Source organism: Marinifilum sp. D737 (genome assembly GCF_026672275.1).
GTDB lineage: Bacteria > Bacteroidota > Bacteroidia > Bacteroidales > Marinifilaceae > Marinifilum.
Genome location: NZ_JANQCD010000012.1, coordinates 57,672 through 115,342, shown reverse-complemented (window position 1 = coordinate 115,342; position 57,671 = coordinate 57,672). Strand labels below are relative to the sequence as shown.

Below are 57,671 nucleotides of genomic sequence, written 5' to 3'. Positions count from 1 at the left end.
CAGATACATAAATTTGGTACAACATGTAAGCCGTGAAACCAAACCCATAACCAAATTGCTCAACCGCAACCGATGCACAAACCAAAACAAATGATTCAGGCAATGCATAAGACAGGTACACATATACTAAATTTGGAAGATTAATAGCAATTACCATTGGCCACAACCAATATTTCAAGCCTTTTCTTGAAGCTGCATATCCCCCAAGAATTCCTCCTATGGTTAAGAATAAAACTCCAATGGTTCCATATACAATCCCCACATCACTGGTTGATAAACCTAAACCTCCTACTTCTCTTCCATCTAGTAAGAAAGGTGAAGCCATTTTTACCAATTGTGATTCACCCAATCTATAGGTTAACAATACTCCCAAAATCACCCAAATGTCTTTTTTCACAAAGAAACCAACTATCGTTTCCCCAAACTCTTGCATCACATCAGAAAAACTTTTCACGTCTTTATCTTCATCTTCCTTTGGATATGGTAATGCGAATTTGTGATAGAAAGTAAATAAGAAAAACAAGACTGCCAAAATCACAAAAATCATCGACCAGGCCATTGGGATATCTTCTCCCTTTCCAAACAAATCTGTTGTTTCAAAAATCCCGGCAAGGTATACCAATGCACCTTGTCCAACAATCATAGCCAATCGATAAAAAGTACTTCGTATTCCAATAAAATAAGCCTGTTGACTATCGTCTATTCCATACATATAAAAACCATCAGCAGCAATATCGTGAGTTGCTGAACTAAATGCCAACAACCAGAAAAATGCCAGTGTAGATTGAAAAAACAATGATGTTGGAACGGTAAAGGCTACTCCAGCCAGGCCTGCTCCAATAAACAATTGCATGGTCACAATCCACCAACGCTTGCTTTTCAGAATATCAACCAATGGACTCCAAAATGGTTTAATTACCCATGGCAAATACAACCATGATGTGTACAAAGCAATATCGGTATTCGAAATTCCCAATCGTTTGTACATGATTACAGCTACTGTCATCACTACCACATATGGAATTCCCTCTGCAAAATACAAGGATGGAATCCATGCCCAGGGCGAGCGAGTTTTTGATTTTGACATCTTTAATTAATTTAAGTTTTGATGCTCTCACCTGATGTAAGGCACCAATATGTTTCTTTTACCTCATCCTAAATCCCTCTTAAAGGCGAGGGACTTTTGAGGCATATCATATTCTTAATATCTTTTCTCTAATTCAGCTCCTCTAAAATAGTGAAGCAAAATTTCATCGTGCTTATATCCTTTTGCACCCATTACTGCAGCACCAATCTGACAAAGTCCTACTCCATGTCCCCAGCCTGCGCCAATCAGTACAAATTTCGAAGGTACTCCATTAACCACATCTAGCTTGTCTACCACAAATTCTGAACTGTAAAGGTGCGATTCAGAAAGCACTTTGCGGATTTCCAATTCTTTCCCGATAGTTAATGTACGCTTGCCACCAACAATTTTCAGGCTGATTAATCTACCTGATTCTCCACGTTCGCCTGGAATCAAATCCAAAATCTGACCAAATTCTTTTCCTGTTTTTCTTTCAATCAGTTCCGCAATTTCCTCTTGGGTATATTCAACTTTCCAGCGATAAAAATCCATGGTTTCCTGATCGTAATCGTTCAATACCTGAGATAAAATTTCCTTATCAGTAGTATTACAGAATGCTTCTGGTGAAGTACGAATAAATTTGTCTGCAGCTTCCTCCTTGGTCAAATCCATATCATATCCCTTTGGAGCTTGAGGATTATCGATTACAGCTTGCAAATATTTATGGTTTTCAGGCTCCCAAACATTCTCAAAGGTTTCTGCTACACCACCACAACATTTTGAGAATCGAGCATCACAAATTTTCCCTTCACTGGTCAATACAATACCGCGTGTTTCATTAATGGCATCCACCACCAATGGAGTAGATTGCTTTGTCATTCCTTGGTAACGCTGACAATGATCATCAGCACAAACATCAAAATTTACATGATCTTCTCTGTCATACCAACGAATGAATGAATCTTCTGTTTCTACAATACTCTGATATTGGGTATTTGATTTCTGCAACTCTTCACCCTTTATAACCTGGGCCATTAGCCATGAACGAGAAATAACCGCATGCGCCTTTAACAACTCAAAACTACTGGTCGCACTCATTTCTGAAGAAATCACACTTACCAAATAGTCTTCAAGCGATAAAACATTGATTGCAGTTAACTTCTCATCTTCACAAATAAAATGAAGACTTCCTTTAAATCTCTGGTCTTCTTTACGCTCCCAGTGAAATTTAATTCCAATGGTAACTCCAAACAGGTCAAAATTCCCTGTTTCATACTCTTTAGGATCGAAAATCAACTCCTCATCAATAATTCCATCAAAAGAGATTTTGCCATCCATGTATTTTGCTTGCTGTTCTCCTGTATATTCTTTCCCATTTTGTTGCAGTACGTAAGTTCCGTTCAACTGAAACGAAATCTCTTTTTCGTACATGATTCCAACTCGTAATTGTGGTTCCATAATGTTTAGCTATTAAACTTGGTGCTCTCTCTAAGTGAGGGTACCAATATGTTTTTTATAACCTCCCCCTAAATCCATCTCCTCGAGAAGAGGGGCTTTTGAGGTATCTTTATTTTTAGTTCAATTTTTTCTCGTATCTCCAAAATATTCTCTCTACAACAGCACCAGTATGATGCGAATAGAAATCGATTGGCCCAACCCAAGGGATGATTGCTGTTTGATACCCTAAGTTTTTCAAATCTTCCAAACAATGGTACAATAACACCCTTCCCATCCCTTTTCCTCTTAAATCGGGATGTGTCCCCATTGGACCAAACCAAGGCAAGCCTTTGTTATTTGCAGAATGCGCTGAAAATGCACGAATCTTACCATCCAATTTTGCAATATGAATCCCGATTGGCTCAGTTTTGTACGCCATTTCCAACTCATATTGCCACAACTTCCACTCTTCTTCAACAAAATCCATTAACTCTTGTTTGTCTTCTGGAGTAGCTCGACAAACTTCAATTTTATCTGCCTTTAAAGCTTCTATTTTTTTGGGATCATTCCAATCTCTATTATCCAGATCTACCAAAAGATTTGAGGTATCCATGAATCTATCGAATCCCATTCGGATGGCGAAACAAAGAGCTGGCGTATATTTTGGATCGATTCCCGGCATGAAATAATTCATTGGCACATCGCCCAAACGCATTACATCTACTTTTCTTTGTTTCAGTTCTGTTTCCAACAACTCATACATCGATCTTGCAATTCGACTTCGCCTGTATGCTTGATCAACTGCCATCATTTTTACATAGCCATAGTTCACCCCTCGAATATCCATACGACAGGTTCCCATCAGGAATCCAACAATCTTCTCCTGATCGCATGCAATCCAAACTAATTCTTGCTCATAAAACGGATCCTCGTAGATTTTTTCTCTTAATAAATCTTCACTAATCACATCCAGATGATAGCTTTCCTGGCACAATGGTAATACCTGTTCAAAATCGGAATCCTGATATTGGCGAATGGTGTAATTCATAGTTTCTTTATCCTTTCACAAAAGGTTAGGAATTTTGGGGCAAGGTTGTTGTTTTAAAATTTGATACTCTCGCTTTAAAATAAGGGTGCCAATATGTTTTTACTGAGAGCCTCACTTAGAGTGAGACCCTCAGATCATTAACTCTAACTAAGCTTTTATTTTTTCGCAAAGCAATGAGAAAACATCCTCATCAACACAAACTTGTTTGAAAATGTCTTCTATATCCTCAGCCGTTATTTTCTCGAAGTCCTCTCTTCTTGGTGTAATAAATACACCACCAAAATCAACAGATGCAGGACTAATTAGTATCTGATCATCTCCTTCTGCAAAATATTGAGTTGGACGATGCAACTTTCTTGGGAACAAATGCATCATGTATTTTCCATCAACATAAGAACAAATTACATTCAACATTGGCTCTTTTTCTTCTGCTTGCATTGCTGCAAATGCGTTGTAAAATTTACTTACAACAGTTATCAATTCTTCAGCATTAGCAGTTTCAACACTAATCATTTTTCTTAAGTAATGATTGAATGCTCGAACTTCAATATCATCTGATTTCACAAGCAAATCAGCACTGTCTTTTAATGCAAAATACTCTTCCTCAACTGGCATAAAGCCTTTGTTTCCTCCCTGAAAATGCATGTGGTCTGGTGCCGAAGCTCCACATTTAGGCCCATTGTAGAAAAGCGTATACCCTTGCATATCCTTCACCAAATACAACATTCCTTCCAAATTATCCATGAAGGATTGATCTACATGATCCACTTTGGGAATGGTAAAATGCTGAGGAATAATTGGAAATGGATTCACCAAAATAACATACTCCTTGCCTTGAGCAATTCCTCCCTGTTCTGCTGGTAATTTATCCAAACACAAGAAACAAGCACGATTTTCAATGCTTTTCTTGTCAACTTTTGCAGCAGAAGACCGAATTCTTTCCGGATTAAATTGAACTTTCATTTTAAATCCATCAAAACCAAATTCTTTTTCCTCCACTTTTTCCAATCCTTTAAAATTCCCATTGGCAAGTGGCCAATCTCTAACTTGTTGATTTAAAAAATCACTTAGGATTTCAACTGAAGATTTCTCTTTCAATAGATCCTCAATTCTATCTATACTGGCTATATTCATTCTCTTATAATCTTACTACAATTAAAATACTGATCATTTCGTCGCATTCAACTTTTCCACTTCTATTAAACTGAACGGTTGCGACGATTCAAATATTGGCCCTTATCCCCAGGGCGGCATTCGCTATCACTCACTTGCCCTGGACTAAATTCTCATTGCCCTTCAGGCAAAAAAACTCAATAACTATTTATTACTTTTAACTTTAAATACTTCAAGTACTTTAGGCACTCTAAGTACTAATCTACTACCCTGGCAACCATTATTCCCGATTGCAATTTGCTTTCCTTTAACATATCGGCTAATGGAATCTCTGAGATCACAACTTCTTTTGCCAAACTTGATGCATGCATCAAGTGCAATCTATCATTTACATGAATCGCAATACCAACATGCGAAATATCCAAGCCTTTAATTTTTGTAGTTATGGCAATTAAATCTCCATTATGAATCTTATCCTCCACATTCTGAACATTATCCTCTGGGATATAGAACAGATCACGCCCATTGATTGCATTTTCAGTATCCTGAATCGATACAATCAATGAAGAGTCTGCTTTTAGTGCGGAATACGAATCAACATGCTTGCTCATAAAATTGATTTCTTTCTTGTATTCTATTCCACCAATTTCTGAAGTAACATTCTTCACAATCCCTTTCTGTTCATTCTCATAAATCCAATCAGAAAAGTAGTGTAATCGAGAGGTGTAATCCTTAATTTCTCCTTTTCGATAACGCAGTTCTTCCAGCTTTTTCAGAAAATCATTTTCAGAAAATTTATTTTGCTTCAAAATTGAAGAAAGCACAACTACATTCTCAAGATAAGTTGTACAATCCAGTTCTCTTAAATTCACCACCAACTTCTCACCCCCTTCAGCTTCAAGAGTTCCCCCAACATAAGGAGTTTGCAAAAATAATTTTCCTACTTCCAGAATTCGATCGGCATTTTCGAGCTGAGAAAAAGAATTTTCCCTCGCCAAATCCTTGATCGAATTAAAAATTGACTGATCAAGAGTATCTGTAAACTGAACTACTTTACTGTCTTCATTTTGCTGAACAACTCTCCCCTTGCAGGCCACAAGGGCAAACAAAAGGATTAACAATTGCAAACTCAATAGTTTCATAAGTCTAACTTTTGCGGATAAATATTCCAAAATTCAATCTGTTTATAAGGAACCAGGAGAATGCTCCCCCGGCTCCCAGCCAAGCTTATATTTTTTTATTTCGCCAATAATTTTCTTGCTTTTAGCTCAATGGTACGAACTCTATCTTTGTAGGTATTGTGTGCGTTCATTTTCTCGATATCCAATGATGCATCTGAATTATCTTCCCAACGACGACACAGGTAAATCGGATTATAAATTCTACCAATTTGATGGTTACGAGAGATCGCCAAACCAAGTGCATAATCTTCTCCATAGTTCACATTTGGAATTGGGTTTTTACGAAGAACCGGAGTGTAGAAAGCACGAGGTGCACCCAAACCGTTAATACGGAGCGCATTGTTTCTACCATTCTCTGGAGTCCATTCTCTGTGATCAATAATTCCCGGAGGAATTTCTTCCAATTTGAAGTTCACCATTTGGTAAGTTCCAACAACCATTGCACAGTTTTCTCTGTAGAATGCATCTACCACTTGCTGTACTGTTGTTTCATCAGCATACAAATCATCACTATCTAACTGAATGGCAAACTTACCACAAGCTTCATGATTTACTGCCTCGTTCCAACATCCTCCAATTCCCAGGTCTTTTCTCTCCGGAATAACATGAATCAATCTCTCATCTTGCTCTGCATATTTTGCAATGATTTCGGTAGTTCCGTCTGTTGAGTAATTATCAACGATAATCAAGTTGAAATCTACATTTGCCTTTTGAGAAAGAACTGATTTGATTGCATCTTCAATTGTTTTTACACGATCGCGAACCGGAATTACAACAGAAGCTTCAACTTTAAAGTCTCCTTCATCAAAAGCTACATCCTTAAATTTAGGCTCTAAATAAGCACCAATTCTCTTCAAATGCACAGTACATGCTTCTTCCATCTCTATTTGTACAGCACGGTTTTTAGGATCAACATAGTCGAAAATCTTTTCTCCTGATTTTCTGGTATCCATTTCTTCCTCTGTATACAATACTTCAGGAATTCTCATGAATTCGGAACGAGCCGCTACCGCCAAACGCAATGCATACAAACCTGCATGTTCATATTTAGCATCCACATCTTCTACTGCATACTTAAACATTTTGGCATCATAAAAAAGAACTGAACCAAAGTTAAAATCATCTCTCAAGCTACCTTCCTGGTAATCGATAACCGGTAGATTTTCTACTTTACCTTCTTTAATGGCACGATGGTTTGAATACACCAAACCGCTATTGGTATCAGTTGCTACTTGATAGAAACGCTCTACTGCCAATTGTCCCAAAGTCAAAGCACTGGTTTTAGTGTAAAGTAAAACATATTCTGAATCTGATTTCTCTGCAATTAGCTGAATGGTTTTTCCATTCGTCAATGCTTCACAATTCAAAACTTCTGCACCTTTAATTTCTTCAGCATTGTTTCCAACAATAAAGATGTTAGATACCAATTCTGATTTTCTTAACTCACTTACCGTAATTGTTGTTTCTTCTTTTGTTCCAAAAGGCAGAAAACATGTAATTTTTGCACTCATTCTTTTATAATTAGGCTTTTGTTATTATTCTTATCTACATTAGTTAACACATTAAGCAATAGACATTTTGCATCCTACAAACCTTAAGATTCAAGCTATTGGCTCTTAGCAGTTAGCTATTGGCATTTAAAAACTCAAATCTATGATTTGAAAGCTAACAGCTAAAGGCTAATTTCTTAAAGCTTTTTTTGAGATGAAACCTTACTTGCAATTTTTTCAGAGTCTTATATCATATTGCTCAAATCGAACTTTACTTATTAAAAAATCGAAAAATCTTCTTCATCATTTCATTTCGATCATCTTTTGTTTTAAGTGTTTCAAAAGGGAAACCCAAAATGATTGACTGGTAATCTCCATCGTAAATAACACCAGCATTTTTGGTATTGTTAGTGTATCGTAGAAACACCTTTGCATTCTTACCTACAGGCTCGATAGCATCCGGAGCTTCTACTTTGTATATCTGTTCATTCAATCCTGTTTCGAATTGATAATTTCCAGTGAAATCTGCTTTTACTTCATTGGGATGAGATATGGCACCAGATTTACTTGCATAATTGGTTCTGAATAAGAAGTGAAGTTCCTTTTCTGTAAAATCTTCTATCAATGTATCTCCACATTCTACAACATCCGTTCCCAGATATGCTCCCGAAAGAATCAGTTTTGCATCTTTTGATTGAATGTATTTTCTGACTGCCTTCACCATTTCCGGAGTGTAAATCGTAAAATCCTTATTCTCTTTCCCGTATAATCTTTTGGTGGTTTTCTCTTCACCAAAAATCAAATCCAGTGCTTTGTAATCAGAAGCTTCCCATTTTCCACCTTCAAAAGATTCATCACTCATCGATACAAAACCATATCCGGCAGCTTTAATCGCTTCGCCATGCACATAAGGATAATCAAAACTATTCCCGGCAATGATCTTTTCTTCCTGGTCAGCATAACTTGAACCATGACCCGAAGCATCATCATCCAACCATGGTGATTTTCTATCAAAATCGTACTGATCACCTACATAGGCAATGTTTCTACGGTATGCTACTCCCTCATCAACAGCACTGTTAAAACCGGCAAACTTACCATCGTCAAATCCATGTGGAGAAGCAATTCTGTCGAAACCATTTACAATCAAAACAGGCTTTTCACCATTTTCTGATTTATGATAAGACAAAATCTCGGATGGAAAACTTTCACCTCCTTCGTTTAAAGCTGTAATCTTAAAACTGTAAATATTTTCAGAACTTAAATTTTTAAGCTGTAATTCCTCTTTTTTAACCAACACACCATTGTCAAATCCACCATCATTCAATCGGGTGTAAACTTTATATTTCTTTGCCACTGCACTTTTTTCCAAAGGATCGACAACAGCTTTCCAGCTCAGTCTGATTCCATTTTCATTTTCATCAATTCTAAAATGATCGATAGGCAATGGTTGTACCACATACTCTTTCCCTTCCTGCGAAGTCAAAAATCTCAACACTCCCTTATAATAGGCACGACTAATGTGAAATTTAAATTTAGGATCCATACCTTGGTACATATCAGCAAAATTGTGATGCGAAAGCATTTCCGACAACATGGTTGGCACTTTAGGTCGGTAAGCTTCCGAATATTGCTTGTTCCACATTCCTCTTCTTGTCCATTTTGGCTCGAACAGTTTTCTGATATCTTCTACCACCTGTGTTTGCACAATATCTGTTAAATCTCTACTCGCCCATTTCGACTGTCCATTTACAAATTGATCTGTATTATCACGGGTAGTATTATAAATTGCTAAAGTTCCAATAATGGAATCATTCGGTGTAAAGCCAGCGTCGGTATGAAAACCCAGAGCCATATCAACAGGAATTCCAAGTCCTTTTGCATTTACATGTTTCGTTGGTCCATTAGGTGCACCAATTAAATAGTCTACCCATTCACCACGACTCATATAATCATCCTTGTAATCAGTCTTACCACTTTCTCGCTTTTGAAACTTTGCTGCATCCTTTCCTCTGTTGCTATAATCTGCTTTGTAATTCTTGTTGATACTATAAACAATTGAATCTGGCATACCAGCATATTGCAAGTAGTAACGGGCAGCTTCGTGGTATCTCGGACGATTACTGGTATATCTTTGCCACCTGGAAGAATCCATTGCAAAAACAAGTTCATTTCTTTCCTGAACCAATTCATACAATTCATCTACTTTGCCCCTGGCAATATTTCCCATTCCTCCACCAAAACGAACAGCATCAGCAGAAACCCAATTTCCTTCTTCCTTACTTTCATTCGTAAGTACTACTTTACCGTTTTCCGGATTTTTACCCTGATCAAACAAGAAAGTTCCCAGGTAAATCCAGGTTTTTCCGCCCATACTCTGATTTACAAGAAAATCTGTTTTGCCTCCGGCATGATAAACTGAATAATGAGCATCACTCACATTATCATCATCAACCGAATAGGATACGTAAACAGCATATTCACCTTTTTCAGGAATATACGGTGTATATTCCACTCTTGCAGTCTCAGATGAAACGGCCTCTGTCTGCATACTACTTCCCATTTCGAATGGATTTTCACCCTCAACATAAAACGGATACTTGTTGTTAAAACCAGGTTGAGAATTGGTTTCCCACTCTCCGGATGCTTTATAATCCGACAGAATTGAACACCAGTCAGCATCCACAATTACTTCATTGGTTTGAACATCACGCTCTCTTGGAAATAAAACGTTTGCACCTGCATTTTCCAACATAGGCGCTATGTAAGGAACTACAAATTCCATGGTCCACATATCTTCAACGGTAGTATATACTCTGGCTCTTTGCCACTCCCAACGATCTAAAGTGTTTTCGTAATACCATCCATGCGAATGCCATAAGGCAATATGTTTATTCTCTAATCCATTTGAATAGATATCATTACCAAGTTTTCTAACCAAAGGCTTCGTATTAATGTTTTCGACAGACAAACGATCTTTTGTCAAAGGAGATGATTCATCTCTGTAGTAATTAGGGATCAATTCCTCAATTTCCATTCCCATACTTTCGATACGAACATCGTATTTCCTGAACTTACGACCAAGAATCTCTTTTAATTCAGCTCGATATTGCTTTACCATATTGGGTCTGAAAGGAATATAGGAAAAAGTAGAATTCACATATACTGTAATTTCTTTTTTACTGGAATTCACGTTCAAACTGTCCAGTTTAAAACGATACACAAACTCATTCGAAGCCTGTTTTAAAAATTCTAAAGCAGCCTTCTCAGCTTTCTTATTCAAGCGATAGGGTTTCTCAGCCGCCTGAACCGAAAAACCAATCAGTAAAAAAGCAAATAGTAAAAGTAAATTCGACTTTACATGTCTGTTTAATATAGAACTCATACTCCTAAAATTCAGTGCAATACTATCGATTCATGTACAATTGGGCAGAAGAAATTCTGCCCAATAAAATGTAATGATAAATCTAAACAATAAACCTGACAAAAGCTTCGATTGCTTCATATTCTGCCAAGCCTAATTTATTAAACAAATTCGCTGTTGCTCGATTTCTGGCTTCCGATCTCTGCCAGAACAATCTTGAATCGTTACCCATATATGGGGCACTCTCCATTTGCGATTGATGACGCAAAATTGCATTTCGCTTGTGTTGCAATTCTTCCGGGCTGATTGGCACTGCCATTTGAATTTCATCCAAATCCCACTCTTGCCAAGCTCCTCGATATAACCACACATAGCAATTCTCCATCCACTCTTCATCTTTTACAATCTGAAGTGCCTGGTAAATTCCTTCCCAACAAACTCGGTGAGTTCCGTGTGGATCAGACCAGTCTCCAGCTGCAAAAATCTGTTGTGGCTTCACCTTTCTCAGCAAATTCACAACAATTTGAACATCTTCTTTTTTTAGCGGATTTTTCTTCACTTTACCCGTTTCATAAAAAGGCATGTCAAGGAAGTGAAGATTTTTAGAACGAAGACCAACAAAACGACAAGCAGCTTTTGCTTCACCTCGGCGAATCAAAGATTTCATTCTGCGAACTTCAACAGTATCCATCTCGCCCGGAGATTTGTTCTCCAATAAGAATTTGCGAATATCTTCAATCACGCTTGGCAAATTGCCTTCATTGGTGTCGTGAGTTTGCGCAAAACTTTTCACAAACGACAAATATCGAATCGCCTCATCATCAGCTACCGCAATATTACCCGATGTTTGATAAGCAACATGTACTTCATGACTTTGATCCACCAATCTCTTTAGGGTTCCACCCATCGAAATCACATCATCATCAGGATGCGGACTAAACACCAAGACTTTTTTCTGAGCCGGTTCAGCTCTTTCCGGGCGATTCGAGTCATCAGCATTAGGCTTACCACCAGGCCAGCCAGTAATTGTATGTTGTAAATCGTTAAAAACTTTAATATTTACTTCATAAGCCGATCCATACCAGGCAAGAAGTTCGCTCAATCCATTATCATTATAATCTCTATTGGTCAACTTCAGAACTGGTTTCTCCAATTTATTACAAAGCCAAACTACAGCTTTACGAATCCAGTAACGATCCCACTCTACACTCCCTACCAACCATGGCTGTTTCACTCTTGTTAGTTCGTTAGCTGCAGGCACATCTAACACAAACTGCACATCATTATGGCGTTGCAAATAACTAGCAGGAACAGAATCACTCTGGCCTTCCTCTAATGCTTTTTTTACGATAGGTGCTTTACCTTCTCCCCAAGCCATCAGAATTACACGCTTTGCTTTAAATATGGTACCAATTCCCATTGTGATTGCAGCCTTAGGCACCTTGTTTAATCCGTTAAAATCCTTTGCAGCATCACGCCTGGTTAAAGCATCAAGCATGATCAAACGAGTTTTCGAATCCAATTGAGAACCCGGCTCGTTAAAACCAATATGCCCTGTTCTACCAATACCTAATATTTGCATATCAAGTCCACCAAAAGAATCAATCTTTGCTTCGTATCCAGAACAGTAATTAAAAATTCCTTCTTTGCTCACTTCCCCATCTGGAACATTGATTTGATCACGAGGAATATCTATATGATTGAAAAGAACATCATCCATGTAATAATTATAGCTCTGTGCGCTTTTATTATCCATTGGATAATATTCATCAAGATTAAATGTAATTACATTTTGAAACGACAAGCCCTCTTCTTTATGCAGTCGTACCAATTCGAAATACACTCCTAAAGGTGTTGCTCCCGTAGCTAATCCAAGTACACAAGGATCATTATTCTCTGCCTTCTCTTTAATAAGGTTTGCGATTTCATGAGCCACCCACTTTGCACCCTTTTCGGCCGTAGCAAAAATATCAGCAGGCATTTTCTCATACCTTGTTTTTACCGTTTTATCGAACTCATCCGATGGTTGGTAATACAACTTAGCTTCATCCAGCTCTCCTCTAAATTGTAGTATTTGATTTTCCATATTGCTAACTCCTGATTTAAATTACTTTCGCATCAAAAATAGAACAGAATTTCAAAAAATCCAAAATTGGTATTACATGTTATATAATACTTTTTGAATGGAATTTATTTTTCTATATTTGTATCATGAAAATGAAGTTCCTTTTAATACAAGACTTTTGACGAGATTAATTTTAAGAAAAGCCTCCAGAAAACAATTGTAAATCGTATATTAAATTGAAATTTCATTTTTCTTTCATACTCATCATACATGTTATAAAAGCAAAAAAGCGGATATGATTTTAATTGCCGAAAGCGGATCAACAAAAACAGACTGGGTTCTTTTAAAGGAGGGCAAAATTCAAAAGCAACAACAGACTTTAGGAATAAATCCTTTTCACATGGACATCAGTTCGATTATTGATAATATCAAATCACTTGAAAATTTTCATTTGGTTGAGCAAATCTTTTTTTATGGTGCTGGTTGTGCGACTGACGAAACAAAACAAAAGGTGAAAGATGCATTGCTGGAAGTATTTCCTTCTGCCTCTTGCGAAATTCATAGCGATGTACTTGCAGCAGCAAGATCGGTATGCGGAAGAGAAAAAGGAATTGCCTGCATTATAGGAACAGGATCAAATTCATGCTTATATGATGGTAAGGACATTACTCACAATGTTCGTCCTTTAGGATACATTCTGGGAGATGAAGGAAGCGGAGCCGTGCTGGGGAAAAGACTTATTGCCGACATATTAAAAGGTGTTGCCCCTGAAGACATTGCTACTGCTTTTTATAAAAAGCATGATCTGGAATATGCTTATATCATTAATAAGATTTACAGAGAAGAAGCTCCAAGTCGATTTTTGGCTCAGTTTACGGTTTTCCTTTCGGAAAATATTGAGCATCCATATGTATCAAACCTACTTCAGGAAGAGTTTACTAAGTTCTTTGAACGAAACATCAAACAATACAATGACCATTCTAGCCTTCCAATTCATTTTATTGGTAGCATAGCATACTATTTTAAAAAGGAATTAAATAAAGTGGCTGAAAAATTAAACTTACAGACTGGAAAAATCATCAAAAGTCCACTTGAAGGCTTGATTGAATTCCATATTGCAGAATAAAATTTGAATCATGAATAACACACCAAATAAGAAAACCGATAACAAAATAACAGAAGCACCTTCAAACTTTTCCAACCTGGAGCAAATGTCGGTGAGTGAATTATTGTATGGAATTAACCAGGAAGATGGACAAATTCACATAGCTGTTAACAAAGCCATTCCTACTATTGAAAAATTTGTAAGCCTGTTGATTGATAGAATTAAATCAGGCGGACGGTTGTTTTATCTTGGAGCAGGAACAAGCGGAAGGCTAGGTGTTCTTGATGCATCCGAACTGCCTCCAACATTTGGTGTACCTGCAAATATTGTGATTGGTTTAATTGCCGGAGGAGAAAAAGCACTAAGAAGCGCCGTTGAGTCTGCCGAAGATGATCCAGAAAAAGCTTGGCAAGAACTTCAAGACTATGATATCAATGAAAATGATTCTGTTTTAGGAATTGCAGCCTCCGGAACAACTCCATATGTTATTGGCGGTGTGAAGAAAGCCAGGGAAAATGGATTACTTACCGCTTGCATTACTTGTAATCCTGATGCACCCGTTTCAAAAGAGGCAGAAATTGTAATTGAAGCTGTTGTAGGTCCTGAATTCGTAACAGGAAGTACAAGACTGAAAGCAGGAACTGCTCAAAAAATGATCTTGAACATGATTACAACCAGCTTAATGATTAAATTGGGAAGAGTAAAAGGCAACAAAATGGTAAACATGCAACTAACCAATAAAAAATTAGTTGAAAGAGGAACCTTAATGATTATGGAGGAACTAAAACTCGATAAAGAAACTTCTAAAAGTTTATTGCTTGAACATGGTTCTGTAAAAAAAGCAATTGAAGCTTATAAGAAATCTTAAATAAGTACCACACATATAAATACGAAAAAGCGGAGTCTGAAAAATTATTTTCAAGCTCCGCTTTTTCATTTACCCAAACTTCTAGAGTTACTTCAAATATTGAGTATATATTTCTAAGGTACGATCAATTTGTCCAGCCATTTCCTGATAAGCTTGCTCACCATTCTTATCACGAATGGCTTCAAAAATTGCACGATGTGCTTTTATAGTAAAATCCTTTTCACCGTCAACATTGGCATAAATCAGATTACGCATTCTTGGCAGTAATGAATAGATAGGTTCCATCGAAATAATCATCACTTTATTACCTGTTGCCTTGGCTACATTCAAGTGAAATTTATTAATTATATCGGCTTCCAACTGCGTATTATCAGGATCACAATCTGCAAGATCCGTAATATTCTTATTCAAAGCAATTAGGTCTTCATCTGTTCTATTTGATGCAGCTATTCTTGCTATCTCTGGTTCAAATACACGACGTACTTCTATAATCTGAGAAATCAAATCACTATCGAAACTTAGGTCGTAATAAAGATTCAAAGATTCGATTGCATCTTCAACCTTCAGTTCACTAACGAACATTCCACTACCTTTTTTGATTTGAATTAATCCTCTTGCACTTAATCTACGCAATGCCTCACGTAAAGCTGTTCTACTTACAGCAAACATTTCGCAAAGCTCACGCTCTGATGGCAATTTGGTCCCTACGAGTAATTTTTTTTGTCGAATTGCCTCTTCAATTCTACGCTCAATTTTTTGGCTGAGAGTTTGAGCAGTACCAATTTTTCCAAATATTTCGTCCATGTATTAAAATTTACTACAACTTGTATGATCTCTGATAATCCCGGCCTATCTTCCTGTTTAATTTAGGATAAATTGAGAATCAAATCACACAAAAGATCTTACTACTAATTTAGCTATAAATATGACTAAATCCAATATTATCAATACATATCGAATCATTCAATTTATTTACATAGGGAATATAATAATTATATTCTAAATATTTTGATGAAAGTCACAAACTTTATAGCAGAATGCAAAGTTATCATACCAAAATGTTTTTTCCAATAAAAAAGGGTATTTCAATTAGAAATACCCTTAATTTATAGTTATTTAACGAACTATTTTTTCATCATTTCAGCGTAGTTCTTGTAAAAGTACGGAATTGAATTAATACCATTAAAGAATTGCTCCAATGGATAATTTTCGTTTGGTGAGTGAATTGCATTACTTTCCAATCCGAATCCCATCAATACCGATTTAACTCCTAAGATTTTTTCGAAATCAGAAATAATTGGAATTGATCCTCCAGAACGAACAGGAACCGGTCGCTTACCATAAACAGTTTCCAATGCTTTTTCTGCAGCTTTGTAGGCAGTTAAGTCAATTGGGCAACCATAAGCCTGACCTCCATGTAAATGTTCAACTTTAACTTTCACACTCTTAGGTGCGATAGATTCGAAATGCTTGCAGAATAGTTCGGCAATTTTTTCATGATTCTGATCTGGAACCAAACGAGAAGAAATCTTAGCATAAGCTTTAGATGGCAATACAGTTTTAGCACCATCTCCTTGATAACCACCCCAAATTCCGCAAACATCGAATGATGGACGAATACCTGTTCTCTCGTTAGTTGAGAATCCTTTTTCACCAGCCAATTCTTCAACATCCAATGCTTTTTTGTACTCTTCTTCACTATAAGGAGCCTTAGCCATCAAAGCACGCTCTTCGTCTGACACTTCAATTACATCATCATAGAATCCAGGAACAGTAATATGACCATTCTCGTCCACCATTTGAGTAATCATTTTAGCCAATACGTTAATTGGATTAGCTACAGCACCACCGAACAATCCTGAGTGCAAATCGCGATTTGGACCAGTTACTTCAACTTCCCAGTAGCAAAGTCCACGTAAACCTGTTGTAATTGTTGGAACATCAGGAGCAATCATTCCTGTATCTGAAACCAAAATCACATCCGATTTCAACATTTCTTTATTGTCTTCGCAGAATTTTGGCAAGCTAGGAGAGCCTACTTCCTCTTCACCTTCAATCAAGAATTTAACATTACACTCTAACTGGTTGGTTTTTACCAAATATTCGAAGGCTTTGGTATGCATAAAGCCTTGTCCTTTATCATCATCAGCACCACGTGCAAAAATCTTTCCGTCACGAATTTCCGGCTCAAACGGAGGCGTAGTCCATAACTCCAAAGGTTCAGCTGGCTGTACGTCGTAGTGAGCATACACCAAAACTGTTGGCAAAGAAGGATCAAGAATTTTCTCTCCAAATACTACAGGATTACCCTCTGTCTCCATTACTACTGCCTTATCAGCACCACCATCAATCAACATTTTTTTCCATAGCTCAGCACAACGATACATATCATCTTTATGCTCAGGCTTTGAACTGATTGAAGGAATTCTAATTAATTCAAAAAGTTCATCCAGGAACCTTTCCTTATTCTCTTCGATATATGTTTTAAGATTATCCATATTAAAGTGTTTATTGGATTTAAATATTTACGGAAGGTAAATATACAATAGATCACGAGAATACAAATATGTTCTTGCAAGATTTATGGCAAAATAAACCAACTGTCTTCTTGGATCATGATTCAAACTATTAAGATTTTAGCCTCAAGATTTCTCATGAAAACTTCCAACTCTTATTAGTTTTCATATATATCCTAATTATCTTTTATATCGATTAAACTATTTTTTAAAAAATTTATCATTTAGGCATCTGATTTATGCTAAACACAAATTAATTAAAGTCTTCGAATTGGTTTTTACTGAATATTTAAATTTACTTCTCCTTACAAAAAAACAGCAACCAAAATGGTCACTGTTTCTTTAAAACATTATCGTAAAAACTCTATTATCTCATTTTCATGATTTCGTCAATATTCTCAGCTGCATATTCCAATTCGTTATACCAGTCTTCACCATATTTACGAATTAATGGTTCTTTTAGAAATTTATATACAGGTGTTCCATTTTTAAAACCAAGTTCTCTTGCTGGTTTACAAATATCCCACTTGTTATAATTTACAGCATCAAATTCGGCATATTTATCTATTCGAATTGGATATAAAGAACATGAAATTGGCTTGTGATAAGAGATTTTCCCATCAAGATATGCCTTTTCTATACCACACAAAGCCGATCCATTTTCAAAAACCGTATAAACACACTCTTTATCATTAATGATAGGAGTGACCAAATCGTTATCCGAATCAATTACCGAAGTTCCTTGTTTCTCAATCTCTTCTATTCCTTTTTCAGTAAGATATTCTTTTATATCAGGATAGATTTCTTCCAAAATAGCTTTCTCTTCCTCATCCAAAGGTGCACCTGAATCTCCTTCGATACAACACACACCTTTACATTTACCAAAATCGCAAATGAATTTCTTCTCGATCACATCAAGACTAACTATGGCTTTTCCTATCTGTAACACTATTTCCCTATTTAAATTGTATCAGTTATACGAATAAAAAAATCCGTACTATCGTGCAAAGATAGTACGGAATGTTTTATATACGGTTACAATCTTTTATTTTATCAATGATTTTCCCGTCATCTCTTCAGGCTTCTCAATTCCCATGATATCCAACAAAGTTGGAGCAACATCCGCAAGAATACCATCTTCAATTTGTTTTGGATTTTCAGTAACCCAAACACATGGAACCGGATTCAAAGAGTGAGCAGTGTTTGGAGAACCATCAGCATTTACCGCAAAATCAGCATTACCATGGTCTGCAATAATAATCACATCATATCCATTTGCTTTAGCAGCTTCAACAACTTGCTCTACACAGTTGTCAACAGCCTGAACAGCTTTCGAAATTGCTTCATACACTCCTGTGTGTCCAACCATATCGCCATTAGCAAAGTTCAAACAAACAAAATCAGCCGATTGAGCATTCAACTCAGCAGTAATTTTATCTGCAACTTCAGGAGCTGACATTTCTGGTTGAAGATCGTAAGTTGCTACTTTTGGAGATGCAACCAACAAGCGACTTTCACCTTCAAATTCATCCTCGCGACCACCTGAAAAGAAGAAAGTTACGTGAGCATATTTTTCAGTTTCTGCAATTCGGATTTGCTTTTTACCAGCAGCTGCTACAACTTCACCCATTGTATTCTGAACGTTCTCTTTATCGTAGATAACATTCACACCTTTAAAGTTAGCATTGTAGCAAGTCATTGTATACCATTCCACATTCATTGTGTGCATACCAAATTCCTTTTTGTCTTCTTGAGAGAAAACAGTAGTCATTTGACGCAAACGGTCGGTACGGAAGTTGAAACAAATCACTACATCACCTTCTTCGATTTTTGCCAAAGGAGCTCCAGCTTCATCAACCACCACAACAGGTTTGATAAATTCATCGGTTACACCTTCTGCATATGATTCTTCGATAGCAGCAACAACATCCGTAGTAGCTTTACCTTCACCTTTGGTGTAAAGATCGTAAGCCAACTTCACACGATCCCAGTTGTTATCGCGATCCATACCAAAATAACGACCAATTAAAGAAGCAAATTTTGCAGTTCCTTTGTTTGCAATATCATTTACGAAAGTCTTAACGAATTCTAATCCTGATTTTGGATCAGTATCACGTCCATCTGTTAAACCATGTACGAATACATCTTCCACTCCGAATGCTTTAGCAGCATCACAAAGAGCCAAGGCGTGCTTACTTAAAGAGTGCACTCCACCATCACCAATCAAACCGATTAGGTGAACTTTCTTTCCATTTTCTTTAGCGTGAGTAAATGCCTTAACAACTTGCTCGTTATCTTTTAAAGTATCCTGCTCAACCGCCATATTGATCTTTACCAAATCCTGATAAACAACACGCCCTGCACCAATATTCAAGTGACCTACTTCTGAGTTACCCATCTGTCCTTCTGGTAATCCAACAAATCTACCTGCAGCTTGCAATTGTGAATTTGGATATTTTTCCAATAATTCATCCATATAAGGAGTTGCAACTGAAGAAATCACATCTGAATTCGATTTGTCTCCGATCCCCCATCCGTCAAGGATCATCAATAAAGCTTTTTTGCTATCTGCCATTTTAAAGTATTTTATATCTTAAATTCTGTTTTACTTGATCTTAGTCATGCAAAAATATCTTATTAATTCTAATAAAAAAAGCACTTAGACAGTTGAAAGTCTTTATTTTAGATCGAAAACGTTTGTAATTTAAAAATTGTTCAAAGACGAACAGAATAAGTATCAGAAAGTGAGGAGAAAATACACAAACGAATATGCAAAAAGAGGAGAAGATTTTATGAATCTTCCCCTCTTTCGTGGTACCTCCTGGCCCCGAAAGCTTTCGGGGCGAACCAGGGACTACCTGTATTTTTCGAGAAGACCTTCTGTAATTTCAGGATACAATTTTAAATTCTTCAAGTACTTTTTACTTTTCATCTTTTTTAAATGAATTTCAATTCGACGAGCCTGAGCAATACTTTCACATTCAATTGAGTAAAAAAATTCCCAATCTTTATATTTTGAAGTAAAAGATTTCTCAAACACTCCACTAACATGAAGATCAATGCGGTTAGATAAGTCTTTTGTATAACCAATATAATATCGATTGGCACTTACACTATATAATATGTAGACTTCAATTTTCATATATGCAAAAAGAGGAGAAGATTTTATGAATCTTCCCCTCTTTCGTGGTACCACCTGGAATCGAACCAGGGACACATGGATTTTCAGTCCATTGCTCTACCAACTGAGCTATGGTACCCTTTGTTTTGGTGCTACAAAAGTAAGGAAAAATCCTTTTCTGCAAAATAAATTATGCTGTACATTTTAAAAAAATACAGATGCAATTCCGAAAACAGTTCAAAATCAATTTTTTCTACACAATTTAGAATTATTTCAAATATTTATTTTTTTTAAACAATACACAAGTTCATCATTCGTTTAAATAAAACTAGGTACAGTTTTTGTTATTTTTAAAATCCGTTCATTAATCACTAAATCAACAAATCGATGACTGAAAATAGATTATTAAAATCATTTAAATTTTTTCTTACTCTTTTTATCGTTTCTTCATTTTTTATTGCCTGCAGCGATGATGACAACAATAACTCTGAACGAGAAACCAAAACCATTTACGAAACCATTGATCAAACTATGAGTGAATGGTACTATTGGAATGAAGAATTACCAAATATTAATGCTTCAAATTATTCTTCTGTAAATGACTATTTCGAAGCATTACTGGTGAGCCAAGACAGGTGGAGCTATATTGCCAATCTTGATGCTCTTTTGGCATATCTTGAAAACGGAACCTATAAAGGCTATGGCTTAGCATTTAAATATGATTCTGAGGGAAAACTTAGGGTAAAGTTAATTTTCGATGAATCTCCTTTAGCATCAGAAGGAATTACTCGAGGTTGGGCATTAATCAATATTAATGGTGTTGCAGTGGTTGACTTAACTGAAATTCAAGTTTTAGATGAACTGGATAAAACTACCTCTACTTTTATTTTTGAAAATAACTTGGGGGAACAAAAAGAAATTACCGCTAGTCAACAGGAAATTGATCAAAACTCAGTATTAAGTCGAAAAATCATTGATCATGAAGGAATTAAAGTAGCCTACCTGGCTTTTGACAGCTTTATAGGAAGCTCAGAAGATGCCTTGAATGAAGCATTTGATTATTTCAAAAATAATGAAGCAAAAGAATTAGTTTTGGATTTACGATATAATGGTGGTGGTAGCACTACAATTTCAAATCAATTGGCGGGGTTAATTACTGGTAATATTTTCCAAGGAGAAATCTATTCAAAAACATTTCATAACACGTCTAAAAGTGAAGAAAATTCGTCACAATCATTTTTTGATCAACCATCAGCTTATGGATTTAATAGAGTTTTTGTAATCACAACAGACAGAACAGCATCAGCCAGCGAAATGGTGATAAATGGCTTAAAACCATATTTAGGTGATGACAAAGTAATTTTAATCGGTAGTAAAACACACGGAAAGCCAGTAGGAATGTACGTTTTCGAAAACCAAAATTTTAATTTGGCAATTGTTCCAATCAGTTTCTCTATTACCAATGCAGATGAGGAAGGCAATTACTTTGAAGGAATTCCTGTCGACTTTGAAATTGCCGATGACTTAAGTCATGATTTTGGTGATTCGGCAGAGAGTAATCTTCAGGCAGCACTCCAATACATTAGCCAAGGGAATTTCCCAGCCATTACTGCAGCAAAATCTCTATCTACAACCGAGAGAGAATTTAAAAAGAAAGGATTTGATTTATTGATTGATGCAAACTAAGAAAGTTTCAGATACAAAAAAAGCCGATCAAATGATCGGCTTTTTTCGTGGTACCACCTGGCCCCGAAAGCTTTCGGGGCGAACCAGGGGCTACCTATATTTTCTGAAAAACACTCTCTAATTTTAGAATAAAGCTTTAACTTCTCTAAGTACTTTTCATTTTATTAAATGAGTCTCAATTCCACAATCCTGAACAATGCTTTCATACCTTATTGAGTAAAGCACCTCTCAATCTTTATACATTTAGATATAAATGATTTTTCGAATACTCTTGCCTTTGAAAACCTAAAAGATTATTTAAATATTTTGTATAGCCGATATAATATCAATTGACTGCTAAACTTTGCTTATTACATGAGTTCGATTTTTTAAAATAAAAAAGAGGAGAAGATTAATTAAATCTTCCCCTCTTTCGTGGTACCACCTGGAATCGAACCAGGGACACATGGATTTTCAGTCCATTGCTCTACCAACTGAGCTATGGTACCCCTTGGTATTAATTTACTCGAATAAAAAGTTGTGGTACCACCTGGAATCGAACCAGGGACACATGGATTTTCAGTCCATTGCTCTACCAACTGAGCTATGGTACCCTCTTTACTTGAGCGATGCAAAAGTACGTAAAAAATTTACATCACCAAATAAAATCAAGAAAAATAGAAAGGAATTTTAATCGGATTCTAAACTTCTTGTTACCTTTGCAGCCTAATAAAAAAGTATATGGTATTCGAAACTTACACATTATCAAATGGTATCCGGTTAATTCATCGACCGGTTAAGGCAAATGTTGCACATTGCGGAATTATTTTGAATACCGGTTCCCGTGATGAGAAAGAGGACGAATGGGGAATTGCTCACTTTATAGAGCATGTTGTGTTTAAAGGAACAACAAAACGTAAAGCATATCACATACTTAGCCGTATGGAAGATGTAGGTGGAGAACTAAATGCCTATACTACCAAGGAAGAAACATGCATTTACACTACTTTTTTGGATAAAGATTACAAAAGAGCTCTTGAGTTAATAAGCGATATCACATTTAATTCTGTTTTCCCGGAAAAGGAACTGGAAAAAGAGAAAGAGGTAATTCTCGACGAAATCAATTCATATAAAGATTCTCCTTCAGAACTGATTTTTGATGATTTTGAGGAATTGATTTTCAAAAAAGATCCGATTGGAAGAAATATTTTAGGTACACCTAAGCATATTAAGGCGTTCAAGCGCAACGACATCTTAAACTTTATCAGCAATAATTATCACACCGACCAGATGGTAATTAGTTCTGTGGGAAATATTCCTTTCAAAAAGTTGGTTAAGATGGTTGAAAAATATTTTGGAGGAATTGCCGAAAACATACGTGTAGACAAAAGGAAAAAGCCAAATTCTTACAAACCAAGAACTCAAACTTTGGTAAAAAATACTTACCAAAGGCATTGCGTCTTAGGAAATGTAGCTTACGATGCAAATGATGATCGCAGAATTCCTTTGTCGCTTCTAACCAATATACTTGGTGGTCCGGGAATGAATTCGCGACTGAATCTTTCACTGCGTGAAAAGCATGGATTGGCCTATAACATAGAAGCAAATTACACTCCTTATGCCGATACTGGAGTTTTTAGCATCTATTTTGGCACTGATAAAGGCTATTTAGACAAATGTTTAAACCTTATCCATAAAGAAATGGATTTACTTTGCACAAAAAAGCTAGGACCAGGCCAGTTGACCAAGGCAAAAAATCAGATGATTGGACAAATTGCCATATCATCAGAAAACAACGAGAATTTAATGCTTAATGTTGGCAAAAGTTTCTTGCTATACAATCGAGTTGATTCTTTGGAAGAAATTTACCAAAAAGTAGAATCGATAACTGCAGAGCAATTAATTGAAGTTGCCAACGAAATTTTGAATAAAGACAGATTAACCACTTTGATGTATAAATAAGTCATGTTGGAGATTAATAAAGAGCTGGAAGAGTACATCCTTACACATACCGAAATTGAAGATCAAATTTTACAAGACCTATCTCGTGAAACTCACGTAAAAATGCTGCGTCCAAGAATGTTATCCGGACACATGCAAGGCAAATTTTTGAAAATGATTTGCCAAATGATGAATCCAAAACGAGTTTTAGAGATTGGAACTTATACTGGTTATTCGGCAATTAGCATGGCCATGGGAACATCAGATGATTGTGTAATTCACACCATTGATTGCAATGATGAATTGGAATATTTCACTCGTAAATTCATCAAGCAATCGGGATGCGAAAACAAAATAGAATTCCACATTGGCGAGGCATTAGATATCATTCCAAATATTGATGAAGAGTTTGATTTGGTTTTTATTGATGCGGATAAAAGACAGTATATCGAATATTTCGAGGCTGTTTATCCAAAGTTAAAGCAAGGAGGATTTGTTTTGGCTGATGATGTTTTGTGGGATGGTAAAGTTTTAGAGGAAGTCGAATCAAAAGACAAGCAAACGCAAGGCATTTTAGCCTTTAATGACTTTGTCCAAAATGATGAAAGAGTGGAGAATTTAATGCTCCCTATTCGTCATGGTTTGATGATGATTAGAAAAAAATAACTTTTTATTCCAAGTCAACAATCTTAACAAGAACAGTTGCTCCCAGGTTGGTTTGTCCATTTTTTTGAATGACTTTCCAGCCTTGTTTTTTCAATTGCCTCTCCAATCCATGGTTCAACATACCATGAGCAACAAGCACAGCTGTTTCTTCTTTTTCCGCAACCTTTATAAGGTTTTCTACTGCATATTTTGCTCTTTGCTTTGCCTCTTTTCTACTTTCAATTCCTTTGTGATTAAAACCCAATAACCAACTACCACGACTAAAGAATTGCCAAATTGGCAAAGGCAATTTAATGATACTAGCAGCTTTTACCATTTTAATTTCATATTCCCGAAAGATGGAATCAGACACAACTGTATAAGTATGCCCAAAAATTGCCAATGCTGTTTCCTGCGAACGCGGCAAGTTGGAACAATAGATGATATGATTAGCGTTTAAATTCACCTTTACCATTGCTGGATCGAAGGGAATAATTGGTACTGAATTGTAATCGTAAACATACTGCTGAGCCTGTTTTGCAGAATAAAACAGTTTCTTTTTCACATTAGGTTTAGCATGGCGAATCAAATAAATCTGTAATTTTCGTTTGCCCTGTTTTTGCAATGCCAACTGCTCACTTGTATCTACCTCGTTAACACATGTAAATGCATCGCAAGTATTTACTGATTGCAGATATTTATTCTGAGTAACACATGATTGCATTACAAAGCCACAAATAATCAGGAACAAATATTTTATCGGAACAAACTTTTTCAATTCTCTACTATCTAATTTCACAAACATCAAATTTACAAGATTTAAGTATTCATGAGCAAATAAATATTGTGAAAATTAGACCATAAGTTGGATGACAATCAATACTAAAAAGTGATATCTTTGCCGGATAATTTAATATCCTATTATAAACAATATTACTCACAGGAATTATGCCGATTGAAATTTAAAGTATAAATGATAAAAGAAGTACAATCATTTTACATTTTTAAATACAAATCGGTATAACAGATTACAAAAACAATGGAAACAAAGAAACTGACACAGTTTAGTCCGGGAGCCGGATGTGGATGTAAAATCTCACCGAAAGATTTAGAATGCATTTTGAAAAGCAGCACACCAAGAATTCCCAATCCGAACTTACTGGTTGGTAACGATACTAAAGATGATGCTGCTGTTTACGACTTGGGTAACGGTCAAGCACTAATTAGTACAACCGATTTCTTTACTCCAATTGTGGATGATCCTTACGATTTTGGAAGAATTGCTGCTACAAATGCCATAAGCGACATTTATGCAATGGGTGGTAAACCAATTATGGCCTTGGCTATTCTTGCCTGGCCATTGGAGAAACTTTCTACCGATATTGCTCAGAAAGTAGTAGAAGGAGCAAGAGATGTTTGTGCAAATGCAGGTATTCAATTGGCAGGTGGACACTCTATTGACATTGGCGATCCTGTTTTTGGTTTATCGGTGAACGGAATTGTAGCAACCGAAAGAGTAAAGAAAAACAATACAGCCAGTCCAAAATGCACCTTATTCCTAACAAAACCTCTTGGTATTGGTGTTTTAACCACTGCCGAAAAAAAGAAATTAATTGCTCACGAAAACAATCAGATTGCAGTTGATTTAATGTGCAGCTTGAACAAAGTAGGCGTTGTATTTGGCGAACAAGAATACATCAAATCGATGACTGATGTTACTGGTTTTGGTTTGTTGGGTCACCTAAGCGAAATCTGTGAAGGAAGTAATGTAAATGCGGTAATCAATTACAATGATGTACCAAAAATTGAAGGCGTGGAAGAATTGATTCAGAAGGGAAGTACTCCTGGCGGAACAAGAAGAAACTGGGCTTCATACGGACATTTAATTGGTGAAATTACCGAAGATCAGAAGGCATTACTTTGCGATCCGCAAACAAGTGGTGGCTTATTGGTTGCTGTTGACAACAATCATATTGAAGAATTTATCAGTTTGGCTAAAAGCGAAGGATTTGACCTAAATCCAATTGGAGAATTGGTAGAAAGAACTAACAATAACGAACCTTACATTAGCGTAAAATAATCATGCACAGAAATACATTAATTCAAGTTACTCAAAATGGAATGGGTAATGGCAGTGAAGAATTGGGTTTAAAATTGGCTACCAATTACTTTAAATTATTGGATGCAGAAAACAGATTGCCAAAAATAATTGTATTCTACAATGCTGGCGTAAAATTGATTTGTGAAGATTCTCCTGCCTTGGAAGGATTGAAAAATCTGGCAAATAAAGGAGTAAGCATGCTGGCTTGCAAAACCTGCCTTGATTATTTTAATTTACTGGATAAAGTAAAAGTTGGTAATGTTGGTAGCATGCCGGACATTATAACGCTTCAGGCCGATGCCGATAAGGTAATTAATTTATAAAAACAGGTTCAACTAAAAAATATCCGAAGCTTATCACATGATGTGGTAAGCTTTTTTTATTGTCTTGATATTTTACTCTGACTTTTCAAAAAAAATGTGGACCTCCAATGATAATTGTACTTCAAATCGGGAAGTCAAGCTTTATCCATCGGAAACATCAATTCATATTAATAAAATTGTTTGTGGAAACTTCTCTAAATTCAATCTTCCATTCATTGGATAATAAAATATTCATTGGATAGAATTATCTGATTGACTAATCTTTCGAAAGTTTCCAGAATGATTACATTCAAAAGATTTGTATATTTAATACACATTTGTCTGTTATTATTCCTATTGAAAAGATTATTCACATACTTACTTCTGTTTCTATTCTCATTCCAAACTTTTGAGATTGCTTTTATTGTGCTGAATTTCAAAATCAATCAGGATTTCTTTGCCGAGATTTGCGAAAACAAAGACAAACCTGAGATGAAGTGTAATGGGAAATGTCACCTAAAAAAGCAAATCAAAAAGCAAGAAGAGCAAAAATCGAAAAAGGAAAAAATAAACATCGAAAAAGAAATTCAGAACTGCATATTAATCACTAGCAAGATACTTCCACAACCTAAAACTAAAGTTATAGATGCTTCTTCCTTGTATAAATTCAATCACAAGCCAAGAAATTGCATCTCCGATATTTTTCATCCTCCCCGAGTTTAATCCTTTCAATTTTATCGTATAACGATGGCCTATTTTGTCCATCGCGTAATTGTATGTACCCAAAACTGAATACATACAACAATATTGACTATATCAAATTAAAGGATGAACAACCATGACAAAAGTATTTTGACACATACAGCATGATTTTTTTTTACTTGGAGCTTGATGCTTTTGCCTTGGAGCAAATTTTAAACAGATGAAACACATATTACTGACCTGTTTTATACTATTAGGTACTCAGGTCTACTCACAAAAAAGCATTCAGCTTTTAGATCAGGAAACTGAACACCCCATTGCATTTGCCCACTACCTTTATCAAAACCAGAAAGGAAATACCAATTCAAATGGTGAATTTTCAATCAACTTTGTCAAAGGTGAAAAGCTTTACTTATCGCATGTAAATTATGGGAAAGTTTCGTTTACCGATAGCGAGATAAAAACCGCATTGCAATCGGGCAAGATTTATATGCGTAAAACCTATGTTAGCCTACTGCCAACTACAATTATTGCCAGAAAAAGAACAGCAAAAGAATCGGAAACCATGCAAATTAATTCAAGCGATAAACTTTCGCATGATGCTGGTGAATTCTTAAGTCAATCGGGTTTAATTGGAGGAATCCGCAAGAGCGGAAGTTACGGATTCGACCCGGTAATGCGAGGTTTTAAGTACGATCAGTTAAACATTGTAATGGACAATGGAATGAGTGCTACAGCTGCTTGTCCCAACCGAATGGATCCTCCCATTAGTCAGGTTCCTTTAAACATGGTGGACAGGGTAGAAATCACAAAAGGTCCGCATTCGCTACGATATGGGAATTCTTTTGCAGGTAGCATCCATTTCAAATCATCTTCCAATGGATTTGCTGATAAAGCCAGTGCATTTGGTCGTGCAAGCGGAAGCTACGAAAGCAACGGAGAAATATTCAGAACCGAAGCTTTGGCAGGTACCAAAGGCAAGTTCTACAATTTTGGTGTTTTTGGGGCCTACAGCGAAGGTTCGGATTATGAAGATGGCAATGGCGATAAGGTGGCTTCAGGTTTTAACAGAAGAAACATTGGGCTTGCAGCCAACTTTAAACTTTCCAATACTCAAAATATCCAGGTATCTGCCAATAGCAACTATGCCGAAGATGTTGATTTTCCTGCTTTAAATATGGATTTGCGAGAAGATGACACCAAAATGATCAGTCTTAGCCACAAAATCACTTTCAAGAATTCGGCCTTGGCTTCCATTTCAACATCGGCAAACGCATCATTCGTTGATCATGAAATGGATAATCTGAAAAAGAATTTAAATCCACGAAAAGTGAATGCCATTACCAAGGCAGAAACAAAAAACTATGCTTTTAGATCAGAAGCTGCTTTTCAATTTAAGGAAAGTTCCTTATTTACAGGCGTTGATTACAAATCGGAGGAAGCAGATGGAACTCGTTCTCGTGAAATGCTAATGGGTCCGATGGCTGGGAAAACTGCTTACGATAACATTTGGCAAGACAGTAAAATTGATAAATTCGGTGTTTTTGGTGAATATCATTTCTCTGTAAATGAGACACATTTTATTGCCTCAAGCAGATTGGAACACAATTCCGCCAAAAGCGATCTTAGTTCTTTAATTAATGATTCTTCCGACGAAATGAATTTTTCATTTAGCATTGGTGCAAGCAAAAATTTATCGGAAAATATTAGAATGGGGATTTGGTTTGGAAAAGCTGAAAGAAGTGGAAGTTTAACCGAACGATTCATCAATCATATTCCCGTTGATGTAGATCCTTACGAAAGAATTGGTAATCCTGATTTAGATCCGGAAATCAATTACCAACTTGACTACAATTTCAATTGGAACACTAAGTATTTTTCATTGGACATTAACCTGTTTAATTCTTGGTTGAGAGATTATATCAGCTCCGAAATCAGATCGGATGTTCAGCCATTAATGGCAAGTGCTCCTGGAGTAAAACAATTTGTAAACATCAACAAAGCTGTGATGCGAGGGTTCGAAATCGGTTTTAATCAATCCATCACAAATCTTTTGTATCACCGATTGAACCTGGCTTATACCTACGGTAAAAACAAGGAAATCAATCAGCCATTGCCTGAAATTCCTCCTTTGGATATCCGATACAGCTTGGGAGCTAATTTGTGTAAGCAAAAGTTTACTCCTGAATTGATGCTAAGATATGCAGCCAAACAGGGACGAATCGCGGAAAATTATGGCGAAACGGAAACGCCGGATTTTACCGTTCTCGATTTTAAAGCAAGCTATCTGTTTTCCGATCATTTTCAAATTATTGGAGGAATCAGAAATTTATTCGATGAAGCCTACTACGAACACTTGAGTCGATCGGTAAAAGGCAGCAATCAGGCAATTTTTGCGCCAGGAAGAAGCTTTTACCTTACACTTAGCTTAAATCTGTAAACTACTCACGAACAATCACGAATCGACCTTGTACCTTTGGGTGCAAGGCTTTTTGTTTTTTGCAGTAATTACGCAATACTTCGTAGTCTTCTTTGGCATTTGCATCGGTTTCATCTATTAAAACATCACATTCCACATCAAGCTTTTTCAGAAAATAATTGTTCAAGGAAACAGTTAGCAATTCATCATCAGAAAGTACCTTATCTTTCCATTTTACTTGAATTGAATCTGTTTTCTGATCGTATTGATACGAAATGCCTGACACATGTAGCAATTGTCCTTTGGTATTGCCAGCATATGTTTTTAGCAAAGATTTGAGTTCCTTTCCTACTATTAGAATCTGACAAATCTTATTACCGAATGGCAATAAGGATCGGGCCGATTTTAAAGTAAAATCACCTTGGGGAATATCAGCTCTAATTCCACCTCCATTTATCAAGCCAACATCTGATTTGTGCCATTCCCTATAGGCATCAGTCACCAAATTACCAGCCACACTTTCTTTGGTAATACCATCTCTAAAATTCAATGGAACTTCCAAATAAGAAATCTTCTCTGCTAGTTTTAGTTCCATATCTTTCTTGTAGTAGATTTCCATATCATGCAAATACTTCTCAGAGGCAATATTTTCATCTAGTGGAATGATATCAATCAAAGGCCTTACGTCTTTTTGCAAACTGATTTTGGCAACAGAACTCATGTTACCTGCCGTAGCCACAATGGGTTTGTTCCCTTTGTAAAATACATTGCTTTCGTATTCGTATTGCTCCTCGGCAAGCACCAAGTCGATATCGGGAAATTGCTCCAAAAGTTTTCTGTTGGTTTCTAAATCCGTTTGAGTAATGGCAATTAAAAAATCTACATTTTGCAGTTCTTCAATAATCTCAGAAATCGCAACAGACAAATCTTCCTGAATTACTCGATTGCTTTTCATGGTAGAATTCATCGCATCGGTTAAACCAATAAATGCAATCTTAATTCTCCCCATCTTTTTAATCAGGTAGTTTGGCAAATTGGCAAAAGTATCACCATCTCGGTTTTTCAGGTTAGAGGTAAACCATTGCGATTTTGATTTACTCAATAATTCCAAGGTGTGATCTACCCCAAAATCAAACTCGTGCTGACCAAAATTACAGATATCGACAGGAACTTCATTAAAAGCCTCAATCATAGGCAAACCTTTGTACATTCCGCCAAACAGAACGCCACCACACAAATCGCCACCATGAATTACCAGGGTATTTGAATTATCCGATTTACTTTCATCTACAATGGTCTTCAAACGAGCCACACCACCTCGGCCTCCTTCTACATCATCAACAGGAAAAATACGGTGAGCATCGGTAAAATAAAGAATATCTACCTTTTGAGCTGATAAATTGATGTTTACCAGAAGTAATAGTAGTAAAATTAAAGGTCTGTGCATCAGGATCTATTTTTTACCAAAATTACAAAAATGATAAGCTTATTACATTAATGAATTATCAATTTTATTTTGCGATAATCATTCCCTCATCGCCAACCAAAAGAAATAACTGTAGCGAAGAAGAATCATTTATCAGCTGCTGACAATTTTTCAAGCATTTCTGAGCTACCAAATTATAGAATGCTTCATTCTCAGAAAAAGGAATGATATCCAAAATGGCATTGGCCAATTTCAACTCCTTGATTTGATTTTGAATCTCATCAGAATAGCCAGCTTGTTTGGCCAAATCAGCAACAAAATCAGCATTAAAAACCACATTCCTGCTGTGGGTATTCATGTTTCCTTCTGCAAGCTTTACCGATTTTCCGAACATGATGGCCACATTAATTTTCACCATTCCCTCATCAACTGCCAACTTTATGGTATCGCCAACCAAGTTGCCAAAGTGAATGTAGGCTACCTGCGGCAAGTGTGGAAATTTATCTTTCAGCCTGTTTTCACTTCTCTTTCCTGAAGTCAGAACAATTTCGGTACATTGATTTCCTTTGGCCACCTTCACCTGTTGTTTGATGCTGGCTAAAAATGCCTCATTCGATAAAGGTTTTACAATTCCTGTTGTCCCTATGATTGAAATGCCACCTTCCACTCCAATTCTTGGATTAAAAGTTAGTTTGGCCAACTCTTCTCCTTCAGGAATAAAGGCCTTCACCTCAAAAGCCAAGTCCATTTCGTATTGTTCAGACAATTTTTCCAAAACATTGGAAACCATTTGTCGTGGAACCGGATTAATGGCTGGTTCACCAACAGGAACCTGTAGACCAGGCAAAGTAACCACACCTACACCTTTTCCCCTTTCAAACTGAACTCCTGGTTGATCCATAACAGACAATTCACAACCAATTTCTTTGCCATGAATCACATCCGGATCATCACCTGCATCTTTTATTACCACACAAGAAGCTGATTTCCTTGATAAATTCTCTGGAAAAATAGCATACCTGGCTTTTTCTCCTCCCGGTAGCTCCACCTCAACCCATCTAGGGAATTTCTTTTCTGTCAAGGCGATAAAGCAGGCTTTTGTCGCAGCAGTTAAGCAGGTTCCGGTAGTAAATCCACTTCGCAATTGACCTTCAACCTTTAGACTCGTTTTCTTTACCTGATAAAATTGCTGCAGAAAAGATTTGGCATCATCCACCACATAATCGAAATCAGGCAAAGCTGGACGCTTTACTACCCATAAAGGAATATTCAACTGCTCGGCAACTTTCTCTTTCGTTTCAAACAAACCCGATTCTCCACTCTCTTTCGAAAGCAGTATTTCTGCATTCAACTTCTTTGTTAACATCGCCAATTCCTCAACACCTGCCTTTGGATCCATTGGAATTACAAACTGATAATCCAGATCGGTTTCCCTTGCCTTTTGTCGACTAAGATCAGTATCCAATATCCTGAAATAACAAGTTCGTTGCCTCCAAAGCGGCTTTAATTTGTTTATGGTTTGAACACCTGTTAAAGCCAATACATTTTGATACTCTTCTTGTAAAAGTGTCTCTGTCATGCACTCATAGGAATCGAACAAGCGGACCTGTTTCGATGATTTGATTTCTGGAAACTTTCGCTCGTAGCGAATGGTTAAGATTCCCAATTCCTGAGCTGCCTGATAAATGTTATCATGCAAATAAACTGCAAAAGGGTGAGCCGCATCAACAATCAACCGAATATCCTTTTTTTGACAGAACTCCTTTATTTTCGAGCTGTCCATATCTCCAAAAACACGTTCACCTTTAATTTGTTTGTGTGAATCGGTTTTTGTGGAATAGAAATATTGCTGATCGATAATGTCGAATAGTTCAGCAACTCTTTTTCCTTCTGTTGTTCCGCCAAAAATTAATATCATAAATCTATATATTTCTCGCTGATCTTCGCTGATTAAAACGCAGATTCTCGCTGATCATTACTATATCTTCAATGTGAATCTGCGAATAAATTTGCTTAAATCTGTGAGAAACCTTTCCCAAGAAACAAACCTATCAGAGTTTATTTACAAATCGCATAACACTTTCAAGATTCTAAACCTACTTTAAATTAATTTCTGGTTCTCGCTGATTAAAAACGCTGATTCTCGCAGATCATTACTATATCTTCAGCGTTAATCTGCGAATAAATTTGCTTAAATCTGCAAGAAACCTTTTCCAAGAAACAAACCTATCAGAGTTTATTTACAAATCGCATAACACTTTCAAGATTCTATACCTACTTTAAATTGATTTCTGGTTCTCACTGATTAAAAACGCTGATTCCCGCAGATCATTACTATATCTTCAGCGTTAATCTGCGAATAAATTTGCGTAAATCTGCGAGAAACCTTTTCCAAGAAACAAATCTATCAGAGTTTATTTACGACTCGTTTCATACTGTCACTTAAATCCGAAGTATTGAAATTGATTAATATCCCTAACTTTTTATCTGTTAGTTTTAGATAAGTTAAAAGTTGTTTATAATGCACATCAGCCAAACTTTCTACAGATTTTATCTCAATTACAACTGTGTCATCAACAATGATATCTAATCGAAAACCAACATCAAAATTGATGTGTTTATATCTCATTGGAATGCCTTGCTGACATTTCACAGAATATCCCATTTCTTCCAATTCATAAGCAAGAGCTACTTCATAAACACTTTCAAGTAATCCTGGGCCTAGTTCATTATAAATTTTAAAGGCTGCTCCTCGAATGGCGTATGAAATATCGTTTTCTTTCATAATAATATATCAATTTGATTAGCAAAAATCTAATTTAACATTAATTTTCAACTAAATAACTTCTAATTGATTTACATTATTTTGTTTCACGCAGATTCTCGCAGATCAATACGATATTTTCAGCGAGAATCTGCGTTATTTTTCTGCTTAAATCTGCGAGAAATCTTTTTTCTACTTATTTTCCGACACGAAATGCGTGAGTAAATTTCTTATCGTACAGTTTTGAAAATCCCGATCGGTTGTCGATGGCTTTCCCCACAACAATCATGGTAGTCATTTTCAAATTGTTTTCCTCTACTGTTTTTGCCAAAGTTTCCAGCGTACAACGGTAGATTTTTTCATCCTTCCAGGTTAGCTTGTAGCAAACCGCCACAGGTGTTTCCGGTGGATAATGCTCCGAAAGTTGTGCCTGAACTTTTTCGGCAATGGAAGCACTCAGGTAAATACACATTGTACTTTGCGATCGGGCCAATTTGTTCAATTGCTCGCGATCTGGCATTGGCGTTCTTCCCTCGCCACGAGTTAGTATGATGGTTTGCACCTCTTCCGGAATGGTAAACTGAGATTCCAAAGCTGCTGCTGCTGCCTGGAATGAAGAAATTCCCGGAGTAATGTGATAGCTCCATTTCAACTGATCCATAATGGCCATTTGTTCTTGAATAGCACCATAAATACAAGGATCACCAGTATGCAAACGCACCACAAACAATCCACGATCGTAATATGGTTTCATGCTTTCAATCTGTGTAATCAAATCCATACCAGCCGAGCTTTTTACCACACATCCAGGCTTTGCATAGTTGGTCAATTCTTTAGGAACCAAGCTACCTGCATACAGAATCATATCGGCCGTTTGAAGCATTCTTTTTCCACGAACCGAAACCAGTTCCGGATCACCGGGACCTGCCCCAACAAACTCTACAAAACCTTTACGCTCGCTATTCTTATCCATTGCCAAAGCAAAAGTAAAATGCTTATCGTCCGCTTTTGCTTTTTGTTTTTCTACCAACAAAGTATTTCCTGAAAGATGCATGGCTGCGGCTTCGGAAACGCTGTAACTTCCGGTTACCTCGCTTACTTTTTGCGATGGATTAGGAATATCATATCCTGACAATACATCCTCACCATATGTGTTCATTGGAATGTTCCATTTTTCGGATAATTCAATCAATGCCTTTTCATCGGCTTTTAAGTCAACCGTTCCGATAGCAGCAATAGACAGTGGAGAAATTTGCTGCGATTCCAATTTCGAAAGCAATTCCGTTTCGAAAGCCTCAAAAGGAAGATCGCGCTGACAACCTACGCCCAATTGCAATACTTTAGGACGATAATAAATCGCTTTAGCTCCAAAATCATGAACGAATGGTGTTACTGCCAAAACTACCTGGTAATCTTCCAGTTTTATTTCATCAGCACTGAAAAACACATCTACATATTCAGGCTTTTCCGTCTCCAAAGTCAAGCTTCCTTTATCGCGCACCTCAAGCAGCAAAGCAGTTTTTTGTCTGTTCACAAAGGCTGCCATCAACGGGGTAAGATTGTCCTTGCAATCAAGGGTCCAATTGTGTTTTTCAGGCAATAAATCCAATGCCCACAACCCTGATGTATCGCTAAGGGTAGTAACAACAGGTGTTGCTCCCAACAGGCGAGAAATATCCTCCGACAATTGATTTGCCCCACCCAAATGTCCCGAAACAACAGGCTGAACAAATTGTCCGTTGGCATCAATATTGATTACCGCAGGGTCTGTTTTTTTATCATTTAAAAATGCTGCAATCTCGCGCACGCAAATGCCCAAAGCTCCAATAAAAATTAACGCTTCGTATTTGTTCCAAAGTTCTTCGTAGTTCTTTGGCGAGCGCATAATTTCAGCCTCAAATCCATTATTGGTAATGTGCTTGGCAAGCGCCTCTCCCTTATCGGAATGTGTGATTATTATTTTTGACATGATGTATTTTGTTCTGTTTTATTTTTGCTGATATACATGATTTGTTCTCGCTGATCTTCGCGGTTTAAATTCGCTAATTCACGCAGATTTATACAATCATCCATTTTTCTGCGTGAATCTGTGTTAAGATTTGCATAAATCTGCGAGAAATCTTTTGCGATAAACTTTATTGAGAGCCTCACTTAAAGTGAGACCCTCAAAATATATCTAATTTTCCTTCTTTTTCTCGGCTATTAATATCGTTATCGGATTAAATTCATCAACACTCACCAGCATTTCATGCATTCTGTGATAGGAATTTGTTTTGCACCACTGCCTAAATCCTAGTTTGCTTTTTTCGCTCACCGAATTGAATGCAATGATTCCACCTTCCAACAAATGCAAATGAATATCATCCAGAACTGCATCCATTTTTCCACCATAACCGCCAACAAAAACGGCATCTGGTTTTTCTATTTCTGCCTTATCGGTTTGCAAATAATCTCCAATAAAAATATCTATTCCCGGCGTTTGGAAAGTTTCTGTATTGCGCTGAATAATTCCCCTGGACTCTTCACGAATCTCGAAAGATTTTACCTTCAAATGCGGATGGTTCAATCGAGCTTCGATGGAAACACTTCCCGTGCATGTTCCAACATCCCAAAACACCTTTTTATTTTGCAATTCCATCAATGCAAGTGTAGCCAAACGGATGGGCATTTTGGTAATCATTTTTGGTCTACCTTCCAAGGGTTCAAAATCACTTTCTTTAATTCCCTTTTTGGGAATCGAATCATTAGTTTTTTCCAGGTAAAAACAATTCGGATGATTAAAATCCAAACTCAATGCTTCTTCCAAGCTCAACACCTTTACAACTTCCCTTTCTCCTCCCAGGCGTTCGCCATAGTACATTTTGTAGTTCGAATATCCATATTGTAACATTCGCTCGGCAATACTTTTAGGCGTATTTTTTCTATCAGTAAGAATTCCCATTCTCTCCTGTCCTCTAATCAATGCCTGGTCGAATCGCTCGAAAGATCTGCCGGTAAGCGTAATGGTTTGAAACTCGCCATAAGGCAATTTAAAACGATGCGCCAACAATTGCAGGGAATTAAAATCAGGAAGAATATCAAGCTCTGCATTTGGAATTTCACGTTTTAATGTAATTCCAATTCCGTAAAACAATGGGTCGCCCGAAGCAAATACAATCCAATCACTGTTAGAATGGTTTATGGCATCGTACAAAGTTGATAACGGCACTACAATATCATGCCAATGGTGTTGTTCTGGCAAATAATCTCCCACCAGTTCGCGATGACGACTTCCTCCTGCAAAATATTTTCCCGATTGAATCAGAGACAACTCTTTTTTTGTAAAATCAGGAGTTAAATCTGATATTCCTATGATGCTTATTTTCATGTTTCTGATTTACATTACTTATTTCCCGCTGATCCATATTTTTTCTGCGATAATCTGCGAGAAACTTTTAACGAGAGCCATTCCTCTATAGTCCCTCACCCGGATGCATTTGTTCCGCTTCACTCCAACTTAATATGGCATTGATAATGGTTGCTGCCACATTGCTTCCTCCTTTTCTGCCGTTTACAAACACAGCAGGAACATCAGGACAACCATATTTTAATTGCCACTTGCTTTCTTTTACATTCACAAAACCAACCGGAGCTGCAATTACACCAGCAGGATTTGCTTTCCCATTTCGGATTAACTTGATCAACTCGATAAGTGCAGTTGGTGCGTTTCCGAAAGCAAAAATGGCATCGGGATGCTCTTCTACTGCCAACTGTATTCCTGCCTGAGTTCTTGTAATATTTTTCTGCGAAGCCATTTCAGCCACGCGCTCATCATCCAAATAGCATTTAATTTCAAGACCTAATTTGGCTGCCGTTGCTCTGCGAATTCCTCTTGTAACCATCGAAACATCGGTAACAATAACCGGAGGTTTTCCCGAATAAAATTTCTCATGCAATTGCTCCACCACATTATTGCTCAGCTCAACCGATTCGTTCAATTTAAAATCGGCAGTAGTATGAATACAGTGCAGTGCAACCCAAACATGAGCCAATGGTTTATCTGTAATATCGATATGATCCAAAATGGTTTGGAAACTTGCATTCATGATGCGGCGTCCAAGTTTGTCCTTGCTATTGTTTTGGTTGGCATAGTAACCTCTAGGTGTTACCATCTTACCTTGAGCCTTAAAAGTTTGACTGTTACCAATCACAATAACGGTAAACATATCGGCTTTGGTCACATCCAATTCGGCAAGGGTAATTACCTCAATACTTTCATCTTCTCTTCCCACATTTCGGGCAATTCCAACAGGCGTTTCAGGCGAACGTACTTCCAGGAACAATTCTCTTAGCCTCATCAATTGCCAGAATCTGCCTTTGCTTAACGGATTGTAAACCGCTGTTACAAAATCGGCATTAGCTGCTGCTACAATTCTTTTCTCAATTTTTTCCCATGGGGTTAACAAATCCGACATAGAAATGGAACAAAAGTCGTGTCCAAGAGGTGCTCCCAATTTAGATGCTGCCGCAAACATGGCAGAGATTCCCGGAACTACTTCCAAATCAACATCCGAAGCTTTTTCCGCTTTCATTTCCCAAAGCAAAGGCGCCATTCCGTAAACACCGGAATCACCACTACTAATTACAGCAACGGTTTTTCCCGATTCGGCTATTTCGAATGCTTTCTCTGCTCGTTGACGCTCTTTTTTCATACCCGTATCAATCAGCTCTTTACCTCCTGACAACTGCTTGATGTGTTCAAAATAAAAGCTGTAACCAACAATTACTTCTGCTTCCTGAATGGCTTGCAAAGCCTGTGGAGTAAGGAATTTCTCATTTCCCGGTCCAATTCCTATGCTATATATTTTCTTAGGCATAAATTATAATTAATGAAAAGTAAGGTATTGTTCGCAACTTTAAATCCTGAACATTGCTTGTGGAATACTGTTGCGGTGTTCCCACGCGTTCGATATAAAAAAATGATCTATTTTGTTTTTCAAGAAAATCACTCCACTTATCGAGTACACTCATTTTCATTACAACCAGTGTTTGATTTTCTTTCAAAGCTTCTTTTATTTCTTCAAAACCATTTGGTCGGGCAATTACCTTTAAGGCCTGATTTCCTTCGGTTACCGGTTTTTCGCCTTCGGCACCAGTTGCAATAAAAGCAGGTATTCCCGGAATTACTTTACAGTCAACATTTGCTTCTTGTGCTATCTTTAAAATGTATCCAAAAGTGCTATAGAAAAGAGCATCTCCTTCGGAAACCACGGCTACATTTTTTCCTTTTTTCAATTCCTCATGAATCTCATCAAAGGCTTTTTGGTAATGCATCTCCCTGTTTTCCCCTGTCATGGGAATCACAAGCGGCAGACACTCGGTTTCCACATTCAACTGCTTTAATATATCGTATGAAAAAGAAATTACTTTCGATTCCTTTATGCTCGATGCCGGATAAAAAATAAGATCCGCATTCTGAAATGCCTTTAAGCCTTTAAGAGTGATCAATTCCGGATCACCAGGTCCTAATGCAACTCCAATTAATTTTCCCAAACTCATAATCCCAATTCTTTTATCATTTGCAACATTTTCTCTCTTTTTCCCAAATACAGGTGCATGTAGGAAGCCCAACAATTCTTTCTTCTGAATACAGGCATTGTAACATCGCGCCCTCTTGCCGTTTTGGCCTGATAATCTGCACTGGCTTTTTCTTCTCCAATCAGATTTGAATAATGAAACTCGTGCCCTTTTATACTGATATCCTTTCCTTTCAAATCGCGGTATCCCAGGTGAAGCTTCATATTTTCAAAGGAAGTATCAAAGTCAAAAACACCAGTCATTTGGTATGTTTCTCCTTTTTTGGTAATGATATTTTTACCCAGATACATCATTCCCCCACATTCAGCTATCAAAGCTTTGCCACTTTCAATATACTCGGCAATGGCCTGTTTCATTTTATTATTGTTCGCCAATTGCTCTGCAAACAACTCCGGATATCCGCCTGGCAACCAAAGCAAATCTGCCTCGGGCAATTTTTCATCATTCAATGGGCTAAACTCTACTAAGTCTCCCAATTCGGCCAACACATCACGGTTTGCCTGATAGGAAAAGTTGAAAGCCTCATCGTGAGCCAAAGCAATTTTGAATTGCTTCTTTGTATCTATATTATGGTTTGTTAATGGCTGAATCCCCTTCTGCGTAATTTTCAGAAGCAAATTAATATCAACATGATTCTCTAACAATTCAGCCGCAACATTTACGATTTCTCGATTTTGATTCTCACCCGGAAGGTGTAATCCCAAGTGTCTTGATTCTATGGCCAGTCTTTGATCACGCGGCATGTATCCCAACACCTGAACCCCGGCATCGATGGCAGCCTCTTTTAAAAACTGAAAGTGAGACTGGCTGGCCACCTTATTAAAAATGACTCCTGCCAGGTTTATGTTTTTATCGAAATTCTTGAATCCATACAACAAAGGAGCTACAGAATAAGCCGTACTCGATGCATCCACTACCAAAATCACTGGCAGATCGAGCAAGCGGGCAACTGCCGCCGAACTACCAATATCTTTTTGAGCACCATCGAACAAGCCCATTACCCCCTCGGCGATAGAAACATTTGCCTTGGCAGCATGCTGAGTAAATATTTGCTGAACATGTTCTTCATCTGTCATCCACATGTCCAAATTGTATGATGGCTGCCCTGCAATTTTAGAATGGTGCATGGGATCGATATAATCTGGTCCACATTTAAAGGGCTGAACCTTCAATCCTCTATTCACCAAGGCTTGCATTAAACCAAGTGTAATCATGGTTTTACCAGAATTACTCTTGGGTGCTGCAATTAAAAATGCATTTGTATCTATCTTATCCATAGTATTCTTTTAACCAATCCGTTCGTTTATGAGCATTAAAGTATGCCATTTTCGATTCTTTTATCCTATTGATTTCATGGAAATCAATATCCGCCACAGCAAATTCATTTTCTTCTACAAAGGATTCTGAAAGCACTTTTCCTTTGGGATCAATAATCAGGCTTGCACATGGAAAAACTGTTCCCCTATCATTTGTTGTAACCTGATTACATGCCAAAGTATAACATGAATTGTCGTATGCCCTTGCGGGGATATATCTTTTAAATCTTTCGATTTTATCCTGACAAGATTCTTTTGGAGATGCAAAAGCCATTGTCAATACATTTGCTCCTTTTTGTGCTTGAATGGCACTGATTTCAGGGAAGTGTGTTTCGTAGCAAATCTGAATACCTACAAGCATTTCTTTCACGGGAAATACATTTATCTCATCACCCTCTGAGTAAACCTCTTTTTCGCTAATGCTTACATGTGTTTTTCTATGTTTTCCTATGATCTTCCCTCCTTCAAACACGAAGTGAGTAATGAAATACTTTTCTCCTTCCTGTTCAGGAAAGCCCACAGCAAATGCTGAATTCGTATTCTTCGATATTTCCAATAAAGATGTAAATAAAGCCTCTTTCTCTGGCAATACCGTTTTTAGAATCTCAATATCTCTTATATAGCCAGACAAATTCAACTCCGGGAACAAAATAAAATCTACTCCTTGTGCATCGAAGCTTTTAATCCAATCCATTGTGGTGGATAAATTAAACTCCACATCGCCAATTCTACTTTTTGAACTTACTGCTGCAACTATCATTACCGATGATTTAAAGTTAGAGTTAGTAAGTTTTCAATGGTTTTCTCTTGTCCCAAACATTTTCCATTCTCGAAGTATTTAAAACTGGTACTTCCATTTTTACACACCTCTAGCCATGTGGTATCTTCTTCTGCCTTGCGTATGGTTTTTATTCCATTTCTCGCAAATGCTCTTCGAAGCAATACATACTCAAAGCCGTGACCTTTTACTGGAATCTCATGATTGTAGTCATAGCCTACTCTAAACAATCCTGTTTTGTTATCAAACTCAATTCCTTTACTCTGGAAAATGGTCTGAAATTCATTTCTCAGCAACAAATCTTCAGGTGTTCCAGTCAATAATCCTTTATCTGCCGATAGCAACCAAAGTTTATCTGCCATTTGTAAGGCCAAATCCAAATCGTGGGTTGACATCAAAACTGATTTTCCTGAATTGCTTGCAATCTGTCTTAACAACTGCATGATCTCCACTCGTGCTGGCATATCCAAAAAGGCGGTTGGCTCATCAAGAATAATGATCTGAGTATCCTGTGCCAAAGCTTTTGCAATGAAAGCCTTCTGCTTTTCACCATCACTCAAATTCGATAATCGTTCCTTTTTCTTGTGCAGAATCCCACATTTTTCAATCGAAGTATGAACAATCTCTTTATCCTCATCATTTAAGATTCCGAATGTTCCGGTATACGGACTTCTTCCTAAGGCCACCAATTCCTCTACGCTAGCATTGGGCACAATTACACGATCGGTAAGTACTACGGCTGCCATTTTCGACAATTCCTTTTCGGAAAGCTGCAATAAATCTTTCCCAAGAAGAGTAGCTTCTCCTCCCAATGCAGGTTGAAACCCGCAAATCGTACGAATTAAAGTACTTTTTCCTGTTCCATTCTCGCCCAGTAAACAAACCAATTCTCCAGCAAACATTTTAGCTTGCAATTGATCATGCACCACTTTTGCACGTTTACCTTTTCCGTAACCTATACACAGCTTGTTGATATCTAGAATCTCTTTTCCTGCCATAACTACTCCAATCGATTTTCTTTTCTACGCTTCCAAATTACCCAAATCACAACTGGTGCTCCAATAAATGCAGTTACCGAGTTGATAGGCATTTCCTGCTCCATTCCTGGCATTCGTGCCAATAGATTACACAATAAGGCTGTTGCTGCTCCCAGCAAAGCTGCATTCAATATCAAGTAAAAGTGGTTTGATGTTTTCGATAACAATTTGGCCAAATGCGGCACTGCAACTCCTATAAAAATAATGGGACCACAAAATGAAGTAACAATGGCTGTTAAAAATCCCGAGAAGGCAATAATTAAAAAGCGTGCCCTTTTGATATTCAATCCCAGGTTTGAGGCATAACGATCTCCCAAAGCCAATAGGTTTAAGGACTTGCTTAAAAATGTTGCCAAAACAGAAGGAATTACTGTAATTAAACCAAACATCATTGCACGCTCGCTTGCCAAACGGCTAAAACTACCTAAACCCCAAATCACATAATTGTATACATCTTCTTCAGGACTATAGAATTTCAGCAAACTTACCAATGAACTGCTTAAGTATCCAATCATCACACCAATAATCAGGACACTTAAAGTTCCTCCAATACGATGCGATATAAAAAGGATCAAAGCCAAAACCAAGGCCGCTCCAATTAAGGATGAAAAAACAACTGCAAAATCTCCCCAAGCCCCCAGACTGGTAAAAGTAAATCCCAAAATATTTCCGGTAAATAGCATTACAAAAGCAACACCAAGACTCGAACCTGATGAAATTCCCAAAACCGACGGGCCGGCAAGCGGATTTCGAAACAAAGTTTGCATCAACAAACCTGCTACTCCCAAGGCCATACCTGCACCCAGAGAAACTATAGTTTGGGGCAATCTTGTTTTAAGAATGATGTTTTCATAAATTCTGTTTACCTCTTCTCCTGTAAACAAAATTGCTTTAATCTCCGACAGTGGGATATGTATGGATCCCAACACCAGGTTCAATAAAACAAGAAAAACCAGCAACAGTGTTGCCAGTGTAATTACAATTGATATTCTTCCTAATTTATGGATCATTTCAGCCTTTCGTAAAAATAAGGTTTATGCTCCGGCAATAATTCCGGATGAAAAAAATGAATGTAATCTGCCAATAAAACATCAGGTTTCATACCTGCCTGTTCGTAGTATGGCTTTTCACGAATGTTGCACAAAATTACATTCTTATTCTGAAATGCATCAAAATCCATATATCTTGGATCCTGATCGCCCAAATCTTTCAGGCTTAAACCTGATTTTTCGGGATGAATAATTCTCCAAAAATCACAATCGGAAGCCTTACTATAAATGGTTTCAAAATCTACAGGGTAAGCTCCTTGCTTATTATCCTTAATGATGTAATCAGCTCCTGCATCGCGAAAATAATGAGCGTAAAAACTATTTCCTCCCGGAACATACCAACTTCCCGATCTCATTTTTCCTGAGAAGACTGTTGGTCGCTTTTCAACATTCGAGGCAATTTTTTTTAGGTTTTGATATCGAGATTCAATTCCATTAAAGATAGCATCTGCTTTCTCTTCCTGCCCCACAAAAAGTGCAAGCATTTTAATCCATTCTGCACGTCCCAATGGTGTTTCCTCGTTATAGGCAGCCATTGGCACCAAAGGAATTCCAAGGTTTCTCAACACATCGAAACCTCCAACTTTAAACGGAGATACAAATATTACATCCGGATCGAGAGCAGCCAGCATTTCAAGGTTAAAGTTTCCTTCTTTTCCAATTCTTTTCACCTTTCCAGCTTCAACCAAGGCTTTCATTCCTTCGTGTCGCAGGTATCGACTGCTGTTTATGGCTACGATATCATCAATATCATCCAAGGCAAAAAAGTAACTTAACTGCGTACTCGACAAACAAACAATTCTTTTACAAGGAACCGGAATACCATTTGGAAGGTCTTTTGCCTTTGCTTTATTCTTCACAAGACTGAAGGTATCAAAAACACCATCTTCTCCTTTTTTATGAATCTTTACAAGTGTCTTGTCACCATGCTTTTCAATCTTGAATTCTTTAGCATGCTTTAATGATATCTCAATGACTTCATCTTGTTGGTTTTCTTTTGTTGCATTTGATGACTTGTTATTGCAAGCATTCAGAAACAAGCTTAAACTTATAGTCAGAAGAAAAATAATCTTTTTCATGATTCAGATTTTAACGAATTCCTAGCTCTTGACAAATTGCTTTCAAATGTTCAACCCAAATTCCAACAACAGAATCATATTCAGCCAAACCTATCATTGCAACTTCTGTTTTAAACCCTTCCTTCTCAAGATTGATTTTCCAACTGTCCTCCTCGTTTCCTGCCATATCATTTCGCGCATGATCACCAGCTACCGACATAAAAGGAGTTAATATTACCTTTTTAATTCCATTCGATTTTAACTGAGGAAGAATAGCATCCAACAAAGGAAATCCTTCTACCGTACCTACAAAGTATTGATCTGATTTTTGCTTTAAATAGTATTCAAATCCAGGATAATAAATATTCGACTGGTGATGTGAACCATGTCCCATAAACAGAACTGCTGTTTTAGAATTCAATTTATTTTTAAACTGTTGGTGAAGGGCATCCGCCAATTGCATCTGATCATGATCTAAAAATAGCAATGGAGCTCCTATCTCAGTTACTTTAATTCCTTTAGGCATTCCATTAAAGGCTTCAACTGTATGCTTCAAATTATCGTACTCTTCGCCAGGAATGATATGTAAGGATTGAACCGCAACATGAGTAAATCCATCCTCTCCCATTTTAGCCAATGCTTCAGCAGGAGAATCAATATTTTCACCTCTTTTCTTCAAAATCTTTCTAACGATTTTGGAAGTATAAGCCCATCGAATCTCCACATTGGGAAACTCGGCTTTTACAATTTTATCAATATTCTCGAATGCCACTCTGGTCTCAGGATAGCTACTTCCAAATGTTACCAAAAGAATGCCTTTTTTGTCCTCCGCTTTTTTATGCGCATATGTCATTTGCACATTCAATATCAACAAGAAAAATATACTTAAATGCAATATTCGTTTCATAGTGCTATAATTTTTTAGTTTTAATTAGTTTGTTGTAATTTCTTTTAAACCATTTAAAAGAAAGCCTCATTCCTGTAATGCTAACTGCTAAACCAATTAGCGATAAGAGAACCAAAAGAGTTTTTCGTATCGTGTCATTTTGCTTTAGTATGGCCAAATCCAATGTGTGAAAAAAGCGATACAGCCAACGACGCAATCGAGTATTTTTTGTTAATTTTTTAACGCGTTCTCCACTTGCCGGATCAATATACAGCCAGGTATTAAGCGCATCAGAAAGTTCTATTTTATAGGCCGAAGTCGGTAAATAATACATCGCTGACCCAGAATAATAATTGTCGTAACCTTTCTGCTCAACTACAGAGAATTTAGTATCCTTAAATTTCTCTTCAGACTGTTGTTTGATATCCGCTAAACTAAATTTCTTTTGTGGAATCACTTTACCATCATCTAAAGTGTAAATCTCAGATTTTTGATAATCGTCGTAATAAACTCTGAATTGAGGAGTATTTAAAACGGTTTTCCACTCAATTTTGCGAACTCCTTCCTTATTGTCTAGAGCTGTAAAAATTTCCTTTGGTACTATATTTTTATGACCCGATAATTCTAACTTTTGATTCCATTCAATGTCAACCTTCTCTTTAGAATTTACACCAACCATCCAGTCGGGGATTGAAGTAACAGAAACCAATCCACTCAAAATAAAAGTGAACACAAATATACCAAAGAAAAAACCTGTTAGGTGATGCCACTTGTACCAAAACTTCTTGTATGGACTGATTCCCTTTTCTTTTCTCTTTCGAAGTCGAACCAATCCAGCATAAATGCCTGTTACAGACATTAAAATTCCTAATGAGGATAGAATGATAATGACCAATCTCCATGTATCTTTCGCCAAGCGAAGTTTTTTAAAGTAAATCCAATGCGGAATTGCTCCAAAACACGCACTCCATCTGGCTCTTCTGTTAGTTTCCTGTACAATCTCACCTGTTTTTTCTGAAATGTATAAAACAGTGTGAGCCGGGTCATTCATTTTGCATTTGTACAATGGCAATAAAGCTCGATAGTAAGACCATGGCATCCAATCATCCAATTCATTCATCTTTTCTATTTCCTTTACAGGATATCCGTTAAAAGATGAGCTTAGCTTTTTGGCATGATTTTCATCAAAAGAAGCGAGCTGCTTTAAACTTATGGCATCATAAGTTTTTTGGGATTTTCGGCCTGATTTAACTCTATAAACAGGTTTTCCATCGCACAATTCCAATGTAACTTTACCATTGAAAGATTTTGGAGGCGCTTGTAAATTCTCAAAATCCTGTTTATGAAACTCGGTAAGATGTAAAAATCGATCTTTGCGAGAAGCATGAGGAAAACCATCGAAAATAAGAACGATTCCGGAAATAAACCAAACCACAAACATCAGGCTCAGTAATGAACCTGATATGTTGTGGATTTGAATGAGATATTTATTTAATCTTTTCAAAACTATTGAGCAAAATTGATTTTAATACCAGCGAAAAAAGTACGTCCCGGATTAATGGTTCCATAATGAGAGCCATAAGGACTATCATCTACATAGTCGAAAATGTTATCAACCCCAAGTTGAGCTTCTAAAATGAACGAACCCAAGTTTAAAAACTTGTGATTGGTGGTTAATTTCCACAAATCGTATCCTTTGGCATTATCTTCTCCATTGTCATATGATTTTTCATCCTGAATACGTCCCAAAATTGTTGTATTAAAGGAATAGTTCTTCCATGAACGATCATAAGCCAAACGAACATTTCCATAGTTTTCAGCAACTCCATCTAATTTTTCTCTTGTAGTTTCATCTTTGGCATCAACATAGCTGTACCCACCCCCAAGTGTAAAACCTGCTCCTAATTTTGCGTTCAGTAAGAAATCAATCCCTTGCGATTTCGATTCCTCAACATTGTAATGTTTTCGTCTTTTTTTAATGCCATTATCAGCATCTCCAGGTTCAAGATCAATGGTTTCATAGGCAATCAAATCATCTACATTATTAATGTATCCTGTAATGCTTGCAGTTAGAAAATCATTATGAAACTCTATGCCCAAAGAAGAATATTGTGATTTCTGAGGATCCAGCTTTTCATTACCCAAATAAAGAGTTCCTCTTTTTTCGTAGGCATAATACAATTCTTTTACTGTTGGGGCTTTAAAACCATATCCATAAGTTCCTCGGAAATTAAAATGGTCCAGTTTGTACAGTAAGGATACTTTTGGAGTAAAAGCGCTACCAAACTCATTATGCTTTACGTAACGGGCTCCTGCTACCAACTGAAATCTTTCCAGGAATTTGATTTCTTCCTGTGCATACAAAGCAATTGTTTTAGCATCAGCCTTTCCATTTACCAATCGATCTTCCGAAACCATTTTCTCTTTCAGATAATCAGCACCAAGAGTAAGCGTGTTACTCTTAGAAATGGCATTCACATACTTCATTCTAAAATTGATCATTCTTTGATCATTCTGAATGTCTTTATCGCTTTTCTTGTAACTCTTGAACTCTTGATTGTATCGATAATAGTATCTGTATTGATCAAAGTTATAATCAACAGATACGTAATCTTTCTTATTCAATAAGTACTTGGCTCCTGCTTCAAAAGATTTATCGGTATAGAAATAACCATATTTATAGATAGAAATAGGCCTTTTTACATGTTTTTTGAAAAATGAATTTCCGGCATATACTTCCAATCTTTTAGTGGCACGAAACTTTAAAGTTTGAGCAAATGTAAAGTCATTGTACTCGTACTGCGCTCTTTTATCTGTTTCAATCAATTCATCATCATCTATTTCAAAAGGACTTAATTTCCATCCATCACTTCTTTTGTGATTAAAGTTTCCATTCCATGAGAACTTACCCAGGTTCAGATCAACCGTATTGCTTTGTTGATAAGTTCTGTACTCACGAATACGACTGGTATTGGATATATTTATTTTTTGCTTTGATTTTTTGGTAATGATATTCACAACACCCGCAATCGCATCCGATCCATAAAGCAGAGATGATGCACCTTTTAAAACTTCAATGCGCTCCACATCATCAGGATTAATTCTATTTAGGTCGGTATTTCCACCAACATCTCCATACATGCGTTTGCCATCAACAAGAACCAGAATAAAATCGTTACCCAAACCATTAATGGTCATCATACCTCCCATGGTTCCCGGATTAAAATCGAATGATGGGCTCACACTCATCATCAGCTCATTAAAATCAGAAGCTCCTGTGTTTGCAATCGCTTTTTTACCTATCAATTCAGTTTGAACCGGAGCTGTTTTTAAATGGTGAGCCGTACCTGTTCCGGTTACAACAATTTCTCCCAATTGACTTTTGGATTCCACCATTGCAAAGTTTAGAACATTAATCCCTTCTTTAATGGTAATTTTCTGCTTTTGACGGCTATAGCCCGAAAAGGATACAACCAAATCGTAATCACCCGGCGATAAATTTTTAATCTTGTATTCACCTTTGTTGTTGGTTGCTGTACCTGTAGTAGTGCCTGAAAAATATACACTGGCACCTGGCATAGCTTGTTGGTTGCTTTTTTGGGTTACCACGCCTTTTAGCACAGCATTCTGTGCATTAACGAAAGTCACTGACATTAGTAGCATAATAGCTACAACATAAATCTTTTGCATAGCAAGATATTAAAACATTAATAACTTCACTTTGCAATCCTTAATAACGACGAGAATAATTCAGAACATTAAAACCAATAAGTCCCAAACACAAACTTCTGTCCCGGAAGCAAAATGTTTAATCACTGTGATGGCAGGTCTTCTGACTTATCCTGATTTTTATGCCTTCCCATTCAATCTAAAACCGAACAGTGGCTGTAGTATAAAAACCGCGATCCCAAAACTTTGGAACCAGACTTACAGCAGCGGGAACTGTTGCAGATTTTCACTGCATTCCCTTTTAATCCTATTGCACAAGAAGATGCAACCAGAACCATTACTGTCGCAAAAGTATATATTATTTTTTTACTGACAAGTGTGCTATTGAGCAGGAAAGTTTATTGCATAAAAAAAGCCGTTTCATTTCTGAAACGGCTTTTACCCTGGTACCCGGGGCGGGACTTGAACCCGCACGGCCGTGAAGCCACTGGATTTTAAGTCCAGCGTGTCTACCAATTCCACCACCCGGGCATCCTTATTGGATTTGAGCGAGAAACGAGACTCGAACTCGCGACCCTAACCTTGGCAAGGTTATGCTCTACCAACTGAGCTATTCTCGCATTTTGCTTTTTAAAAGTGAACCGTTGTTCTCTCAATTGCGATGCAAATATATGCGTATTTTTTTATTCTGCAAAAGAAAAAAATACAATTATCTCATTTTTTTTTGATCAGCTTAAAAGCTTCCAACGCTACAGTATTTCTGACTTATTGAAATTCAGACAATAGGCATAAAAAGCCTTTAAAAATGGGGATCTCACTTTTTTTTATTTTTTTTTATAAACTTGAGATCAAATAAAAATATTGTCACAGTTTGAACTGATTTTTTAAAGTAAATTTCGAATAAATCTGACTTTCTGTGGTGGATACTTTTAATTGAGTTCAGCTTATTACAATCCTGAGATCTTTTTTATCTCATTTAATTTGTTCAAAGCCTCAATCGGAGTAAGATTATTTACATCCAAATCCGATATTTCTTCACGAATTTGTTCCAATACCGGATCATCAAGCTGGAAAAAACTCATTTGGTAACCTTCTCTTTGTTGTGCAATATCACCAACAGGTTTTGCCAAGGACTCTCCATTCTTGTTTCCTTCCAACTGAATTAGAATTTCATCAGCACGTTTCACTACCGATTTAGGCATACCAGCCATTCTTGCCACATGAATCCCAAAACTGTGATTTGAACCTCCAGGAACCAATTTCCTTAAGAAAATCACCTTATTGTTGACCTCCTTCACCGAAACATTGTAATTTTTTACCCTATTAAATGATTTCTCCATCTCATTCAATTCGTGGTAATGGGTTGCAAATAGAGTTTTAGCCTTCGCTTTTGCATTTTCATGGATATACTCCACAATTGACCATGCTATGGAAATACCATCATAAGTACTGGTACCACGTCCCAATTCATCCAAAAGAATCAAGCTTCGCGATGATAGGTTATTTAAAATGCTGGCAGCCTCATTCATCTCTACCATGAAAGTTGATTCCCCCAAAGAGATGTTATCCGAAGCTCCTACACGTGTAAATATCTTGTCAACATATCCTATTTTTGCTGATTTGGCCGGAACAAAACTACCAATTTGTGCCATCAGAACAATTAATGCAGTTTGCCTTAACAAGGCAGATTTCCCAGCCATATTCGGACCTGTAATAATAATTACCTGCTGGCTTTCATTGTCAAGATAAACATCATTGGCAATGTACTGCTCATCAATTGGCAATTGCTTTTCGATTACCGGATGTCTTCCTTGTTTAATATCTATTACCGATGAATCATTAATTTCCGGACAAGAATAATGATTGTCTCTTGCCAATCGCGCAAAGGACAATAAACAATCCAAGCGACCAATCATTGCCGCATTTAACTGAATGGAAGAAATGTAATCGGCTATACTTAAAACCAATTCGTTATAAAGTCTGGTTTCCAGAGCTAATATTTTCTCTTCAGCACCAAGAATTTTCTCTTCATACTCTTTTAATTCCTGAGTAATATAACGCTCAGCACTCACCAAAGTCTGTTTTCTTATCCATTCTTCAGGAACTTTATCCTTATGCGTATTTCTTACCTCAATATAGTATCCAAACACATTATTGAAACCTATTTTTAAGGAAGGAATTCCTGTTCTCTCACTCTCGCGAACCTGCATTTGCACCAGGTAATCTTTACCTGAGAATGCAATTTTTCTTAGCTCATCCAACTCTTCAGAAACACCATCGGCTATTACGCCACCTTTGCTCACCATATTTGGAGGATCAGCCTTTATCTCCTTCTCAATTTTCTCACGAACACTAATGCATGGGTTCAACTGCTCTCCAATTTTTAGCAGGCCAGCATTTCCGGAGTTCAAACAGAAACTCTTGATTGGTTCAATGGCTAACAGAGCATTTTTTAACTGAACCACTTCGCGAGGACTCACTCTTGCCACAGCCACTTTGGAAATAATTCTTTCCAAATCTCCAATTTGCCTGATTTCATCCTCAACACTAAAGGCTTCATTGTCCTTTTCGTAGAAATATTTCACTACATCCAATCGGGTATTGATACGAGCTGTATCTTTTAATGGCAAAGCAATCCAACGTTTCAGCAAACGAGAACCCATTGGACTCAAAGTTTTGTCCATGATCTGAGAAAGTGTATGCGCTCCATCATTTAAAGCCCCAAATAGTTCAAGGTTTCGAACCGTGAATTTATCCAACCACACATATCTGTCTTCCTCAATTCTGGAAAGCTGAGTCACATGTCCGGCCTGGCTGTGTTTGGTAATATCCAGATAATGTAAAACCGCACCCGAAGCAATGATTCCACTTCTTAAGTTTTGCACTCCAAAACCTTTTAGCGATGTGGTTTCAAAGTGTCTTAACAATCGATCATTAGCTGCACTTTCGGTAAACACCCAATCATCCATTGTGAAAGTATAGAATTTACCACCAAACAATTCATGAAAGACTTTCTCTTTGCCTTTTTGATATAGTACTTCCTTGGGTTGAAAATTCCCAAGCAATTTATCGATGTATTCAAAATTTCCTTCAGCAGTTAAAAACTCACCTGTCGATGCATCTAAAAAAGCAATCCCAGCAGTTTTCTTCTCCAAATGCACACAGGCCAAAAAATTATTTTCTCTATGCTCAAGTACATTATCATTATAGGAAACACCAGGAGTTACCAACTCGATAATTCCTCTTTTTACAAGTTTTTTGGTCTTTTTAGGATCTTCCAATTGCTCACAAATGGCAACGCGCATTCCTGCTCGAACCAATTTTGGCAAATAAGTATCTATCGCATGATGTGGAAATCCGGCAAGTTCAACATATGAGGCCGAACCATTGGCACGCTTGGTTAAAGTAATCCCTAAAATCTCCGATGCGCGAATCGCATCATTCTCAAATGTCTCGTAAAAATCGCCCACTCTAAATAACAATATTGCATCAGGGTGCTTTTCTTTCATCTGATAATATTGTTTCATTAATGGTGTTTCGACAGCTTTCTTCTGTTTTGCCAAGGGAATTCTATTTTGTGTGTTTGGTAATCTATTCTTTATCTCGAACAAATATACTCATTCCATAAGAAAGTAATTGAGAGAATTTATGATTCAACAAAAGAAAAAAAGCTAAAATCTCATGGGATTTCAATATACAATGTTGTAAATTTAAACTGATCGCATCTAAAATTTGACACTTATAATCATGACTAATATTCTTATTATTGGAGCCGGTCTTTCATCAACAGATCTAATTCAGTATTTGTTAAAACACTCAGATAAATACAATTGGAAAATAAATGTTGGTGATATGTCTCTCGAACTTGCCCAGCAAAAAGTTGGAAATCATCCTAATGGATCAGCATTCCGATTTAATCTAAAAGATTTGGAACAAAGAGCTTCTGAAATTTCTGAAGCAGATATTGTTATCAGTATGGTTCCTGCGTCTATGCATATTATTGTTGCTCGAGAATGTTTACAGCATAAAAAACACATGCTTACTCCATCCTATGTAAGTCAGGAGATGATGGACTTACATGAAGAAGCAAAAGAACTTGGCTTGTGTTTTTTAAATGAACTCGGTGTTGATCCTGGAATCGATCATATGTCGGCAATGCAGGTTATTGATCGCATAAAAGCTGAAGGTGGAAAGCTATTATCTTTTAAATCGTTCTGTGGAGGATTGGTTGCTCCTGCTTGTGATGACAATCCCTGGCATTACAAGTTTTCCTGGAATCCCAGAAATGTTGTAGTTGCCGGACAGGGAACGGCACAATTTAAAGAAAACGGACATTACAAATACGTTCCGTACAACAATCTTTTCCATAAGTTAACCAAGACCAATGTTAACGGATATGGTGAGTTCGAAGTTTATCCAAACCGAGATTCATTGCAATATTGTGAGTTGTACGATATAGAAAATATTCCAACCATTATGCGTGGAACCATGAGACGTCCGGGATATGCAGAAGCCTGGAACATTCTGGTTCGTTTGGGTTGCACCGATGATTCGTATGTAATGAAAGATTCGCACAAGTTATCGAATATGGATTTTATAAAAAGTTTCCTACCCGAAAATGGATCATCTACAAAAGAAAGCCTGGCAAATTTCGTTGATATCGATTCCAATTCACAAATCATGGAGAAATTAAACTGGCTGGGATTATTCTCAAACGAGGTAATGGAAATTAAAGAAGCTACTCCTGCTTTTTTCCTTCAAAAAATTCTGGAAAAAAAATGGGTTTTAGGTGATAAAGATCGTGATTTATTGGTCATGCAACACCAATTTGAATATGAAAACACTGGCATGAAGAAAAGGATCATCTCCTCGATGACTTATGAGGGTAAAGATCGTGAACATACAGCAATGTCTTATACCGTTGGAACTCCCCTGGCCATTGCAACCAAGCTATTGGCAACTGGAAAAATTAACTTGATCGGAGTTCACATTCCAACCTTGCCGGAACTTTACGAACCCATTTTAAAAGAATTGAAAGAATTAGGAGTTCAATTTATAGAAGAAGAAAGTATTATCCAGTGATCAGTGAACAATGATCAGTAAACAGTTACCAAATGGGTAGCTGTTTTTTTATTTCTAAGAATGATGATAATCTCGATACTAAAACTTAGTTTTGTTAGCATTCAAGTTTAATCATCTGATATGATCAAGAAAAATACATTACTGATTTTTATAGCAATAATACTACAAGCCTGTGCAGGATCGAAACCATTCACTGCATATTGGAATGCGAAGACGAGTACTCAAACCAACAAATTCTCCGAGAAGGAGGCATTGTATTATCAGCCTGCAGATCAAATTTCAGTAAAAGTTTTTAACAACAACGAGTTTATCGATATTTTTCTTGAAACCAATTCCCCGGGAACACTCAAAAAAATATACAATCTAGGATTAAGCCTATGGATCGATCCAGTCGGAAAATCGAAAAGGGTTTTTGCCATTAATTATCCAATGCCTGCAGAAATACCTTATACCGACAATCAATTTAAATCCTACTTGGAAAGATTCAGTAGAGTGGAGTTTCAGGAAGAATTAATTGATCGATTTCAGACTTACGAATTGATTGACACAAGAATCAATGAGAGTGTTTTAACCTCCACTACTGTAAAAGAAGAGAAAGTTAAAGTTCAACTAAAAACTGTCGATCAGATCCTGTTTAGTTATCATGTGCAGATTCCAACGAAAGTGTTATATCCTGATAATGCAGAAGCCAAAGAAATTAGCATTGGCATAAACAGCATAAACGTTGCCAATAAACAATACTATTCAGCGATGAGTAGCAAGGAGGTAATTCAAAAAAATCTGGATGAATTAAAAGTAGGAGCTTACCAAAACAAATACGAATTGGAAGAATGGTGGGTAAATTTTACTCTTGCTAACGAATAAGTTTAAAAAAGAATTCAAGAAAGCAATAGTTGTTAAAGACAGCATTAGAGCCGTCTTTACAATGCCTCATAAAAATTGTTTTTTTATATGCTGACCGGACTTAAAACTTCAAATAAAAGTCTTTAGTCAGTTCAATATATTGTGGAGAATATACATGTCTTTGTCCATTTTCAACAACAAGTTCTTCCTCCAGGGAGTTGCATTCGCTCAAAGAAAATTCTAGCAAATACCTTTTTGCTGGCTTGCCAGGATTGGGCAACACACAACACTTTCTTTTCAATGAAAATCCTGTCAGTTTCGCTAGCCTTATGAAGTAGTTTCCTTCTTCAATAGGCAAAACCACCGAAAAAGTTCCTTCAGGATTCAAAAGTTTTTTGGCACCCTCCAGCAATTCTTCAAATGGCAAGTGATCCGCATTTCTGGCCTTGGTTCTCGATTCCTCTTTTGCATCCAAACCATTCATAAAATAGGGTGGATTGCTAACAATGGCATCATACTTTTCTTCGCTACGAGCACAAAATTCCTGGAAGGATTCGTGAATACCACAAATTCTATTGGTCCAAGGACAAGCATTGATATTTTCCATAGCTTGTTGATAAGCCGAGTCATCAATTTCAACAGCATCGATTCTAACCTCTGAATTGGTTCTTTGCGCCAACATGATAGCAATCAAGCCGGTTCCTGTTCCAACATCAAGTATTCGTTCTGATTTTTCCGCATCGGTCCATGCCCCCAATAGCACACCATCAGTACCCACCTTCATGGCAGATCCATCTTGATGTATTGTAAATTGCTTGAATTTGAAATAATTGTTAGGCATGTTTCTTTCTAATTGAGTAATGATCAAATGAGTGAATAGGCAATGTAAGAATCAAAATTTCTCGAATATTCCCAATCCGAAAAGCGCATAATCATATTTTACAGGATCATTGGGATCAAAGGAGCGAAGACTTTTTGTTATTTCTTCCACCGCAGGCCAATCGCTTTGCTTGCGAGTTAATAAACCCAGTTTTCTCCCAACATTTCCGGTATGAACATCCAATGGTAAAAATAAATCCTTGGATTCAATTCCTTTCCACAAACCAAAATCTACATCGCGTTCATCATCACGAACCATCCAACGCAAATACATATTAATTCGTTTTGCAGATGATTTCTTCAGTACATTCGAAATGTGTTTTTGAGTTCGAGTGAGATGTTCCGGTTCAAAAAACACTTCACGAAAATAGGCAATAGCAGATTTTACATCACCTCCCATTTCAAAACCTTTGGTAAAAACACTTTCGAGTCCATCATGTTTCTGGTAGATGTTCTTTAGCGATTTGATAAAGAAAATACAATCATTACCATTAAAGGTTCTGTGCTTAAACTCCCTAAAAACATCTAAATCTGCCTCGGTTGAATTCATCAGAAACTCATAAGGTTGTTGATTCATGAACTCCATCAATCGCTTCGCATTTCGAATGATAGTAGGTCTTTGTCCCCAGGCAATACTGGCACTTAAAAAACCAGCAATTTCTATATCTTCTTTGCGCGAAAATTGTTTTGGTATTAATATGGGATCCGATTCGATGAAAGATTCTCTGTTGTAGAGATCATATTTTTCTTCCAGGAATTCCTTTAAATCAGCAAAATTCATATTGCTTATTTTTCGATCAACCCATCGGAGATGACTATTTTTCGATCAGACATTTCGGCCAATTCCAAATCGTGGGTTACAATTACAAACGTCTGATTGAATTTATCTCTTAGCGTAAAAAAAAGTTCGTGCAATTCCTGTCTGGTTTTGGAATCAAGGTTTCCTGAAGGTTCATCGGCAAGAATCACCAAAGGATCGTTTATGAGTGCTCTGGCAACTGCAACCCTTTGCTTCTCACCTCCCGATAATTCTGAAGGCTTGTGGTCCATTCTGTGTTCCAGGTTCAACATTTCCAAAAGCTCCTTCGCTCTTTCTGTAGCTTCCGCCTTCGATTTTTTTGCAATGTATGCAGGAATACAAACATTTTCCAAGGCAGT

43 protein-coding genes, 5 tRNA genes and 1 riboswitch (2 of these 49 cut by a window edge) are annotated in these 57,671 nt (G+C 37.0%); of the genes, 10 read left to right on the top strand and 38 right to left on the bottom strand.

The annotated features are described in order from the left end of the window. From NQ163_RS09390 to nagB, 8 genes are all read right to left on the bottom strand, one after another. On the bottom strand, positions 1-1,087 hold the 5' portion of the coding sequence (locus tag NQ163_RS09390; protein ID WP_268190087.1) for an AmpG family muropeptide MFS transporter. It extends 206 nt beyond the left edge of the window; 1,087 of the gene's 1,293 nt are visible here — the first part of the coding sequence; it begins with the start codon at positions 1,085-1,087; its stop codon lies off the left edge, out of view. A 114-nt stretch (positions 1,088-1,201) separates the two neighbouring features. Next, a complete protein-coding gene (locus tag NQ163_RS09385) occupies positions 1,202-2,524 on the bottom strand; it encodes a SpoIID/LytB domain-containing protein (protein ID WP_268190086.1) in 1,323 nt (440 codons plus the stop codon). Between the two features lie 115 nt (positions 2,525-2,639). Further along, positions 2,640-3,551, bottom strand: coding sequence for a GNAT family N-acetyltransferase (locus NQ163_RS09380; RefSeq protein WP_268190085.1), 912 nt, complete (start codon positions 3,549-3,551; stop codon positions 2,640-2,642). Positions 3,552-3,698: 147 nt separating this feature from the next. Then, positions 3,699-4,685: a DUF4922 domain-containing protein gene (locus NQ163_RS09375; RefSeq protein ID WP_268190084.1), complete on the bottom strand. Its 987-nt coding sequence runs from the start codon at positions 4,683-4,685 to the stop codon at positions 3,699-3,701. 236 nt (positions 4,686-4,921) lie between these two features. Continuing rightward, complete coding sequence (locus tag NQ163_RS09370; RefSeq protein WP_268190083.1) at positions 4,922-5,806, bottom strand: N-acetylmuramoyl-L-alanine amidase-like domain-containing protein; 885 nt, start codon at positions 5,804-5,806, stop codon at positions 4,922-4,924. 95 nt (positions 5,807-5,901) lie between these two features. Continuing rightward, entirely contained in the window at positions 5,902-7,356 is a 1,455-nt protein-coding gene (locus NQ163_RS09365; RefSeq protein WP_268190082.1) for a glycosyltransferase family 2 protein, read from the bottom strand. Positions 7,357-7,606: 250 nt separating this feature from the next. Beyond that, the gene (locus NQ163_RS09360) at positions 7,607-10,720 is read right to left on the bottom strand and encodes a golvesin C-terminal-like domain-containing protein (RefSeq protein ID WP_268190081.1); all 3,114 of its coding nucleotides are present in this window, start codon (positions 10,718-10,720) and stop codon (positions 7,607-7,609) included. Positions 10,721-10,802: 82 nt separating this feature from the next. Continuing rightward, positions 10,803-12,785, bottom strand: a complete 1,983-nt coding sequence (nagB, locus tag NQ163_RS09355) for a glucosamine-6-phosphate deaminase (RefSeq protein WP_268190080.1) — start codon at positions 12,783-12,785, stop codon at positions 10,803-10,805. Positions 12,786-13,059: 274 nt separating this feature from the next. On the opposite strand from nagB, the gene NQ163_RS09350 reads away from it, so the two are divergent. After that, positions 13,060-13,890 (top strand): ATPase, encoded by an 831-nt coding sequence (locus NQ163_RS09350; RefSeq protein WP_268190079.1) that lies wholly within the window; start codon positions 13,060-13,062, stop codon positions 13,888-13,890. 10 nt (positions 13,891-13,900) lie between these two features. Then, the gene (gene murQ, locus NQ163_RS09345; protein WP_268190078.1) at positions 13,901-14,737 is read left to right on the top strand and encodes an N-acetylmuramic acid 6-phosphate etherase; all 837 of its coding nucleotides are present in this window, start codon (positions 13,901-13,903) and stop codon (positions 14,735-14,737) included. Positions 14,738-14,824: 87 nt separating this feature from the next. Here the strand turns inward: murQ and NQ163_RS09340 are convergent, their stop codons facing one another. The 6 genes from NQ163_RS09340 to NQ163_RS09315 all read right to left on the bottom strand — a co-directional run bounded on the left by NQ163_RS09340 (position 14,825) and on the right by NQ163_RS09315 (position 20,513). Beyond that, positions 14,825-15,541: a FadR/GntR family transcriptional regulator gene (locus NQ163_RS09340; protein WP_268190077.1), complete on the bottom strand. Its 717-nt coding sequence runs from the start codon at positions 15,539-15,541 to the stop codon at positions 14,825-14,827. A gap of 320 nt (positions 15,542-15,861) precedes the next feature. After that, the gene (locus NQ163_RS09335; RefSeq protein WP_110363442.1) at positions 15,862-17,235 is read right to left on the bottom strand and encodes a dipeptidase; all 1,374 of its coding nucleotides are present in this window, start codon (positions 17,233-17,235) and stop codon (positions 15,862-15,864) included. Between the two features lie 385 nt (positions 17,236-17,620). Next, a complete protein-coding gene (locus NQ163_RS09330; RefSeq protein ID WP_268190076.1) occupies positions 17,621-18,202 on the bottom strand; it encodes a DUF3109 family protein in 582 nt (193 codons plus the stop codon). A 96-nt stretch (positions 18,203-18,298) separates the two neighbouring features. Beyond that, positions 18,299-19,828 carry a 2,3-bisphosphoglycerate-independent phosphoglycerate mutase gene (gene gpmI / locus NQ163_RS09325; RefSeq protein ID WP_268190075.1) on the bottom strand — a complete coding sequence of 510 codons (1,530 nt, stop codon included), beginning with the start codon at positions 19,826-19,828 and terminating at the stop codon, positions 18,299-18,301. 279 nt (positions 19,829-20,107) lie between these two features. Then, the gene (locus NQ163_RS09320) at positions 20,108-20,395 is read right to left on the bottom strand and encodes a GIY-YIG nuclease family protein (protein WP_268190074.1); all 288 of its coding nucleotides are present in this window, start codon (positions 20,393-20,395) and stop codon (positions 20,108-20,110) included. 45 nt (positions 20,396-20,440) lie between these two features. Beyond that, positions 20,441-20,513: transfer RNA gene (locus NQ163_RS09315), tRNA-Phe, on the bottom strand. Between the two features lie 248 nt (positions 20,514-20,761). On the opposite strand from NQ163_RS09315, the gene NQ163_RS09310 reads away from it, so the two are divergent. Then, positions 20,762-22,060 carry a S41 family peptidase gene (locus tag NQ163_RS09310; protein WP_268190073.1) on the top strand — a complete coding sequence of 433 codons (1,299 nt, stop codon included), beginning with the start codon at positions 20,762-20,764 and terminating at the stop codon, positions 22,058-22,060. 415 nt (positions 22,061-22,475) lie between these two features. On the opposite strand, the gene NQ163_RS09305 is transcribed toward NQ163_RS09310, so the two are convergent. Both NQ163_RS09305 and NQ163_RS09300 read right to left on the bottom strand, forming a co-directional pair. Continuing rightward, a tRNA-Phe gene (locus NQ163_RS09305) sits at positions 22,476-22,548 on the bottom strand. Positions 22,549-22,580: 32 nt separating this feature from the next. Beyond that, a tRNA-Phe gene (locus NQ163_RS09300) sits at positions 22,581-22,653 on the bottom strand. A 127-nt stretch (positions 22,654-22,780) separates the two neighbouring features. Between NQ163_RS09300 and NQ163_RS09295 the strand changes: the two genes are divergently transcribed. Together NQ163_RS09295 and NQ163_RS09290 are read left to right on the top strand one after the other, a co-directional pair. Then, positions 22,781-24,001, top strand: coding sequence for a M16 family metallopeptidase (locus tag NQ163_RS09295; protein ID WP_268190072.1), 1,221 nt, complete (start codon positions 22,781-22,783; stop codon positions 23,999-24,001). Between the two features lie 3 nt (positions 24,002-24,004). After that, positions 24,005-24,646 (top strand): O-methyltransferase, encoded by a 642-nt coding sequence (locus NQ163_RS09290; protein ID WP_268190071.1) that lies wholly within the window; start codon positions 24,005-24,007, stop codon positions 24,644-24,646. Between the two features lie 4 nt (positions 24,647-24,650). Here the strand turns inward: NQ163_RS09290 and NQ163_RS09285 are convergent, their stop codons facing one another. Further along, complete coding sequence (locus tag NQ163_RS09285) at positions 24,651-25,424, bottom strand: histidine phosphatase family protein (RefSeq protein ID WP_268190070.1); 774 nt, start codon at positions 25,422-25,424, stop codon at positions 24,651-24,653. 240 nt (positions 25,425-25,664) lie between these two features. On the opposite strand from NQ163_RS09285, the gene selD reads away from it, so the two are divergent. The 3 genes from selD to NQ163_RS09270 all read left to right on the top strand — a co-directional run bounded on the left by selD (position 25,665) and on the right by NQ163_RS09270 (position 30,170). Beyond that, a complete protein-coding gene (gene selD / locus NQ163_RS09280) occupies positions 25,665-26,705 on the top strand; it encodes a selenide, water dikinase SelD (protein ID WP_268190069.1) in 1,041 nt (346 codons plus the stop codon). A gap of 2 nt (positions 26,706-26,707) precedes the next feature. Beyond that, on the top strand, positions 26,708-27,049 hold the full coding sequence (yedF, locus tag NQ163_RS09275; protein WP_268190068.1) for a sulfurtransferase-like selenium metabolism protein YedF: 342 nt from the start codon (positions 26,708-26,710) through the stop codon (positions 27,047-27,049). A 901-nt stretch (positions 27,050-27,950) separates the two neighbouring features. After that, positions 27,951-30,170, top strand: coding sequence for a TonB-dependent receptor domain-containing protein (locus NQ163_RS09270; RefSeq protein ID WP_268190067.1), 2,220 nt, complete (start codon positions 27,951-27,953; stop codon positions 30,168-30,170). Position 30,171: 1 nt separating this feature from the next. Here the strand turns inward: NQ163_RS09270 and NQ163_RS09265 are convergent, their stop codons facing one another. From NQ163_RS09265 to mutS, 18 genes are all read right to left on the bottom strand, one after another. Next, positions 30,172-31,596 (bottom strand): bifunctional metallophosphatase/5'-nucleotidase, encoded by a 1,425-nt coding sequence (locus NQ163_RS09265; protein ID WP_268190066.1) that lies wholly within the window; start codon positions 31,594-31,596, stop codon positions 30,172-30,174. Between the two features lie 64 nt (positions 31,597-31,660). Continuing rightward, the gene (cbiD, locus tag NQ163_RS09260) at positions 31,661-33,493 is read right to left on the bottom strand and encodes a cobalt-precorrin-5B (C(1))-methyltransferase CbiD (RefSeq protein ID WP_268190065.1); all 1,833 of its coding nucleotides are present in this window, start codon (positions 33,491-33,493) and stop codon (positions 31,661-31,663) included. Between the two features lie 489 nt (positions 33,494-33,982). Beyond that, complete coding sequence (locus NQ163_RS09255; RefSeq protein ID WP_268190064.1) at positions 33,983-34,360, bottom strand: GxxExxY protein; 378 nt, start codon at positions 34,358-34,360, stop codon at positions 33,983-33,985. Between the two features lie 175 nt (positions 34,361-34,535). After that, entirely contained in the window at positions 34,536-36,308 is a 1,773-nt protein-coding gene (cobM, locus tag NQ163_RS09250) for a precorrin-4 C(11)-methyltransferase (protein WP_268190063.1), read from the bottom strand. A 207-nt stretch (positions 36,309-36,515) separates the two neighbouring features. Then, entirely contained in the window at positions 36,516-37,706 is a 1,191-nt protein-coding gene (gene cbiE / locus NQ163_RS09245; protein ID WP_268190062.1) for a precorrin-6y C5,15-methyltransferase (decarboxylating) subunit CbiE, read from the bottom strand. A gap of 85 nt (positions 37,707-37,791) precedes the next feature. Next, positions 37,792-39,195: a precorrin-3B C(17)-methyltransferase gene (gene cobJ, locus NQ163_RS09240; RefSeq protein ID WP_268190061.1), complete on the bottom strand. Its 1,404-nt coding sequence runs from the start codon at positions 39,193-39,195 to the stop codon at positions 37,792-37,794. Beyond that, on the bottom strand, positions 39,188-39,877 hold the full coding sequence (gene cobI / locus NQ163_RS09235; RefSeq protein WP_268190060.1) for a precorrin-2 C(20)-methyltransferase: 690 nt from the start codon (positions 39,875-39,877) through the stop codon (positions 39,188-39,190). The genes cobJ and cobI overlap by 8 nt, the downstream gene beginning before the upstream one ends. After that, positions 39,874-41,193, bottom strand: a complete 1,320-nt coding sequence (locus tag NQ163_RS09230) for a cobyrinate a,c-diamide synthase (protein WP_268190059.1) — start codon at positions 41,191-41,193, stop codon at positions 39,874-39,876. Before NQ163_RS09230 ends, cobI begins: the two co-directional genes overlap by 4 nt. Next, positions 41,186-41,992: a nitrilase-related carbon-nitrogen hydrolase gene (locus NQ163_RS09225; RefSeq protein WP_268190058.1), complete on the bottom strand. Its 807-nt coding sequence runs from the start codon at positions 41,990-41,992 to the stop codon at positions 41,186-41,188. The genes NQ163_RS09230 and NQ163_RS09225 overlap by 8 nt, the downstream gene beginning before the upstream one ends. Then, positions 41,992-43,008: an ABC transporter ATP-binding protein gene (locus NQ163_RS09220; RefSeq protein ID WP_268190057.1), complete on the bottom strand. Its 1,017-nt coding sequence runs from the start codon at positions 43,006-43,008 to the stop codon at positions 41,992-41,994. The genes NQ163_RS09225 and NQ163_RS09220 overlap by 1 nt, the downstream gene beginning before the upstream one ends. A 2-nt stretch (positions 43,009-43,010) precedes the next feature. Then, positions 43,011-44,057 carry a FecCD family ABC transporter permease gene (locus NQ163_RS09215; RefSeq protein ID WP_268190056.1) on the bottom strand — a complete coding sequence of 349 codons (1,047 nt, stop codon included), beginning with the start codon at positions 44,055-44,057 and terminating at the stop codon, positions 43,011-43,013. Further along, positions 44,054-45,175: an ABC transporter substrate-binding protein gene (locus NQ163_RS09210; RefSeq protein ID WP_268190055.1), complete on the bottom strand. Its 1,122-nt coding sequence runs from the start codon at positions 45,173-45,175 to the stop codon at positions 44,054-44,056. Before NQ163_RS09210 ends, NQ163_RS09215 begins: the two co-directional genes overlap by 4 nt. A 10-nt stretch (positions 45,176-45,185) precedes the next feature. Next, entirely contained in the window at positions 45,186-46,061 is an 876-nt protein-coding gene (locus NQ163_RS09205) for a sirohydrochlorin cobaltochelatase (RefSeq protein WP_268190054.1), read from the bottom strand. A 4-nt stretch (positions 46,062-46,065) separates the two neighbouring features. Continuing rightward, on the bottom strand, positions 46,066-47,544 hold the full coding sequence (locus NQ163_RS09200; protein ID WP_268190053.1) for a PepSY domain-containing protein: 1,479 nt from the start codon (positions 47,542-47,544) through the stop codon (positions 46,066-46,068). 2 nt (positions 47,545-47,546) lie between these two features. Next, positions 47,547-49,730 carry a TonB-dependent receptor gene (locus NQ163_RS09195; protein WP_268190052.1) on the bottom strand — a complete coding sequence of 728 codons (2,184 nt, stop codon included), beginning with the start codon at positions 49,728-49,730 and terminating at the stop codon, positions 47,547-47,549. Positions 49,731-49,845: 115 nt separating this feature from the next. Next, positions 49,846-50,063, bottom strand: a riboswitch (cobalamin riboswitch). A 90-nt stretch (positions 50,064-50,153) separates the two neighbouring features. After that, positions 50,154-50,240: transfer RNA gene (locus tag NQ163_RS09190), tRNA-Leu, on the bottom strand. A 16-nt stretch (positions 50,241-50,256) separates the two neighbouring features. Beyond that, a tRNA-Gly gene (locus tag NQ163_RS09185) sits at positions 50,257-50,329 on the bottom strand. Positions 50,330-50,656: 327 nt separating this feature from the next. Beyond that, positions 50,657-53,272 (bottom strand): DNA mismatch repair protein MutS, encoded by a 2,616-nt coding sequence (mutS, locus tag NQ163_RS09180; RefSeq protein ID WP_268190051.1) that lies wholly within the window; start codon positions 53,270-53,272, stop codon positions 50,657-50,659. Between the two features lie 184 nt (positions 53,273-53,456). On the opposite strand from mutS, the gene NQ163_RS09175 reads away from it, so the two are divergent. Then, entirely contained in the window at positions 53,457-54,791 is a 1,335-nt protein-coding gene (locus NQ163_RS09175) for a saccharopine dehydrogenase family protein (protein WP_268190050.1), read from the top strand. Positions 54,792-54,911: 120 nt separating this feature from the next. Then, positions 54,912-55,655, top strand: coding sequence for a hypothetical protein (locus NQ163_RS09170; RefSeq protein ID WP_268190049.1), 744 nt, complete (start codon positions 54,912-54,914; stop codon positions 55,653-55,655). Between the two features lie 100 nt (positions 55,656-55,755). Here NQ163_RS09170 and NQ163_RS09165 read toward each other — a convergent pair whose 3' ends face one another. The 3 genes in view from NQ163_RS09165 to NQ163_RS09155 are tightly spaced (at most 51 nt apart) and all read right to left on the bottom strand, a layout consistent with a single transcriptional unit that may run on beyond the window. Next, on the bottom strand, positions 55,756-56,475 hold the full coding sequence (locus NQ163_RS09165; protein WP_268190048.1) for a tRNA1(Val) (adenine(37)-N6)-methyltransferase: 720 nt from the start codon (positions 56,473-56,475) through the stop codon (positions 55,756-55,758). Between the two features lie 51 nt (positions 56,476-56,526). Beyond that, positions 56,527-57,294, bottom strand: coding sequence for a TIGR02757 family protein (locus NQ163_RS09160; RefSeq protein ID WP_268190047.1), 768 nt, complete (start codon positions 57,292-57,294; stop codon positions 56,527-56,529). 5 nt (positions 57,295-57,299) lie between these two features. Then, on the bottom strand, positions 57,300-57,671 hold the 3' portion of the coding sequence (locus NQ163_RS09155; protein ID WP_268190046.1) for an ABC transporter ATP-binding protein. Its footprint extends 288 nt past the window's final position; 372 of the gene's 660 nt are visible here — the last part of the coding sequence; its start codon lies beyond the right edge, outside the window; its stop codon occupies positions 57,300-57,302.

What these genes read in the sequence shown, in the direction of transcription:
- NQ163_RS09385 (WP_268190086.1), bottom strand. Translation starts at nt 2,524, where the DNA reads ATGGAACCACAATTACGAGTTGGAATCATGTACGAAAAAGAGATTTCG.
- NQ163_RS09380 (WP_268190085.1), bottom strand. Translation starts at nt 3,551, where the DNA reads ATGAATTACACCATTCGCCAATATCAGGATTCCGATTTTGAACAGGTA.
- NQ163_RS09375 (WP_268190084.1), bottom strand. Translation starts at nt 4,685, where the DNA reads ATGAATATAGCCAGTATAGATAGAATTGAGGATCTATTGAAAGAGAAA.
- NQ163_RS09370 (WP_268190083.1), bottom strand. Translation starts at nt 5,806, where the DNA reads ATGAAACTATTGAGTTTGCAATTGTTAATCCTTTTGTTTGCCCTTGTG.
- NQ163_RS09365 (WP_268190082.1), bottom strand. Translation starts at nt 7,356, where the DNA reads ATGAGTGCAAAAATTACATGTTTTCTGCCTTTTGGAACAAAAGAAGAA.
- NQ163_RS09360 (WP_268190081.1), bottom strand. Translation starts at nt 10,720, where the DNA reads ATGAGTTCTATATTAAACAGACATGTAAAGTCGAATTTACTTTTACTA.
- nagB (WP_268190080.1), bottom strand. Translation starts at nt 12,785, where the DNA reads ATGGAAAATCAAATACTACAATTTAGAGGAGAGCTGGATGAAGCTAAG.
- NQ163_RS09350 (WP_268190079.1), top strand. Translation starts at nt 13,060, where the DNA reads ATGATTTTAATTGCCGAAAGCGGATCAACAAAAACAGACTGGGTTCTT.
- murQ (WP_268190078.1), top strand. Translation starts at nt 13,901, where the DNA reads ATGAATAACACACCAAATAAGAAAACCGATAACAAAATAACAGAAGCA.
- NQ163_RS09340 (WP_268190077.1), bottom strand. Translation starts at nt 15,541, where the DNA reads ATGGACGAAATATTTGGAAAAATTGGTACTGCTCAAACTCTCAGCCAA.
- NQ163_RS09335 (WP_110363442.1), bottom strand. Translation starts at nt 17,235, where the DNA reads ATGGATAATCTTAAAACATATATCGAAGAGAATAAGGAAAGGTTCCTG.
- gpmI (WP_268190075.1), bottom strand. Translation starts at nt 19,828, where the DNA reads ATGGCAGATAGCAAAAAAGCTTTATTGATGATCCTTGACGGATGGGGG.
- NQ163_RS09320 (WP_268190074.1), bottom strand. Translation starts at nt 20,395, where the DNA reads ATGAAAATTGAAGTCTACATATTATATAGTGTAAGTGCCAATCGATAT.
- NQ163_RS09310 (WP_268190073.1), top strand. Translation starts at nt 20,762, where the DNA reads ATGACTGAAAATAGATTATTAAAATCATTTAAATTTTTTCTTACTCTT.
- NQ163_RS09295 (WP_268190072.1), top strand. Translation starts at nt 22,781, where the DNA reads ATGGTATTCGAAACTTACACATTATCAAATGGTATCCGGTTAATTCAT.
- NQ163_RS09290 (WP_268190071.1), top strand. Translation starts at nt 24,005, where the DNA reads ATGTTGGAGATTAATAAAGAGCTGGAAGAGTACATCCTTACACATACC.
- selD (WP_268190069.1), top strand. Translation starts at nt 25,665, where the DNA reads ATGGAAACAAAGAAACTGACACAGTTTAGTCCGGGAGCCGGATGTGGA.
- yedF (WP_268190068.1), top strand. Translation starts at nt 26,708, where the DNA reads ATGCACAGAAATACATTAATTCAAGTTACTCAAAATGGAATGGGTAAT.
- NQ163_RS09270 (WP_268190067.1), top strand. Translation starts at nt 27,951, where the DNA reads ATGAAACACATATTACTGACCTGTTTTATACTATTAGGTACTCAGGTC.
- NQ163_RS09265 (WP_268190066.1), bottom strand. Translation starts at nt 31,596, where the DNA reads ATGCACAGACCTTTAATTTTACTACTATTACTTCTGGTAAACATCAAT.
- cbiD (WP_268190065.1), bottom strand. Translation starts at nt 33,493, where the DNA reads ATGATATTAATTTTTGGCGGAACAACAGAAGGAAAAAGAGTTGCTGAA.
- NQ163_RS09255 (WP_268190064.1), bottom strand. Translation starts at nt 34,360, where the DNA reads ATGAAAGAAAACGATATTTCATACGCCATTCGAGGAGCAGCCTTTAAA.
- cobM (WP_268190063.1), bottom strand. Translation starts at nt 36,308, where the DNA reads ATGTCAAAAATAATAATCACACATTCCGATAAGGGAGAGGCGCTTGCC.
- cbiE (WP_268190062.1), bottom strand. Translation starts at nt 37,706, where the DNA reads ATGAAAATAAGCATCATAGGAATATCAGATTTAACTCCTGATTTTACA.
- cobJ (WP_268190061.1), bottom strand. Translation starts at nt 39,195, where the DNA reads ATGCCTAAGAAAATATATAGCATAGGAATTGGACCGGGAAATGAGAAA.
- cobI (WP_268190060.1), bottom strand. Translation starts at nt 39,877, where the DNA reads ATGAGTTTGGGAAAATTAATTGGAGTTGCATTAGGACCTGGTGATCCG.
- NQ163_RS09230 (WP_268190059.1), bottom strand. Translation starts at nt 41,193, where the DNA reads ATGGATAAGATAGATACAAATGCATTTTTAATTGCAGCACCCAAGAGT.
- NQ163_RS09225 (WP_268190058.1), bottom strand. Translation starts at nt 41,992, where the DNA reads ATGATAGTTGCAGCAGTAAGTTCAAAAAGTAGAATTGGCGATGTGGAG.
- NQ163_RS09220 (WP_268190057.1), bottom strand. Translation starts at nt 43,008, where the DNA reads ATGGCAGGAAAAGAGATTCTAGATATCAACAAGCTGTGTATAGGTTAC.
- NQ163_RS09215 (WP_268190056.1), bottom strand. Translation starts at nt 44,057, where the DNA reads ATGATCCATAAATTAGGAAGAATATCAATTGTAATTACACTGGCAACA.
- NQ163_RS09210 (WP_268190055.1), bottom strand. Translation starts at nt 45,175, where the DNA reads ATGAAAAAGATTATTTTTCTTCTGACTATAAGTTTAAGCTTGTTTCTG.
- NQ163_RS09205 (WP_268190054.1), bottom strand. Translation starts at nt 46,061, where the DNA reads ATGAAACGAATATTGCATTTAAGTATATTTTTCTTGTTGATATTGAAT.
- NQ163_RS09195 (WP_268190052.1), bottom strand. Translation starts at nt 49,730, where the DNA reads ATGCAAAAGATTTATGTTGTAGCTATTATGCTACTAATGTCAGTGACT.
- NQ163_RS09175 (WP_268190050.1), top strand. Translation starts at nt 53,457, where the DNA reads ATGACTAATATTCTTATTATTGGAGCCGGTCTTTCATCAACAGATCTA.
- NQ163_RS09170 (WP_268190049.1), top strand. Translation starts at nt 54,912, where the DNA reads ATGATCAAGAAAAATACATTACTGATTTTTATAGCAATAATACTACAA.
- NQ163_RS09165 (WP_268190048.1), bottom strand. Translation starts at nt 56,475, where the DNA reads ATGCCTAACAATTATTTCAAATTCAAGCAATTTACAATACATCAAGAT.
- NQ163_RS09160 (WP_268190047.1), bottom strand. Translation starts at nt 57,294, where the DNA reads ATGAATTTTGCTGATTTAAAGGAATTCCTGGAAGAAAAATATGATCTC.